Source organism: Xylella taiwanensis (genome assembly GCF_013177435.1).
Classification (GTDB): domain Bacteria; phylum Pseudomonadota; class Gammaproteobacteria; order Xanthomonadales; family Xanthomonadaceae; genus Xylella; species Xylella taiwanensis.
Genome location: NZ_CP053627.1, coordinates 80001 through 137671, shown reverse-complemented (window position 1 = coordinate 137671; position 57671 = coordinate 80001). Strand labels below are relative to the sequence as shown.

The window sequence follows — 57671 nt, the reverse complement described above, 5'->3', positions numbered from 1 at the left end:
GCCACAAGATCGATTCATAAACATATAGCGATGCTTGAAACCCATGATGGAGAACGTCGGCAACATGAGCCAAGAAAACCGTTGTCGCGTCGACGCTAAGCGCCGCAGGGGTCACATGGACCACAAACGGTCACCCGTCCCCAATACCCAAACACCTTTCTGGACGAACCACTGACCACGGTGCCTATATGGCAATAAACGTATTCGACTGGTCCCTTGATTCAGTCGCTCACGTGTGAACATCACCGGGCACAAGTACTGAACCCATCCGTGATGACTGCTCACAGCCCGGCAGCTAGATGCCGAATCACGTCAGCGGCTGAACCATCCATGGCCTGACGGTATCCGGTTCCAGCCCACAAATGCACCACATCCGTATCTCCGGCACTCGCCGCGGCCTGTCGTAGCGGGCGGGTCAGGTGATGAATCACGGGATAACCCAATGGAGCCGAACTATGATGGCGATTGATGAAACCATTCCGCAGCGCTCGGGCCGGACGACCCGTAAATGCATGAGTGATGGTTGTTTCCGTATACGCCGGACTCGCCAAGGCGTCCTTGTAAACCTGGGTCGCTCCTGACTCTTTGGTACGCAGCAGCAGCGTGCCAATCGCAACCGCCACAGCGCCGGCTTGCAACAGCGCGCGGACCGCCGTGGGACCATCCACGCCACCCGTGGCAATCACCGGCAATGTGCTCACAGCACGCACATGATGTACCAAGCTGACAGTCTTCAATGGGGTGAATGGACGCGCAGGATCATAGGTCGCGCTGTGCCCTCCAGCATCGGGCCCCTGCACGACCAAGCCATCAACGCCCGCTTCCATCGCCACCTGCGCCTCCTCAGGTAGCGTGACGCTCGCCAACACCCGGCTTCCAGCACGCTGGAGCGCGGCAATATCTCGCAGAGCAGGCAATCCAAACGTGAACGAAACAACCGGCACCGGATCGTTCAACAACAACGCCAGCTTATCCGACCAGCCATCGTCGTCATCAACCACGGGCACCGGATCGAGGCGAAGCCCATACGGCGCTGCCTCAGACTGTAGTTCGGCGGCGTAGACGCTGAATGCCACCACATCCACCATACACGGCGAGGGGACGAACAGATTGACCCCAAAATCACCACCACTTGCTCGTAACGCACCGATCTCGGCCCCAAGCGCCGCGGCGGATTTGTACCCACCGGCAAGAAATGAGAAGCCCCCTGCATCACGCACAGCCTCCGCTAGAGCGACCGTGGTTGGCCCACCTGCCATCGGTGCAGCAACAATCGGCAACACACTGTCAAACAGGTTTGAATTGATCATCACGGCCCCGTTTCAATCTATTAACAAGATCCCTCGATACCCGAAGACTTCTCTACGTATAGAAAATGCATGAAGCAACCCGCTCAACTTATCCGTCCCCCTCCAAATCATTGGTCGGTTGGTGTTGATGGCTTCTGCGGATCAATAAAGTAGTTCAGCGCATCAACGCACAGCATTGCAAGCATCGGTTTCGTGGCGAGTGCCCGGTTCATGTTCACCGTATTTTCTCGCAGGTCATCGTCTGGAAACGAATGGCACATACGTCTTGCACGCTCTTTACAACAACCTCACGTTAGACATTGGTGCACTCAGCACCGCAGGCATCAGACCACGTTTACATGTTCACGTATGGTCCAAACACACCGGAACTTGAGGCAAAGACCAGACCGCTACTGGCAAGCATATTTTCACGTGTAGAGAGGCGACACACATGCTTGATACGGTCGCACCAGCAGTGACGTGCTGTACACCTCACGACTGTCTCAGCGTTTCGACTTGCAATGCGAACACGGTGTGATGGCACCCTTGGCAGAGGTGGATCGAACCATCTGTAGGCAAGCATCAACATCCCACGCGCCATCCTGGCAATGAGCGTTTTCTGTACCAAATTGGATGCACTGCAACTTACCTTTTCCAGCCATAAAGGCTTTGACAGGCCAATGGTCGACGATCTTTTTTTACACACCAAAGTACAGTGTGCTCACACTGCGGTAACGATCCACCACACCGGTTTGTTCGAAGCATCCACCACTAGAGACAACCTGGTCATCAAGCCACATTGAAAAGGCTCGGGTGCTTACGGTCGCCTGTTTTTAATGCTCCAACTGCATGCTACTGCCATCCACAAGCGTCGAATCAATCAGGATGTGCCAAATTCACATCTGACATGTCCTCCTAGTGCGAGGGGCTCCTAAACATCATTTCGCCACCATCGAGAAACGCGGATGTCGCCCAATTCCCTCAGCAAACGGGACCACGAAGAGTCTGTAACGAACGGTTTGGAGGAAGACAGCCACTGGACTCGGGCCGCTCGCCTTGCCTGTCAATATCCATTGGCGCTGCGTCCATACATCACTGCATCACTCAACAGCGTAACAACTATCCTGACGTATTCGCGCAACAAGCCAGATGTCAATAAAACCTAGCCATTTTTTGAAATCAAAAATAATCAACAGGATGTCCAAGAGGCTTGATACGGCTATTCATTCCCAGTGGTCAGCCTTTATAGAGATGGTATTCACAGTAAATCACCTGGAAGGTGTTGTAATGTTGGACTATCAGTGTCTGCGATTTGCATCTTAGTCCAGCGGGTGCTCATGACCTTTAGCTATGAGACAACTTCACAGCGATCTTATATCTAATGAATCTCAGTCAACCTGTCTCTCTCATGGTGGGGTTTATCGTTTGATTGCTGAGCGACACTTAAGGTTTCTAAAGCCAGCTGCACTTGTGCGCGCCGTTTCTCAACTTAATTTCCTTAGGAATCCGCATGCCCCAGCGCATCCTTGCTACTTCCGTTCTCGCACTGCTGCTAGTACTCACTGTCACTCATGTCAAAGCAAACATGCAGTCGCCCTGCAGTGCATGGGTTTCACCTGGCCAAGATCTACAGCATGCCATTGATACGTTACCTAGCGATGCGCATCCCGCGGTACTGTGCCTGAATAAGGGCGAGTACCAAGTGGACAAGCTGCTGCATATTGACCGCGACAGCGTGTATATCCGTGGTAGCGGTACAAATACGGTGATTCGTCTCAAGAAAGATGTGCAACAGCCATTGATCGTCATTGGTGACTATCAGAATCAACAACCCGCGAAACAGATTCACGACGTGGTGATCGAACGCCTGCAACTCATCGGCACGACTGATGTCGAGCACGAATTCATGCCAGAGCGGCCATATTTGAGTAACAGCGTGGTCGTGCTACGCGCCGCGCACAACGTAAGCCTGTTAGATCTCAAGGTCAGCCAGTGTCGCAGTGCCTGCCTGCTCAGTGAGTACGACAGCCGCACCATTAACATCGAGCGTAACGACGTCTCCGGTGCAACCTGGGATGGAGTGTCATTCAATCGCAGTTCTCATGTACGCCTGATCGACAACGTGATCCACGACAACGTTGCCGCCGGCATCACCACGGAACATCTGGAAGACAGTGAGATCCGCGGCAATCGATTGGAACGCAACGGCAGTCAGGGGTTATATCTCGCTGACGCATACGGCAATGTATTCACACGCAACCAGTTCATCAAGAACAAATTGGCGGGTGTGTTTTTCACCTGCTCAATCCGCCAGCGTATCCCAGAAGTGCGGTGCTGGGATAACAGCATGAGCCAGGGGAACATGTTCGAGCACAACATATTTGAGAAGAGTCCGTATATCTATACGATTGGCGCCGACCACGCCGCTAACTGCAAAGCATCGGACTTCAAGCCAAACGTGTGGCGCAATAACAAGGCCGATGCATCGAGCTCCAACCCACCCTCCGATGTTTACGGCACCTGCGTACAGACTTAGTAGAAGCAGTGTCACCCCAAGCCTGCATGACGCCGCATGTGGTGAGGCGTCAAGTTCACTAGGACAGCGCCTGTTTATGAACTCCACTAACTGCGCGGCCGGATGGGTCGGCCATTCTGGCAAAGCTGGCATCCCAAGCAAGCGCCGCTGGTGAGGAACAGGCGATCGATTTGCCGCCCGGTACCGTCTCAGCAGCTGCTAGGCTTGGGAAGAAGCATTCGAAGATGTTGCGGTAGTAGTAGGCTTCTTTGGTCTGCGGCGGGTTCACCCGGAAACGGGTATCGGCACTCGCAAACTCGCTATCGGAAACCTGTCCTTCAGCATGTGCTTTCAGCCCGTCGATCCAGCCATAGCCAACACCATCACTGAACTGCTCCTTCTGCCGCCACAGGATCGACGGAGGTAAAGCGCCGTCGAACGCTGCACGTAGGATGCCTTTCTCCATCCGCTGTGGGCCGTTGCTGGTCTTATCAACCATCTTGTCCTGCGCATCCATCCGCATCGCCACATCAAGGAATTCACGATCCAAGAACGGCACGCGCGGCTCCACGCCCCAAGCCATCATCGCCTTGTTCGCGCGCAAGCAGTCGTAGTAATAAAGCGCGTCGAGCTTGCGGACTAGTTCTTCATGAAACTCGTGTGCGTTCGGCGCTTTGTGGAAATATAGATAACCGCCAAAGATTTCGTCGCTGCCTTCACCTGACAGCACCATCTTCACTCCCATGGCCTTGATGCGACGTGCCAACAGGAACATCGGCGTGGATGCGCGAATCGTAGTGACGTCGTAAGTTTCGATATGGCGAATCACCTCGGGTAGAGCATCCAGGCCCTCCTCAAAGGTGTATTCGAAACTGTGGTGGACGGTATTCAACGCTTCGGCAGCGACTTTGGCCGCACTCAAGTCAGGTGAGTCTTTCAGACCGATCGCGAATGAGTGCAGACGTGGCCACCATGCTTCGCTCTGATCATTGGTTTCGATGCGATGGCGCGCGTAGCGCGCAGCCACAGCAGCCACCAGAGAAGAATCCAGCCCACCAGACAGAAGCACCCCGTATGGCACATCCGTCATGAGTTGACGATGGACTGCCCGCTCGAAGGCTTCACGCAGCTCCTGTAGCGACACGTGCACACCTGCCACTGCGGAATAGTGTTTCCAGGGGCGTTCGTAGTACTTCACCAGCGTACCCGTTGCGGTGTCGTACCAGTGGCCGGGTGGGAACTGCGCAACGTCGAGGCAGCTATCGACCAATGCTTTCATCTCTGACGCTACACGTAACCGGCCTTCCTTATCGTGACCCCAGTACAGTGGAACCACACCCATTGGATCGCGTGCGATGAGGCCGCGTCCGACCATCTTGTCCCATAATGCGAAAGCAAAAATCCCATTAAGGCGATTTAGAAATGAGATTGGCATATCTTCGCGGTAAAGCGCGTTGATCACTTCGCAGTCAGAATTGGTTTGGAAGGCGTAGGTCTGCTGCAGTTCTCCTTTGAGTACGGCATGGTTATAGATTTCGCCGTTGACCGCTAACGCCAGCTTGCCATCCTCGGAGAGGAGTGGTTGGGCACCGCCGCTCGGATCGACGATCGCTAGACGTTCGTGCACCAGAATCACGCCCGCATCAACGTAAACGCCGCTCCAATCGGGTCCGCGATGCCGTTGCCGTTGCGAGCACTCCAATGCCTGATGGCGCAGTGTCTGCAGGTTGTCACCAGGTTGCAGGTTGAAGATGCCGAAAATGGAACACATCGAAAACACTCCTGAGCATGGATTTGTTTGGTGATCTCCGGTGATGGATCGCCAAATGTGCTGTGGTGGAACTGAGCAACCCTGAATAACAAAAACCACATCAGGCGATGCGGATGTGTTGATCAATGCGCGTTAATCGGTTGCTTCGACTAGCCGCAGCGCCACATTGAACACGCATGATGATTGGTGTACGGAAAATCACAATAAAGCATATTGCTCACGATGTTGACACAGTGGCAATGCACGGTGCGACGTTCATCTGACAACAGGTGGCTTGCAATCGTTTCGACGCAATGAACACGATATAACATCTGTGAAGACACTCTGCTTCAGTATCTTTTGCTTGGGCACACCTTCTTTCTGCAAGAACACTGGCCAATGGAATACATGAAAAATCCGTCTCAATGATCAGTCAGCAACCGCTCGATCAACGCCTGGTATAGGTCTGGCAGCATCTCCAGGTCGGCGAGGCGCACGTGCTCATCAATCTGGTGAATGCTGGCGTTAACCGGTCCGATCTCAATACATTGTGCACCCAGTGGTGCAATAAAACGCGCATCAGAAGTGCCGCCACCCGTGCTTTCTTCCGGGGGCGCGCCGGAAAAGCGCTCTAATATTTCACGCGCGATGTGACGTAACGTCCCTTCCGGGGTATAGAACGGTTCACCGCTGCGATGCCAACGCAACGTATAGTTCAGTCCGTGTCGATCGAGTAATGCGGTGATCTCATTCTCCAACCGCGGGGCATCCCAATGCGGGTTGTAACGCAGGTTGAAGGCAACCTCCAGTTCGCCAGGAATAACGTTGTTGACACCGGTACCAGCATGGATATTGCTCATCTGCAAGCTGGTGGGTGGGAAGGATGCATAACCATCATCCCAGTGCCGCGCCGTCAGTTCGGCCAGCGCCGGTACGGCGATGTGAATAGGGTTGCATGCTTTATCGGGATAGGCCACGTGGCCCTGTATCCCCTTGACTTTAAGGATTGCCGATAGACTGCCACGGCGCCCGACCCGCAGCAGGTCACCCAGGCGCACATTCGAAGACGGCTCGCCGGTCAGGCACCAGTCGATACGCTGGCCACGCTGGCGTAACGTCTCAGCCACCTTACGGACGCCATCCAGCGCAGCGCCTTCCTCATCAGAGGTCAGTAATATCGCCAACGTACCTGGATGCTCGGGATGCGCGGCTAAGAAACGCTCGGCGGCAATCACGAATGCAGCCACACTTCCTTTCATGTCAGCCGCACCGCGCCCGTATAGGATGCCGTCGCGCACCTGTGGCATGAACGGGTCCGAGGTCCATGCTTCCATTGCGCCGGAAGGGACCACATCCGTGTGACCAAGCAACACAAGTACCGGTGTGTCCTGTCCATGCGTGGCCCACAGGTTGTCGACCACACCGTAGCGCAGGTGTTGACAGGTGAAGCCTGCGCACTCCAGACGCTTTGCAAGCATTGCTTGGCAGCCAGCATCCTCTGGTGTCACTGAAGGTCTGGAGATCAGATCACAGGCAAGATCAAGAACATCGCTCATGAGAATGAGAAGTTGGGGCGGGAACAGATGGTTTAGGTTTGAACTTAGCGTTTCGGTTTGGGCATTAGCCGAGCTTCACTGCATTCAAAAAGGATTCTTCCATAGTATTTACAAGAAAAAACAACACACCGCATCAGATGGAGACATGCTTCAATCTATCCCGAAGCGCTTCTTGAATCCGTTGTCGCTAAACCCTTGACTGAAAGTACCGTCGCTGGTGAGAACCACAGGCCGCCGGATCAATTGTGGATATTCGCGCAGCAGTAGCTTCCATTCTGCTGCGCTGCCGGGCGTTTTGCGATTGTTCGGTAACTGACGCCACGTGGTTGAAGATTTGTTAATCAGTGTTTCAAAGCTGCCCGCCTCTTTTGCCCATGCGACCAGCGTCTCCGGTGCCGGTATATTTTCACGGTAATCAACAAAAACGTAAGCGATGCCAAAGCGATCCAACCATTGATTCGCCTTCTTGCAGGTATCGCAGTTTTTCAATCCATACAGTGTGGTCATACGTACTGTTCCGTTCAATCCGTTAAGCCGCGCAGCAGCTCGTTGATACTTGTCTTAGCGCGTGTTTTTTCGTCAACTTGCTTGACAATCACCGCACAGTACAGGGAGTGCGTCCCATCCTTGGCTGGGAGCTGGCCAGACACCACAACGCTATACGGCGGCACGTAACCGTAGCTAATTTCCCCGGTGGCACGGTTGTAGATGCGGGTACTTTGGCTAATAAACACACCCATGCCGATGACGCTGTGATGGCCCACCACCACACCCTCCACCACTTCCGAACGGGCACCGATGAAGCAATGGTCTTCAATGATGGCAGGGCTGGCCTGCAATGGTTCGAGCACGCCACCGATCCCCGCACCGCCAGAGAGATGGCAGTGCGCACCGACCTGTGCACACGAACCCACTGTTGCCCAGGTATCCACCATCGTGCCTTCACCAACATAGGCACCGATGTTGGTGAAGCTTGGCATCAACACGACATCTTTGCCGAAGTAGGCGCCACGTCGTGCAATCACGCCTGGGACGACGCGCACACCAGCAGCCCGGAACTTCGCTGCGTCATAGCCAGAGAAGCGCGCCTCAACTTTGTCCCAAAAGGGAGCGGGTTGGGCGTCGACCATCACCGTGTCATTCACCCGAAAGTAAAGCAACACGGCTTTCTTCAACCATTCATTGATCTTCCAGCCACCGTGGTGATCCGGCTCAGCAACACGAAACGCGCCACTCTCCAGGCCATCAATCACCCTGTTGACGGTTGGGCGAATCGAATCTTCGATCTCCTCCGAAGTCAGCGTAGCGTGGCGCGCAAATGCATTCTCGATAGCGCACACCAGTGCCGCATCGACATGAGAGTATGTCTTCTTGTCCACCTGTTGCGCTGCGGTTTCCTTGAAGTGGGGCTGGGTTGTCATAGAGGCTCCTTACTTAAACATGTGGGATCGAGGCAGCCCAGCAGTGCATCATGCAGGTTCTGCAGGGCAGCTTCGAACAATGGACGGTCGTGTTCGTCGGTCATCAAGAACTGATCTTCGGCACGTGCACCGGATATGACGCTGTGTGCATCATGCACGCGTCACCGATATTCATGCAGGACGGATGCAATGTCGGCAAGCGCACGCCGGGACGCTCTGAAATGGTCAGATTCAGGCAAGTACGGGAAACGTCGGCACTGTTGCTAAAAAATATCTGCGGGGCAAAGCGAAAATGGCGCCGTTGGTAAGACATCACGCGACGGGAAGGGCGTCGTTGGGTCAGGTTGCCAGCCAGCACTTCATGCCGGGCCAGAACAAGGCATTCGAGATCACGTTCAGCACAACTGTCAACCGGTAGCACCTCAAAGGTGTCAAAAATCGCTTGACATGGGGCGTCGCGCGCACGTGCGCGGTAGATTCCATCCTCTTGACGATCCAGAGTAGTGACGCTAGCGGGGAATAGTCCATCGCGGTCCGATGAGTAGACGAAAACCTCTCGTGCTGCGTTGTTCGTCAAGGCACGGCTGGCCTTGACGAGGACTTGGCCAATCGTGGCTTCAATCAGCGCGGCTAGATGCCAGGTCAATGGCTCAGGTCGGAAGCCTAGGAAGCACTCCTGCGGTATATGGACGAAAGGATGGTCGATCGTGGCGGCGTCGTAGCCTTGGACATGGATTAACTCACGGCTTGCTGCGCGTACTTCGTGCAAACGCTCGTTCTGCGACGGCTGATGTTGCAGGCCCTCGCGCAGCATGCGTTGCGTGGCAAAGTAAAGGTCGGCCAACCATCGGTCCTTCCAGGGGTTCCACACGTTAGGGCTGGTGCCAGCGCTGTCGGCACAGTTCAGCAGGTATAGATCATCCAGACGCTCGCGTATGGCTACCTGCATGGCAAAACGGTCAAGCACCTCTGGATCAGAGATGTCTTGTTTCTGTGCAGTGATCGACATGCATAGGTGTTGCTCGACCAGCCAGGCAACCAGATTGGTATCGTTTTCGTTAAGCAGATGTGCCGTGCAGAACACACATGCGTCGATGGCGCCTCGTTTGGAATGCTTGCCGCCGCGTCCTTTGGCAATGTCATAAAACAGGCCGACCAGCAGTAGCAACTTTAGTTTGCAGCACCGTGGCCAGGGTTCGGGTGCGATCGAAAAACGTTCCTTGCTGCATCCTTCGGCAAATAGGGCGATGTTTTTCAGCGCCATCAAAGTGTGTTGGTGCACGGTATCGACGTGGAATAGGTCAAACTGCATGCGTCCTAACACCTGCACGAATGCGGGCATCCACTGCCCCAAGATACCAAGCGCAGCCATGTGGTTGCGTGTCTCTACCGCGTGTGGGCTGCATAGCAGCGCGATGCAACGTTTGCGGGCAATCGCGGAGGCTTGCTCATAAGATGGCAGTGCCCATAACACTTCTGCCAGTGCGCGTGCGCTCCGTGAGTGCAGGCCACACACGTCACGACGTGTCACCCAGCAGGCAAACAGAACAAACACTTCAAGTATGTCTGCGTGCAGCCAGCCAGTAGCATCGACGGCAAGGTCGCTGTGATGCCGTGAGAAGCTGTCACCTAGCGACTGAGGTAATGTTTCCTCGTTGTAATGCTCCCCGAAGCGTCGCAACAACCGATCACTGATCCGGCGTATCGTCGATGCACTGCAATAGCAACGCTGGGTCATCTTTGCCACGCTCAGGCATTCCGTGGCATCGGTAAAGTGAAGACGCTGCGCCAATGCCTTCTGATACTCGAAACGCAGTCGTTCTTCTGTATGGTTGGCAACCAGATGTAAGCCATAACACAGCCGCGCTAACTCACGTCTCTGACGGCATAGTGTGGTGGCCTTATCCCGGCTTAGATGGCCCAAGTCAACCAGTGCATCCAAGTTGTACACACCAAACGGGCGTAGTGCCATCCACATCTAGAGTTTGCAGGTCGCGGAGACCACCGGAACCCTCTTTGATATCCGGTTCGAAATTGTCCGCGATATGACCAAAACGCTGGTGCCTTCACTGGAGCTCATCGTACTTGGCTTGGGAAAAATCATGTGCCGGCCATATCCCTGCAGATGCGATGGCCATCGCGAACACACCACGTGTTGCTGGTTTGGCGACCAGTGGGCGCGCTTCCATCAGTGCGTTCAACACCGTCTGGTTTTGTGCCTGGCTGGCACACTGTGCCAGCGAGCGCACTGCATGGCTGAGTGCAAAGCCACTGTCCCACAGCAACGCCAACAGACGCACCAGGGCTTGCGCGTGAGTGTGTTGGTCTTCAACCTCACCGAGTACCAGCAGATCAATGTCTGAGCGCGGCAACAACTTGCCACGGCCATATCCACCCATCGCGTACAGCGACAGGTCAGTGCTGTCTGATACGCAGCAGCAGCAAGCTCTTTGGATCAACGGGTCCATGCAACGCACACGCCGTGCTAGTAGATGGTCGATGCTGTCACCCTCGTCGAAACGGCACAATAACTGCACATCGATCCAACTCGACGCGCGCCAGGTTGGCGTCACCCGATGCCCTAGAGGTGGGCACGTGGGACGGCAGGAAGTTCACGTGCGGCAGATGTCGTGAGGTGATAGGGTCAACACATCCACGCCGTCTTCAGTGACCGCAATCATATGTTCCCACTGCGCTGACAGCTTGCGGTCCTTGGTGACCACGGTCCAACCATCGGGTAATACCTTGTGGTGGCGGGTTCCTTCATTAATCATCGGTTCGATCGTGAAGGTCATCCCTGATTCCAGGATCAGGCCCTCGCCCGGGCGGCCATAATGCAGCACCTGTGGCTCGTCGTGGTAGACCTTGCCGATACCGTGACCACAGTATTCGCGTACTACGCTAAAGCGCTCGCTTTCGGCATAGGTTTGAATTGCGTAACCAATGTCGCCAAGCGTGGCGCCAGGTTTGACGGCACGGATACCACGCCACATTGCCTCGTATGTGGTTTCTACGAGCCGACGTGCCATCACCGATGGCGTACCGACGTAATACATGCGACTAGTATCGCCATGCCAACCGTCCTTGATCACAGTGACGTCGATATTGATGATGTCGCCATCTTTCAGGACCTTGGCATCGCTTGGAATGCCATGGCAAATGACGTTATTGACCGAAGTGCATACCGTCTTAGGAAAGCCGCGATAGCCGACGTTGGCCGGAATAGCACCCTGCACAGTAACGATATAGTCGTGGCAGATGCGATCCAGTTCTGCGGTGGTCACACCTGGCCTCACATATGGAGCGACCACATCAAGCACCGTAGCAGCCAAATGGCCGGCGATGCGCATCTGTTCAATCTCTTCTTTGGTTTTCAGGTTGACAGCCATGACGCGATTATCGTCGATCCTAAATCTAAAGGTTCTCTCTAGCTTATTTCGTTACAACGATTGGATGCTCTCCAAACAATCAGGATGCAAGCACCATCCAGCTCGACGCAGTCAATTCCTTTATCTTGGACATCTATCATTGAATGACCACAACAGACATCGCATCATAGAACGGCGCTGGCGCTGTAAGGCAATGCGATTGCAATCGATATGGAAACTGGCCATACCTGGAGCCGCAACACCCATGCACTGTTGCCCAATGAGGTGACAGCATTTTCAATGCGAAGGAAACACCCTATCTTCATACAATGCTTGCTGCGGGTGGGTGGCCGCAGTTCAAGTGTCACTTGATAAATGATGGGGGACCACAGCTCATCCGAATCGAGGGGAATCGGCGTTCGCCGAAGCGAGACTGGCTAAGATATCGAACTCTGGACAAACCAATATTCTCTCCAGCGACAATCTCGTAAGGACATCACTCTAAATCGCTTAATGAACAATTTCCGCAGAAGAAACGGCTGCAGGTTATGCAAACAAAGGGACCTGCACTTCCGTCTCCCCAGTGGGGGTTACTCGGCTTTGACAGTTGTCGTTTGGCGGGCCAACTTCGCCTGTGCGGTAGCGGCTAAATCTTCCTTGATGCGGGCAGCCTTGCCTTCCAAACCACGCAAGTAGTACAGCTTAGCAGCGCGCACTTTACCGTGACGCTTGATTTCTATCGATTCGATGATTGGGCTATGGGTCTGGAACACACGCTCGACACCACAACCATGCGCGATCTTACGTACCGTAAAAGAGGAGTTGAGGCCTGCGTTCTTGATAGCAATGACCACGCCTTCGTAGGCTTGCAGACGCTCTCTATTGCCTTCTTTGACCTTGACGTTGACAACGACAGTATCGCCTTGGCTGAACCGCGGCCATTGGCGGGTGATCTGGGCAGACTCGAATTCTGCAACAATGGACTTATTCAGTTTGCTCATGGATGCACAGAGATACGTTTATTAAGTGTACGTGTCATTACGTACGACGGGTTCGGGTGTGGGTTGATGCAACCACCGGGTTGTACTGCACGATTACATCAACTCGCATATCGCCAATGAAAACCGGTGATCTGCGTAAAGGAGCCGGATCCTAGCATACTCGCCAGGTTCCACACTAGGAGACCGGTCGTTTGCCATCCGTATCCACATCATGCGCGCACTTAACCTCATCAAGCAGTAAGCGATCGGCTTCCGACAGTCTCGTTTCATCCATCAGGTCTGGTCGCCTCAGCCAAGTGCGCAGCAGCGACTGCTGGCGACGCCAACGCGCGATCGCAGCATGGTTGCCTGAACGTAGCACGTCCGGCACATTCCCCCAGGCGTGATTGGATGGCTGAGTGTAGTGCGGGTAATCAAGCAGACTGTCGGCTTCTGCAAAGCTGTCCTGCTGCGCTGATGCGGTGTCGTTCAATGCCCCCTCCTGTAACCGGGTGACTGCGTCGACGACCACTGCCGCTCCCAATTCACCACCAGACAACACATAGTCACCAATTGACAGCTCCATGTTCACTTCGTAAGCGACAAAGCGCTCGTCAATGCCTTCGTATCGCCCGCATAGCAGTACCATCCGTGGCAGCATGGCCAGCTTCCTCACACGGGACTGGTTTAAAAGAACCCCTTGCGGGCTGAGATAAATCAACGGTGCTGGTTGAGGATCCGCTGCACGCACCGCTTCAAGGCAGGCGCGTAGTGGCTCGATCAGCATCACCATACCTGGACCACCACCAAATGGGCGGTCGTCGACACGGCGGTAATTCCCTTGGGCGTAGTCGCGTGGATTCCAGTTGTGTAGATCGAGTAAACCACGTTCCTGAGCTCTGCCGATCACACCGAAGCCAACGCACTGCGCAATGAATTCGGGGAACAAGCTAATAACGTCGATACGCATGCGAGCAGGATTTCTGAGGCCAGATTGGATGAAGGCTGCTGTGCGGTGGAGCCGTATGGGGCAAGACTGGAAGGAGTTGGCCTGATCGCAGACGCCATCAGGTATCCTCGATCAGAATGCAGGATCCCAATCGACAACGATACGCTCAGCCCCGAAATCGACCGACTTCACGTAATCCGGCTGAATAAACGGAACCAAGTGCTCGCGCTCGCCGTGTACGACCAGCACATCATTGGTACAGGTGGAAAACAGATGTGAAACGCTACCAAGGGCTACCCCCTCAATGGTTTGCACTTGCAGCCCTTCCAGGTCGACCCAGTAATATTCGTCGGGCTGCGGGGGGGGCAAGGCGCTGCGTGGCACATAGATTTCGGTACCGCGGATGGCTGCGACTGCATCGCAATCATTGATGCCGGGAAAGGTTGCAATCAAACGCTTGCCAGTCTCGTACCCATGCACACCGCTCAACATAGATTCGGTACCTGTAGGAGAGCGTAGTAACCACGGCTGGTAACGGAAGATTGCATTTCGTGGTTCAGTCCAGGACTCCAGTTTGATTTCGCCACGCAAGCCGAAACTGCCTACGATCCTTCCGAGCAAGATAAGGCGGTTGTTATCTTTCATCGATTTGGTATCCGGGTTGGATCACGGGACCCAATCCCAGCTCATTAGGCCGTAGTGGCCTGAGCTTTGATAACTTCCTTCAACAGGTTACGGACCTTATCCGTCAGTTGAGCGCCGTTTTTGACCCAATGTTCGACGCGAGCCGTATTCAATACCACGCGCGATTCTGCACCTTGTGCCACTGGATTGTAGTGGCCGAGACGCTCGATGTTACGACCGTCGCGCTTGTTACGCGAATCGGTAACGATGATCTGGTAGAAAGGGCGCTTATTAGCACCGCCGCGAGTCAGACGAATCTTGACCATAGTATTAGTTTCCTATTCTTGCCCAGTCGCCAGGATGGCGAGGTAAGATTGGAATTGTAACGGCCTCTCCTCTCCAGATTCCACCTACTTTTCCACAGCGTATGACATCGCTGCAATCCGTTTGGGTGCATTGGAGCACCCTGTTATCTCACTGATGCCGAAGCATAGCGAACGACGTGGACCTTGGCGAAGTCACGTGGAACGCGCCATTGCCCTCATGAGTAAAGTGTATTGGGATGGCCTGGATCGGCAAGGATGTGTTAACCACAGCAGGGCAGCGAGGAATATGGTCTGCATTCTCTGCGCCAGTAGTGCGCTAAAGACTTTTCAATAGCCGCTGCACATCAATCGCTGCCCGGATAACGTAGACACTCTCTATATAACCAAATAACCAACACGATATGACCCAGGGGACCATTCAAGGTCTGGTAAACGTGCTTGATGAGTCCCTTATCTTTCAGGAGCAGTGATGAGCCAAACGATGTTTGGCAGCAGATCCCGCTTGCGGTAACAAGCCAGCAGGAAGTCGAACACATCACTCATCAGCCCAACAGCCAGGACTTCAAACAACGGATCGGACGCTCCCTGGCCTGAGTTGAGTCCTAGGTGACGTCTGACTCTGGACGCTTTGGGCACGCTGGTACGGTTACAGGAGCAGCCTGGAACATCTGCTATGTGTAGGCACACTTGATTGGTGCTTGTTCAACCGTGTCAAGCATTTTCCTAGGGATCCACGTTTAACGACAAAAATACCAGCAACGATCTCGTGTTCGCCTCGCTGGTCTGTACGTTTGGACCATTGCTGGAAACACTTGCAAGATAACGCTCCAGATCAAGGAGTGATCGAAATCATGACCAAAATGATCATATGAATACTGTTTGCTTCCCACCCATCGCAGCTGAAGCAGCGCACACAGCGTGTGCAGTCGTATTGTGTACTTCACCACAAACCAGTCATACGCCTTAGACGTGTCTGAATGGACACTTCAGCTCCCAAAACTAAAGACTGCACCTTAGCCAGTGATCCGAGCCTAATGCGCTCAAAGTAACGCAGCAGGTCATCGAGTCGCTGGACTTTGGCGGAATGAGCCAGTGTCTGTCCGACTGGATCGCAACGCCCTAATATCGAATCGCTTGGTGGACCTGTGGCGTCAGGCATCGATCTAGGCTTGAGTTTCCTTCATGCCCAACGGCGGTGTGTTGGCTTTAAGCACGTCGTTCATGTTGCTGCTGGTGCCATGTACTGCATGGAATCACCCGAAGTCGCTGTTTAAGCCGACATGCACTTGCATACCTAAGCTGCATTGCTGACTTTGCTGGATCGGGGGGCGATGTCCGGAGCGTATTGGCTACTGGCTTCCCTGATCTGACGAGATGCACTGATCAACCGTCGGCACCCACTGCCGTACCACTCTTGAGTGGCCACGCCCTGCTCGGCAGGAATACATTCACGGTTTCCAGAAGGTGCCGAGCCTGCCTGTCGCGCGCCAGCATGTGATACAGCAATATGCTGCGTCTTTAAAGCACGCATGCCCACCTCCCAGAACATCGTCATGGGGAAATAGCCCCACAATGTTATGTACTACTTTTAATCCTGACCCGGTGGTTGACCACTGTTGCATGAAATGGATAAGCAGCATCGCCTAAAGGATAACCTCAAGGAAACTTGGCCCCGGATAAAACCGGCGATAGCAATGCTGTCAGATCTGATCGCGGCAGCATGCTTACCATCCCATTCCACTAGCGAGTATGTGCTAGTGCGTCACTGTCTTGAGGCTCAAGCTGGATTGCTTCATGGCGTTGGTCGTCTATGCACTGCAGCATTTATGTGGACACATCCCAGCAGAATAGACCCTAGTCATCCCCTGGTGAGCAGATCAATACACGGTGGTTACAGCACCACGATGACGACATAGGCACACAAGACAGCATCACTCCACACAATGATCCTCAGACCCAATGCCTCTGGGCAATGTTGTGTACACACTGTCTGCATTTCAACCTAGTGCAACATACGGTCATGGTTAGTCTGTACTTGGTCACGTTGGATTGAAGGAATGACGATCCTGCCTGCCTTATCCTGTCGCAGTGATTTGACCATTTATTTGTCCATCTCGTCGGTGTGCTCATCACTCTTTTTGTTACCAATTTGAGTAGTCAACCCGACTTTCGAGCTCGGCATTTTCCGCGTTATGAGCCAGACTCAACTGCTTGTAATCATTTTGATCGCTTAAATTCCACTGTTTTAACGCAACGGTGTATTAGAGTGTTTGCGTGATGATCGAATGAATGACTTGTAATACACACTAATTCAATCCTGACCCATGGATTAGCTTAAAAGGTGTAGCGAGTGCACATGGATGATTCAATCATGCACTCGTTGAGTAATACACACTGTTGTTTCACAAAGTAAATAAGCAAAGCTGATAAGCATGATCTAGAACGTCACAATATGACCTTAGGCATCCCGATGGTCCATACATGGCGGAGCAGTGAACATCACGTCACGCTTATCGAAGCAACCAAAGAACCGAAAAATGCTTTTTGATGGTGTAACAGGTTCTATACCTCACTAACGGCCGATGTATCGTCCACTGACATCACTCAAGGTCGGACTCGCTTTTAATGGTTGGAGAGTCGCTATATTGAAGTCAACACCGCTATCCAACACTTAGCATCGCGTCTGATCGCCTGCATAAGAAGAGCTCATGCTGCAGTGACTGATTTGCGTTAAATAAGGCAAGGAACACCACAAGGAAACTTCTGCTCGAACATGACTCACCTGCTGCGAGAAACACTCGGAAGCGATAGCCGAGTATTCGCCTCACAACAACCCCATACGCAATCGTGTTGAACCCCAAGATCTAATTTGCCGCCACACTATTACCCGTATTGAACAACTGAAACTCACGGATATGCACCGCATCCGCACTGGCAAGGATATTTAGACGGACGCGGGAAGCGGTCACCGAAGCAAAATGATCAATCTTCATCCTACCGATTGCTTGCGCTTGGGCAACGCGCACCCATTTGCCTTGCTGCCAGACTTCGATCACATACTTCTGTACCAGCTGGCCATCATTGATCCATTCCATGCTCAGTGCAGTGTCAAAGGTGATTGGTCGCTTGAAATGGAGTTCAAACACTGCACTGTGTGAGCCTTGCGGCGCGCTCCAAAAAGTATCCAAATCACCGTCCACCGCTGGAAAGATGGCTTGTTGATTTTTCAGATTCGCAGGGACCAGGTTCTTGCCGGGACCGTAACGCGCCTGGATTGCTGCCCCCATTTCCTGTAGCCGTTTGACGTCTGCTTCCGGCAGCAGGCCCCGCGTGTCTGGAGCAATACCCAATATCAATTGGCCACCCAGACCAACACTCTTCTCCCAGATAGCGATCAACTCATCCACGCTTTTGAGAGTCTGCTCGTTGTTTGGATGCCAAAACCACTGCAACTGGTGCAACGGGGTATCGACTTCTATTGGACGCCACCGCAAATCACCGTGGCGATCGATGACATTCCAGTTCTCACCTTCGATAACACCAGCTTCGTTGCCAACCCAGCGGATGTCGCCATATTTGAATAATGCCGTGTCGGCAAAGACCATTGCATTAGGCTGGTAGGTGCGCAACTCTTCCAGATATTTATCGAAATCGTATACGTGGCCTGCACTGCCGGCCCCGTCCAGCCACCATTCGGTGATTGGGCCGTAGTGCAATGCGAGTTCCACGAGTTGCGCAGCATAAAACTGATTGTAGGCATGAGCGTCAGAATATTTGGGTTCATGACGGTCCCACGGCGAAAGGTAGATCCCGAAACCCATCCCTTCCTGACGTACCGCTTCAGCGGTCAACTTCACCAAGTCGCCTTTGCCGTCCATCCACGGGCTATGCTTAATCGAATACTCACTCTGCGCCGTTGGCCATAGGGCGAAGCCATCATGGTGCTTAGCCACCAAGATCAGGTACTTGGCTCCTGCTGCTTTGGCTGCTCGCGCCCACTGGCCGGGATCGACCTGGGTGGGATTGAACACCTTCGGAGTGGCACTACCATCACCCCACTCCTGATTCAGCCAAGTATTAGGGTTGAAATGGACGATGACGCCAAATCCCAGGTCCTGCCACGCTATCTGTTGGGGCGACGGTTTAATTGCGGCGAAGTTTTGGGCGATCGCAGCTGGGAGTACCACAGTGGCCAGACTGAATCCGACCAGCCAACGTAACAAGGCAAACAGGGCGCAATGTGTCATGGAAGCTTGAGATATCTAGGCAATTAGTCACCACCGCAAGGGGGTAGAGTATGGTATTTGAAAGTATTTTTAGATTACTCGCTGCTAAGCAGAACAAGGCACACTTGAACTTGAGCTTGTTGCTAATCAGGTTGCCCGCAGATATGGCTTGATGGTGTTGGTTCAGCGTTTGATACCTCCTGGACAGGATGCCTTGGTCAGTGTGCTTGATCTACATACGCCTCGCCAAACCGGGGTAGGGATGTCTGAAATCTTCTGAAACTGCATGGATGGAATCTCATCTCATGTGAATCAATGAGTTGTAACAATGTTGCGGGGGTTTCTCAGAGCATCCCTAGCACATTTGGGTCAAGGTCGCGCACTGGCCCTGATGGACATAAGTTAACGACTGATTTGCATGCATGTCTGTCCTCCCACTCCAAGTCATGGGGAACTGCTCCGCTTAACCCAGCACATTGGCCGCAGTTATCCATGTCGGGACAATGACGGCCTGCCCGTCATTGGCGATGACATGGAACAGGCCATAGACCACGCACACTTAAAAAGCACGTCTAAGGGACTACTGAACCAGGAACTGGACTACAGGAGGATGTTTTCATTTATAACTTCTTGGCGGTGTTCACAGATCAATCGCCTCTTGTCTTGAGCAGGCACGGAATGTCGTCATGCATCCTTGACTGAGCACGCATAGATTCGTGCCCTTAGGCAGACGGACCACCAAGTTCTCTTGACATTGACAGGTATTGAAATACTACTTGCTGCACGGGCACGTCAGGATGATTGTTACGCTTGGGAGCAGTGCCAATGAATCTTATCCGGCAAAGCAAACAGCTTGAGTCCAACGGACGTATTCATCCAAACCGTGCGATAGATGACTCACATCAGTCCTCCATGATGGCGTTTGTCCAGGGAATAAAGCCTCTGGCACCCGTGTACATGGGTGTGTTCCGATGGCGGTAATCATGATGTTTGGAAATATTTTGTGCTTGCCGATAGCAGGCCAGATGCAAGTCCAACGCATCCTGATCAACCCAATGATCGTGAGTAGCATCAGTAGTGCACTAAAGGCTTCAGAAACAACGAGCCACAAGCACTCCGTTGGGCGACACCATTTGAATCTCAGGCGACCTCGGAAGGCTCCGAACAAGCCCGTGCAGTTGATTATTACCGCAGAACATCTGATATCTGAAGGGAAACGTGATAGAGCGCTTGTACACGCGTATCAAGTACCAGTCATTCCAACATCACAACCCTGGAGTCAAGGTTTGACGTAAAAATACAAAATCTTTAAGCGCATGATAAGTGCTGACAGGTTTTGGACTGCGATATACCAACACCTGATATCTCCGTGTTGGCCTTTGAACATTGCACCTCAACCGCACTCACTTCTCAACAGACATCGTTGGTGGCAAATGTGGATGGATCTGCTCCAGTGTGCGTGCAACTGCACCACGTCCGTTGGCAACTAACGCCAATCCAGCCTGGGCCATCTGCGTACGCTTGGTCGGATCTGCCAGTAGCTGTTCCAGCATCACGCCGACTGCGTCGGCGTCGGCACAGATTTCCAACGCATGAGCAGACTTCATGCGCCGCGAGATCTCTGAAAAATTGTGCAGATGCGATCCGGTCACTGTAGCGGTACCAACGGCTGCCGGCTCAAGCAGATTGTGACCTCCGACTGGCTGCAAGCTGCCGCCAACAAAAGCAACCTGGGCGCATGCGTAAAATGCCGTGAGCTCACCAAGTGTATCGATAACAAACACGTCGGTAGCAACATCCGGCCACATGTGTTGTTGGCGCGTATTAACGCGCCAGCCGTACCCACGTGCCAGTCCCTCGACCTTATGAAAACGCTCCGGGTGACGTGGTGCCCACAGCAGCAATACACCCGGGATAAGACGCAGTAAGCGCGCATGGATGTCGATGACGGCAGCCTCCTCGCCTTCATGGGTGCTGGCCGCAATCCACACTGGCCGCGCCGCCGGCACACCCCTGCGGAATACAGCCACGAAAGCATCCAGGTGCTCTGGTATGGGGATGTCAAACTTCAAATTACCCAATGCAACCACTTGATCAGGACGCGCGCCCAGACGCAAAAAGCGTGCTGCATCGTCTTGGGACTGCGCTGCCACACACACCACCGAACGTAACACACGTGCAATAAGCGGTGCGAGCAAACGATAGCCACGTAGTGAACGTGCCGACAGCCGTGCATTGAGGATATAAACAGGAATGCCATGACTGCGGCATCCAAACAGCAGATTCGGCCAGAGCTCGGTTTCCAGAATCAGCGCTAACTGCGGACGAAAATACCGCAAGAAGCGTTCGACACTGCCAGGCACATCATATGGCAAGTAGACGTGCTCCAATGATTCTCCCCAGAGCGCACGCACGCGCCCGGAACCGGTTGGGGTAATGGTGGTGATGACCCAACGGATATCCGGTCGTTGGCGGCGCAAAGCGTCAACCAAAGACGCAGCGGCATTGACTTCCCCCACCGAAACGGCGTGTAACCACACTCGAGGACGTCCACACGACGGTGGATACGAGGCATAGCGCTCATTCCAGCGATTGAAATATTCACGAAGACGAAAGCCACGCCAGACCAAATGGTAGATGGTGACGGGGAGTAACAGATACAGCAGGGCCGAATATATTGTGCGTAGCAGCCATTCAATTGGATCTTTTCTCATCTGCCAAGGATACGGAAGCCGATTACCGCGCGCCTATGGAGATAGGGAACATACTGAAGCTAATCCCATAGAATTGCTCTATGTCAGAATTTAGCGACGTTACCCCGCGTCCGTCCTTACTGAAACCGGCACACTGGCCGATGTACTTGGCACTGTGCGGGATGGTGATAGCCGCACGCCTGCCTTGGGGACTACAGCACCTGCTGGGCCGGATGATTGGGCCAGTCGCACTGCGTCTGCTGAGGACTCGCCGGCATGCGGCTGAGGTCAATTTGCGGCTGTGCTTTCCACAACACGATGAGGCTTGGCGGCAAAACTTGTTGCGCAAGAATTTTGATGCGTTGGGTGTGGGCTTGTTCGAGTTTGCACGCGCTTGGTGGGGAACGATCGACGTAATCCGTGCGGGCATACGTCTGGAAGGTCTGGAACACCTGCGCCAGCTGCAGCGTGAAGGCCGCGGCGTGTTGCTTGTCTCCGGACACTTCATGACTTTGGAGATATGCGGGCGACTGCTGTGCGACTACGTGCCATTGGCCGGCATGTACCGGCGCCATCGCCATCCGGTATTGGAGTGGGCAGTCAAACGTGGGCGGCTACGCTACGCCACACATATGTTTGCCAACGAAGAGTTGCGTGCAACGATCAAGCACCTTAAGCGTGGTGGCTTCCTGTGGTACGCACCAGACCAAGACATGCGAGGCAAAGATACGGTGTTTGCACCCTTCTTTGGTATGCCGGCAGCGACCATCACCGCAACCCATCAACTCGCCCGTCTCACCGGCTGTGCAGTGGTGCCTTACTTTCATCGCCGCCAAGGAAGCGACTACGTGTTGAAGATCGCACCACCATTGACCGATTTCCCATCCGACGATATGGCTGCCGACACCGCACGCGTGAATCAAGTGATCGAAGCGATGATACAAGAGGCACCGGATCAATATTTATGGGTCCATCGCCGTTTCAAACGGCAACCAGATGGACACAGCAGCTTCTACGACTGAATTTCTGATCTTGGCCCCCCTCTGGGTCCATGGATCGGCATGTCTTCCTTACTGATCCCTTGAACACGATAGTGCAGCGCCAATACCCACCATGACAGCGGTTGCGCAACGGTGTGAACGTGATCAACCTGCATGATATCGGCTGACTGCGAGTCCCTATGCCATCAGATCAGATCGACACAACGGCTACTTACCGTTATCCGTCTGCCGGACCTGCTTTCTTACCGTCGCGATCCTGAAGCAACGCTCCAGCATAGAGACCGGCCAGCATCAGCATCAAGGCACCCCAGAAGCTGGAATAGAACGCCAAGTGAGTATTGAAGGGGAACACTGTCGCCAATAATGAGATCATCGCTGGGCGAGCACGGTCGCGCGCGGTAGTAGCAGCATAACGCCAAGCACGCCAAGCCATTGCTGCACCAGCCACCCAGAGCAGCAAGCCAATCACGCCGGTTTCAGAGAGGATTTCCAACACGATTTGGTGCGCGTGCAGTGCAGGCCCTGTGCCCCAGGCTGGCATCCGGTCTGGCGTGGGGTCACAAGCAGGATAAGCATCCCGAAAACCCCGCACGCCAACGCCACTAAAGGGATGCGCACGGATCATACACACCGCCGCGTGCCAGATTTGGCTGCGTCCGGACAATGCCTTGTCCACTCCACCGCCATGATCGGCAAAAATCGCTGCGGTACGGTAGATGCGTTCGCGTGTTTGAGGTGAAAAGGCAACCACTGCGACCGTCAATGGCAAGAAGAGTACACTCAGTCCCAGTAAACGCCGCATCCCAAGCAATCTCCAGCCTGACAGCATCAGAATCAGACCATAGGTGATCCAGGAAGCACGCGACCCTGCCAACAACAGCACGATGCCGATCACCACCACGGCCAGCAGCCACAGCGTAAAACTGCGACGTTGCACTGCAAACAGCACAAATGGCGACAAAGTTGCCAAAATCTGGCCAAGTTTGAGATTACATGGGCCGAAAATCCCGCTCAGACGGTCAGCTAATATCATCTCCTGGGATGTGCAGAATCCATAGCCTCCCATCCCCTGTTTGAGCTGATTCAACAACCAGAACAACGGACTGGTGCCGAACACCGCCTGGGCCAGCGCATCCAACGTCCAGACCAACCCGATCGCGGCAAGCCCTCTGAAGGTGCGATCCCGACGCTCGGGGGTCGCTACGGCAATCGCGCATAACCACATGAAAGGTAAATAGCGCAGGTCTGTAGCGACCTTGCGTAACGTCTCGGAGAGGTCCAAAGCTCCGAATAAAGACACCACCTGTGGCAGCCAGTAGGCCATGAAAAAAACGCTGGTCAGCGCCCAGACCGGACCATCAAGCAACTGGGTGCCACCACGAAAGCGATAGCGGATCAGATGGTAACTGGCGAGTAGCGCACTCAGGGTAAGGACCGTGGCGGCCAATCCCGGCAGCGGCCAAAGCGCCACGAACACAACCACCCCCACCGGTGCCCAACGGCCGACGTCAAGCAGCGATACTGGCGTGCAGATGGTGGCAAGATCAGGCGCAGAGTTCGTCATAGACTTTCAGCGTGGCCGATTGCATTGCCTGCAACGTGTAAGGAATGACTTGAGGTAGCTCCGGGGAGTGTGTCAACAGCATTTCAGCGCGCGTCTGAAGTACGTCCGCATCGAACGGGGCAACTGCACCATCGGGCTGCAGTTGGGTGAGTAATTCGCCAACACCACCATGATTCCAGCCCAGCACGGGGCGACCAACCGCGAGTGCCTCAAGCACCGTGCGACCGAATGCTTCAGGTTTGCACGAAAGTTGTAGCACCAGGTCGCTGGCCGCATAGGCTTCAACGAGATGCTCGGTAGGTGGAGTGAATACAACCATGTCGGCGATGCCCAGCCTGCGGGCTTGGGCTTCCAGCTCACCTAGGTAGGATTCACGGCCTGATTCGCGCGCACCAGGCAGCCACAAGCAGGTGTTGTGGCCGGCACTGCGCAGTGCCGCCAGTAAAGCGAGTGCATCACCATGTCCCTTCAATCTCGTGCCGCGGCCGGGCAATAGCAGCAAAGACATGTCGTCATCCAAGTACGGGACATATTTCCTGGCCCAGAGACGCGCGCATCGATCCGGATACGGTCGGCGTGGAAACTGACCGACGTCGATGCCGCGTGGGATTGTACACAGCCGCTGCGGATCGGTACGGGGGTAATGTCGCAGTACATAGTCGTGCACCACCTGTGAAACACAAATTACCCGTTCACCATAGGTCATGATGGCACTGTAGGGGTTCGGAGAATTGAGACCATGCACAGTCGTGATGAACCGCGGCCTTGGGCAGGAGACAAGGCCACGCAGTGCATACCAACTCAGCCACGCAGGTAACCGCGAACGTGCATGCACAATGTCAGGACGTAGCTCGGCAAACAATCGACGCAGTGAAGCGACGTGGCGTAGTGTCAGCAGCGATTTGCGGCCAATGTCCAGCGTCAAGTGCTCGGCGCCACTGCTGACCAACGGCGTGATCAAAGGCCCACCCGCGGAGATCACAACCGCACGGTGTCCAGCCTGCACCAGCGCTGCGGCAATTTCCAGAGTTGAGCGTTCGACACCGCCAGCACACAGTGTTGGCAGCAACTGCACTACGGTGATGCGACGCATCGGCAAGAAAGACGCTCAGTCAATCAGCGTGTAGATCGCACCACAGTATGGGCATGTCACCTCGCCATTCGGTTCATCCTCTATCGGCAGATAGACCCGCGGATGCGAGTTCCACAGTGCCATCTCCGGCATCGGGCAACTCAATGGCAGATCACGGCGATGCACGGTGTAACGCTTTTGAGCGTTGGCGGGTGCGGTGACGGTCTGGCTCATGGTTGAGATCATCGAAAGGGAGAATCGAAGGATTTTAGCAGTGAGCATCGCCGCAATGCGGTTGGTAAAGCCACCACATGGCGTTCAGGATGCAACGCACTCCCATGCCCCATGAATAACAGCATGGGTTGCCGCATCATCACTCACCTAATGGTTCATCCGTATACATGACCGCACGTCATGTTGGGGAAGGGTATTGAAGTGCAGATGAGAGCCTGAGCGACACATCGACTCCATCCGAGTCTTGGATGATAACAACGCACACATGGGGAGCACGAACTTCTCAACGGGATAGTACACATGATGCTGCGACCAGATCTGGCAGCATTGGCATCGCTCTCCCTGTCCGCAGGAAAGCCACCGGCCATGCGCACTATTGAAAATGCTGCACATCCATTTCATGCAGTAGCCATGCAAGTGCAGGATCAGCAGATGAAAGAAACGCTGTAACACATGCTGATGTTTCCTCAGTTCGTTGGTCTGATAGATTAAAAGACGCCACACATCGACAACAATCGCAGCATGTTGCGATTGCATCACGACGTGTTGGAGCGCTAAAGCCTGGCTCAGAGCCACTCCTGGACACCAACAACGTAGCCAACGTGTTGGCACTCAAGCATGGCATGGCAATAGATACCACGCTGATCACTGCACCCCACCGGACCAGGAACACCAGCAACCAATCCGTTCCGGAAATGCTCCAGAGCACGCCAGGCCAGCAGTGAAGCCTTGGGCATGAATATGCACATCGACTCAGATGCCGACTCGGGGTAATTGCATCAGGCACGTGGCACCAACGACAACGTGAATCACTTGATCGCAACCAACAGCCCGTTACATTGAAAGAGCACTTAGGAGGCGACAAGCGGCGCGATGCCAAGACATCGCATTACAACCGTGCAAACGCAAGCAATTTGAAGAAAGTTAAGCGGATCAATGGGCTCCCGGACCATCTCGAAAGCATCACCCTCATGTCTGGACCGAGATAGAGTCTGCGTTTTGGCGCTGAAGTACCTGTTTGAACATATCAAAATGCATGACTGTAGCGTGCTGAAGTACATAACACTGCTGCACACGCTACGTGTATTGCTTCATCTATAGCTGGTACGGAACAAACTGCTGCAAAGCACGGCAGGCAAGTGTCCGGAAACCGTCAAGAGGCTAGTCATGGCAGGGGAAATTGTTCGTCAGCATACCTCACGCACAGCCACATGCATTACTGAACAATCAAAATAAACAGAAGGTGCACACGGATACACCATCCTATACAGCGCTCCTACATGCTAACGTGAGAATGCGTTTTTATCGCAGCACAATCCTTGTATTCAGTCATTTGCCGCTGTAGCAGCGCGCGCGCTGCTACTTACTCTTTACTATCACCTTCGCACCACCATGCCCGATTACAGATCCAAGACCTCCACCTACGGCCGCAATATGGCTGGCGCACGTGCTTTATGGCGTGCTACCGGCATGCAGGATGACGATTTTCACAAGCCGATCATCGCTATCGCTAATTCTTTCACCCAATTCGTACCAGGCCACGTACATCTAAAGGATCTTGGCCAGCTGGTTGCGCGTGAAATCGAGCGTCTCGGCGGTGTCGCCAAAGAATTCAACACAATTGCGGTGGATGACGGTATCGCGATGGGGCACGACGGCATGCTGTATTCGCTCCCCAGTCGTGAAATCATCGCCGACTCGGTTGAATACATGGCAAACGCGCATTGCGCCGACGCACTGGTATGTATCTCGAACTGCGACAAAATCACCCCTGGGATGCTGATGGCTGCGCTACGCCTGAACATTCCTACCGTGTTCGTCTCAGGTGGACCGATGGAAGCCGGTAAACCTAAACTGGCTGATCATAAACTCGACCTGATCGACGCAATGGTGCTGGCTGCCGATCCTCATGCCAGCGACGAGGAGGTTGCTGCCGTGGAGCGCAGTGCCTGCCCTACCTGCGGTTCGTGTGCTGGTATGTTCACCGCCAACTCAATGAACTGCCTGACCGAAGCGCTCGGTTTAGCGTTGCCAGGGAACGGAACGGTCGTTGCCACTCATTCTGACCGCAAACAACTCTTTCTGAACGCTGGACGCACTGTGGTTGAGTTATGTCACCGCTGGTATGGCGCCGAAGATCCCACTGCATTGCCTCGAGGCATCGCCACATTCGCTGCGTTCGAGAACGCGATGACCCTTGATATCGCAATGGGCGGCTCGACTAACACGATTTTGCACCTGCTTGCGGCTGCACAGGAGGCCGAAGTGCCATTTACGATGCAGGACATTGATCGCTTGTCGCAGCGTGTGCCGCAATTATGCAAAGTGGCTCCAAACACACCGAAGTACCACATTGAGGACGTGCACCGCGCCGGAGGTGTTATTGCAATTTTAGCTGAGTTGGCACGCGGCAATCTGTTACATACCGACGTCGCAACCGTACATAGCAAGACCCTGGGTGAAGCCATCGCCACATGGGACATTATCGGAACACAGGATAAAGCGGTGCATACGTTTTATAAAGCCGGTCCAGCGGGCATCCCGACCCAGGTTGCATTCAGCCAGAGCACACGTTGGCCGTCACTGGATATCGATCGCGCCGGGGGCTGCATCCGCGACGTAGAGCATGCGTTCTCGAAGGAAGGAGGCTTAGCCGTGCTCTATGGCAACATTGCCCACGATGGTTGCGTGGTGAAGACGGCCGGCGTAGACGAGTCGATCCATGTGTTTGAGGGTTTAACCCGGGTATACGAAAGCCAGGACGCGGCGGTCAAGGGGATCCTTGGCGACGAGGTCCAACCCGGCAATATCGTGGTGATTCGCTACGAAGGCCCCAAGGGCGGCCCGGGCATGCAAGAAATGCTCTACCCGACGTCCTATTTGAAATCCAAGGGCCTCGGGAAACAATGCGCGCTGTTCACCGACGGTCGCTTCTCTGGCGGGACTTCCGGTTTGTCGATCGGCCACGCCTCACCCGAGGCAGCAGCAGGGGGTGCGATTGGCCTGATCCGCAATGGCGACCATATCCGCATTGACATCCCCCAGCGTGCGATCAACCTGCTGATCAGCGAAGAGGAACTGACCGCACGTCGCCTCGAACAGAATGCTATCGGTTGGAAGCCGGAGCAGCCGCGGACGCGCAAGATCAGCGCCGCACTGAAGGCATATGCATTACTTGCAACCAGTGCCGATAAAGGCGCCGTACGCAACCAAGCGCTACTTGATGGTTAACAAGATATAACACTTATTAGTTGACAATTCGGCACACCCAACGATGAACCGAACAGACTCGCCACATTGATTATTGATTAAAGCAATTCCTTGACAACCGAACAGCGGCATTGAACGAATTCCACATGATTCCAAGTACAGCCGCCAAAATCATTCGCCATATGTAGGTGAATGCCGCCGAGATACCACCGTGATAAGGCATCAATCGATGCATCATCAAACGGGTAGCTCGCTTCAGGCAACGCCGTTTTATCTTGGATGATCTCTAACATTAACTTCTGCTACATCTTGCAACGCTTGATTTTCTCGTCGATCTCCTAGGAGATCACGCTCTCCTGTTGGAAGAAGAACATAGACAGGAATTCAATGGACATCCGAGAAATAAAACAAATCATTGATTCAGTATCTTGGCTGGGGATGATAGGCACATCCCTAACGCAAAAAGATCAGTCATATGCTGTCCAAACGCATCCAACCTTGCTCCCAAGAGAGAAATAATCTTCTGGGCACAACATATTTAGCTATACAGGCAATGACATGCGTTGTTTTGCACGCATGGTCACTGATCTGAGTATGGTTTCGCTTGCATCGGGTGCGGCAGATCACACCGCATCTTGTCAATCTAATGAGTTTCAACCAAGCCACCCCAGATAGCAGTACAGCCGGCCGCTGCGGGATAAAGACACACACTGAACTGAATCAGTCTGATAAGGCTTACCAACAAGAAACACCTCATTACCCATTGCAAAGGCCTTTCCCTGCTCTTCTGCGTCGTCGGAGTCGATCGGGACAGCCTGATGATCGCTGTCGCCCCGATTACATTGGTCGCCCCTCGCCGGATAAGATCATCGCCAATGCCACCCGCCGGCCCTCACTGGCCAACACATTGTAAGTACGTGCCGAGGCTTCGTTGGTCATAATTTCGATGCCAATCCCACGAGTCAAGCAGGTTGCCAGTATCACTGCTGGAGGAAACATTTGGTGATGACCAGTGGACAAGATGACCAGCGTCGGTGCCAACGCCAGCACCGGTTCCAAATCGGTTGCTTGCAACTGCTCCGGACTGGCCACTGACCAGTCTTCAACCAACTTGTCCGGCATCAGAATGAAACTGGAATGCAATACTCGATCATTGATTCTCGCATGGTGGGCATCAGCAAAGCGTAGGACATATATGTAATCAGGCTGTTCCTGAGTAAAGAGCACAGGCTGACCTCCGTGTGCTTAAGGGCTTGGCAACACGATTTGGCGCTTTTCCTTGCTGCACCGATACAAGATAGCGACATGACCAATACGCTGGACCAGTACGCTATCACTTTGAGCAGCGAGCTTAGCAATCAGCATATCGCGTATTTCGCGATCCTCATTGATGACCTTCACCTTGACCAGTTCATGCCGTTCGAGCGCATCATTCAATTCTGAAAGAAAGCCAGAAGTCACTCCCTTCTCGCCGGTCTGCAATAGGACTTTCAGATCATGAGCTTGGCCACGCAGGAAACGGTTCTGGGCAGAAGTCAACGCGGCGGTCATGCATGTGCAGAACAGAAGCTGAAGTGGGATTTAGAGTAGCATAGTGCATCTTATTGTCTGGTTTTCCCATGTCGCACAGCAAGAGCAGTCAGCGTTGGCTTAAGGAGCATTTCTCCGATCCCTTCGTGAAAAAAGCTCATGCCGAAGGGATGCGTTCGCGGGCCGCATACAAGTTAGAGGAAATACTTAAACGTGACCGCCTGCTCAGACCGAACATGGTTGTGGTCGACCTTGGTGCTGCGCCTGGAGGATGGTCGCAGCAAATACGCAAACAGATGGGTAATCATGGCAGGGTCATCGCTTTGGATATCTTGAAGATGCCGCCGTTGGCTGGAATTGAGTTCCTTCAAGGTGACTTCAGAGATAAAGCTGTTCTATCACAGCTCGAAATAATGCTCCGCGGCCAATCAGTTGACCTTGTGCTTTCCGATATGGCCCCCAATAAGAGTGGAATGGACGCAGTGGACCAACCGCGGATGATGTACTTAGCTGAGCTAGCGATGGATTTTGCCGACATCCATCTGAAACTAGGCGGCTCGTTCCTAATCAAATTGTTCCATGGAATCGGATCAGATGACTATATCCGCCAATTACGGCACAGGTATAAAAAAGTTGCGATCCGCAAACCGGTAGCCTCCCGTAGACGCTCCCCAGAGGTTTATGTCCTCGGTGAGGGCAAGCGCACTCAGAATGAAGTAAGCTGCTCGTGAGCGATCGCGTTCGAATATTGAGAGTAGATGAGAGGCACTGGAACCAATGAGGATGAACGACTTAACCAAAAATCTGTTGTTGTGGGTGGTCGTCGCCGTCGTACTGATGGTGGTGTTTCAAAGTTTCTCGCCACGTATTGGTGGAGTAATAGGCAACGAACCGATCACCTACACACAATTCTTGAATGAAGTGGATAGCGGGCGGATCAAGTCGGTGAACTATACTGACGAGAGCGGTCTGACTGTCAACGCGATTCGCTTCAAACGCACCGATGGTAGCGAAGGTTTGGTCTACGGCCCACGCGACGACAAGCTGGTCGACGTGTTATACAGCAAAAACATCGAGATGACTCGGCAGAAGCCTTCCACCGGTCCGGGCTTTTGGTCTCTGGTATTGAATTTCCTACCAGTCGTCCTGATCATTGGATTCTGGCTTTTCATCATGCGCCAGATGCAGGGTGGTGGTGCTAAAGGTGCCATGTCGTTTGGAAAATCCCGCGCGAAGTTGCAAGGTGATGACCAAATCAAAATCACTTTCGCTGACGTCGCCGGTTGCGACGAAGCCAAAGAGGAAGTCGGTGAACTAGTCGACTTTTTGCGTGACCCTACCAAATTCACCAAGCTCGGCGGCAAAATCCCACGCGGAGTATTGATGGTTGGCCCTCCAGGCACCGGCAAGACGTTGTTAGCCAAAGCGATCGCTGGGGAAGCCAAAGTGCCGTTTTTTTCTATTTCTGGCTCTGATTTCGTCGAAATGTTTGTTGGCGTCGGCGCTAGCCGCGTCCGTGACATGTTTGAGCAGGCCAAGAAGCACGCACCATGCATTGTTTTCATCGACGAAATCGATGCGGTCGGCCGTCACCGAGGTGCAGGCTTAGGCGGAGGTCATGACGAACGCGAGCAAACTTTGAACCAACTTTTGGTCGAGATGGACGGTTTCGAAGGCGGTGAGGGAGTGATCGTGATCGCCGCGACGAATCGCCCAGACGTACTCGACCCAGCGCTGCTACGTCCAGGTCGCTTCGATCGCCAAGTTGTGGTTGGTCTGCCGGATGTTAAAGGTCGTGAGCAGATCCTACGTGTTCATATGCGCAAATTGCTGTTGGCCAATGACGTCGAACCCCTCGTGATTGCGCGTGGCACCCCTGGTTTCTCTGGCGCTGACCTGGCCAATTTGTGCAATGAAGCAGCATTGTTCGCCGCACGTGGCAACGAAAAGGAAGTCAGAATGAACCATTTCGACTCTGCCCGCGACAAAATACTGATGGGCACTGAACGCCGCTCAATGGCAATGAGTGAGGAAGAAAAGACCCTTACTGCTTACCACGAAGCTGGTCATGCCATCGTAGGCCGCTTGGTACCTGAGCATGACCCTGTATACAAAGTCACGATTATCCCGCGCGGCCGCGCCTTAGGCGTCACCATGTATCTGCCGGAAGGGGACAAATACTCAATCAATAAGGTGGCGATCCAGTCGCAACTATGCTCCTTATATGGTGGCCGTGTTGCAGAAGAATTAATCTTCGGTGACGACAAAGTCACCACTGGGGCTTCTAACGATATCGAACGTGTGACCAAGATGGCGCGCAATATGGTCACCAAGTGGGGGCTCTCGGATGAGCTGGGTCCGGTCGCCTATGGTGAAGAAGAGGATGAAGTGTTTCTAGGCCGTTCTGTCACCCAGCATAAAAATGTCTCCGACGAGACCGCTCGCAAGATCGACGAGGTAGTGCGCACAATCTTGGATAAGGCATACGCTCGCACCAAACAGATCTTGGCCGACAACCTGGATAAACTGCACGCCATGTCGCAGCTGCTGCTGCAGTACGAAACCATCGACGCACCTCAGATTGATGCCATTATGGAAGGCCGTGAGCCACCACCTCCGGTTGGTTGGGGCAAGTCTTCTGACAAGGGTAGCGACGACGACATGAGCAACCCCCGCCCGTTAACGACTATTGTTATTCCAGCTGAGCAGACCTGATCCAAACAATTAATCACCGTACCTCCACAACCCCGGTCCTGGAGCAATCCAGGGCCGATTGTGTCTTTGAAATGCAATAAACCGTCAGGCTACGATACGAATAGCAATAGCAATGACAGTAGTATTACTTTCTAGGCATGCTGTGTGCTGTGCCATGATCAACTCACCAGCGATATAACTGCTCTATACGTTGAAAACCATGATTGGCACTGCTGTTAGTGCATTTATCAGCTTGACGATCACCCATACCATGCTCGTTACCTTAAGGAAGTTAGGAAGTTTCTGATGTTTGATACTATCCCAACCCTGCACTGCGCCGGGCGCACCTTGCGTTTGGACCGCCCACTGGTAATGGGCATCCTCAACGTTACTCCTGATTCTTTTGCCGACGGAGGCCTTTATGTCTCCGTCGAGGCCGCAGTCGCACATGGATTGCGTCTGATTGCCGAGGGCGCAGACATCATCGATATCGGTGGCAAGTCCAACAGTCCCGGTGCAGAGCCGGTGTCGCTGGAGGACGAACTACTCCGCGTGATGCCGGTCATCAATGCATTGGCTGCGCACGGCAACGCTGTCATTAGCATAGACACCTGCAAACCTGAGGTGATGCGCGCGGCAGTCGCGGCCGGTGCCGGCTTGATTAACGACATCTATGCACTACGCATGCCTGGTGCGCTTGAGGCGGCAGCAGAATTAGCTGTACCAGTGGTGTTGATGCATATGAAAGGTGAACCGCAGTCGATGCAGCAAGCACCACAGTATGACAATGTGGTCGATGAAGTACACCGTTTCCTGGTCGAGCGGCTTTTTGCAGCCGAGATGGCCGGTATCGAACGACACCGATTGCTGGTCGATCCTGGTTTCGGTTTTGGCAAGACCACCGCGCATAACATTGCACTGCTAACTGCACTGGAACATTTCACCAAACTCGGCGTACCATTGTTGGTCGGGTGGTCACGCAAGAGCAGCTTGGGTGAACTGACCGGACGTCAGTTACCGACCGAACGCGTGTACGCTTCCGTCGCTGCACATTTAATTGCGGTACAACACGGCGCGTTAATCGTACGGGTGCATGACGTGGCGGCTATGGTGGATGCCCTCAAAGTTTGGCAGGCAGTCTCAGCAGCATCTGTGCCTACACCACGTACCCAGACGACAGCAACCTGTTATTGATGCCAGTCGACACTAGACCACTGGCAATTGCGCTAATGGGGCCAACCGCCAGCGGCAAAAGCGTGCTGGCCATAGATATTGCCAAGCGTTGGGGAGGGGAGGTCGTTAGTGTTGACTCAGTTCTGGTCTACCGCGGCTTAGATATCGGTACAGCCAAGCCGAATGCGGCGATGCGCGCAGCAGTACCACATCATTTGATCGACATCTGTGAACCTTGGCAAATCTATTCTGCAGCCGATTTCGCGCATGATGCTCGCGCAGCAATCGAAATGATCGTTGCACGTGGTGCATTACCAATCCTAGCTGGCGGCACTGGCCTGTACTTCCGTGCGTTACTGGAAGGTCTCTCGGATATGCCTGCAGCCAATCCTGGAATACGTGCGATGATCGCTGCCGAGGCCGCACGCGAGAATTGGGCAGCACTGCACAAACGCTTGGCCGAGGTCGATTCGATCGCAGCTGCCCGTATCCAAGCCACGGACCCACAGCGGATTCAGCGTGCGCTGGAAGTCTATCGCATGAGCGGACGATCGATCAGCGATTGGCAAAAGCAGCCGTCCAAGCAACGGTTACCGTTGCGGGTTCTTAAGCTGGTGCTGGCACCGGTCCATCGGGAAATACTGCACGTCAGGATCGCACAACGCTTCAAGGCGATGCTGGACAATGGTCTGCTTGCCGAGGTGCATGCTTTACGTGCAGTACCATACATCCACACAATGGCTCGACCACTGGATCTGCCAGCGATGCGTGCGGTAGGCTACCGACAATCTTGGCAATACTTGGACGGAATTTACACTGCCGATGTGATGTATCAGCGTAGCATTGCCGCCACGCGTCAACTCGCCAAACGCCAGTTGACATGGCTGCGCAGCCAACTAGATGCCCTTTGGTTCGATCCAGAACATGATCAATCCAAAATCGAGAAAGTAGTAGAAGCATTTTTAAACAGACAAAAACATGTCGACTGCGTCTCACCGGTGTAACATTATGCCTCCGGAGCCGACTAGGAAAACAAACAGGCTGACCGGAGTAATAAGAAAAATAAAGGAGTTTGCGATGGCTAAGGGGCAATCTTTGCAGGATCCTTTCCTAAACGCGCTGCGTCGCGAACGGGTACCTGTGTCGGTATATCTGGTTAATGGCATCAAGCTGCAGGGCACAATCGAATCATTCGATCAATTTGTCGTTCTGCTGCGTAATACTGTTAGCCAGATGGTGTACAAGCACGCCATTTCCACAGTGGTACCAGCGCGCAACGTGCGAGTTGGGCCTGGTGGAGGTTATGTGCAATCAGGTGCTGATACGTTACAAATTAACGATGACGAAGTGGAATGATCCAGGAGTGAGGTGTGTTTGACCGCTCACGCAAAGGCGAGTACGCGTTGCTGATCCAGCCCCTCACCAATCACTCTACCGAAGACGGCGCTTTGGAAGAATTTGCTGATCTGACTAGATCGGCAGGAGCAACTGTAGCTGGAACGCTAACGGTTCGGATTAATCGTCCGAACCCGTCAACACTGATTGGCTGTGGCAAGTTAAAGGAAATAAAGGGAACCGCCGATGCCACCGGTGCAGACCTGATCCTAATTAACCATGCACTATCCCCCGTGCAAGAACGTAATCTGGAAAGGTCTCTTGAACGTCGCGTGATTGATCGTACCGGACTTATTCTGGACATCTTCGCACAACGCGCATGCAGCCACGAAGGCAAGTTGCAAGTCGAATTGGCACAGCTACGACACTTGGCAACACGACTGGTACGTGGCTGGACCCACCTGGAGCGCCAGCGCGGTGGTTCAATCGGTCTGCGTGGTCCCGGTGAAACGCAGTTGGAAACTGATCGCCGCTTATTACAAAAGCGGGTGGAGCAACTACAAAAACGCCTAGGTAAAGTCGAGGTGCAGCGCACCCAGATGAGTCGTGCACGAGTCCGTAGTGAACTGCCTCGTATCGCCCTAGTTGGCTATACCAACGCCGGCAAATCGACTCTATTTAATGCACTAACAGGTGCCTCTGCTTACACTGCCGACCAACTGTTCGCCACGCTAGACCCCAAAGTACGCCGTATTGTTCTGCCTGGCGGCAGCAGTGCGATGCTGGCAGATACTGTCGGCTTTGTACGTAATCTGCCGCACGAACTGGTGGCCGCATTCCGCTCTACGCTATCCGAAGCGCGCGAAGCTGATCTACTACTACACGTCATTGACGCAGCAGATCCGCTGCGCGAGGAACGTATCAACCAGGTAGACGAAGTACTACAAGCGGTCGGTGCCGGTGAACTGCCGCAGCTACTGGTGTTCAACAAAATCGACCGCATTGAGGGTGCAGAGGTGCGTCAAGACGCACAGTACGGTATACCTGACCTCGCACGGCGCGAGCGCGTATGGTTGTCCGCACATCATGGACACGGACTTGAGTTGCTGCAACAAGTATTGAGTAATCGTTTGAAGATGCAACATGTACAGGGCGAGTTACGCTTACTGCCTTCGGCAGGACGTCTGCGCGCGCGCCTGCACCAACTGAATGGAGTGCGTGAAGAGCAGACCGATGAATATGGTGGTTGGTTACTACACATTGATCTGCCTTTAGCTGAAGTAGAGCGCTTAGCCGCAAGCGACGACGGGGCACCGCTGCGTGCCTTGCTGCAGAATCGCTGTGAGACCTGGGATCCGAGTCTGTGCTCACGATATGCTACGGCGGACACTCGGTGTTACCACACTTAAGTTTTAAGATAGTTCACACTGACAGTTTTTGACGTTACCACGGGACCTCGATCCGATGTCCGACACACACACTCCCCCACTCTCGTATTACACCGCTCAAGAGAAGCGCCGTCGCATTTTCGCGATCATGGCCGTTTCCTCCGGCAACTTGGTCGAATGGTTTGATTTTTACGTCTACGCATTCACCGTACTGTATTTTTCCTCCCAGTTTTTCCCTGCATCCAATCAAACCGCACAATTACTCAACACTGCAGCCATCTTTGGCGCGGGCTTCTTCATGCGACCCATCGGCGGTTGGCTGTTCGGACGGATTGCCGATCGCTACGGACGCAAACGCTCACTATTGATCTCGGTGATGATGATGTGTGCCGGTTCGCTGATGATCGCCATGCTTCCGACCCATAATATGATTGGCGCTTGGGCGCCGTTTTTATTGCTGGTCGCACGTCTGATACAAGGCCTGTCGGTAGGTGGTGAGTACGGCTCTACCGCGACTTACATGAGTGAAATCGCACTGCGTGGACGACGCGGCTTCTATTCCTCGTTCCAGTACGTCACGCTGATCGGTGGCCAGTTACTGGCAGTGTTGACCCTGGTAGTGCTGGAGGCGTTATTCACTGAGGTTCAAATGCGTGTCTGGGGGTGGCGCATTCCATTCATGATCGGCGCGATTGCCGCAGCGGTTGCGTTACTGCTACGCCGCGCACTGAGCGAGACTCAATCAGAAAATAGCCGACATGACCCACGCGCCGGTTCGCTATCAGCGCTGTTCAGCGAACACCGTGCCGCATTCCTGACCGTATTTGGCTATACCGCTGGCGGCTCGCTGATTTTCTACACTTTCACCACTTATATGCAGAAATTCCTAGTCAACAGTTCCGGCTTGTCCAAACAGACCTCCAGTCTGGTGATGAGTTGCGCGCTGTTTGTCTATATGTGCATGCAACCGTTGTTCGGCCTACTGTCAGACTATATCGGTCGGCGCAACAGCATGCTGCTGTTTGGTGCATCAGGTGCAGTCTGTACTGTGCCGATTCTGGCAGCATTACAACATGTTCATGCGCCGCTACCAGCATTCATACTGATTGTGGGAGCGTTGGCGATCGTTAGCTTGTACACCTCGATCTCCGGCATCGTGAAAGCCGAGATGTTCCCAGCAGAAATACGTGCGCTAGGCGTGGGCTTTGCCTACGCGATGGGCAACGCCATGTTTGGTGGTTCGGCCGAATATGTTGCCCTCGGACTCAAGAGCTTTGGCCTGGAAACGGTGTTCTTCTGGTACGTCGCAACGATGATGGTGGTAGTGTTCTTGGTCAGTTTACGCTTACCACACCAAGCCACTTATCTGCATCATGACCATTGAAACATGCATGCACTTCATAGAAGACAGGCAAGTTTAGTTCAGCTACAACAACAATGGGGATTCCCTCATTATGCGTACCAACAATGGCGACCGACCAGCAGATCCATAACCTATCTGAAACCTTGGGTAAACAGTTCTGCATGACGCACGAACGGTTGGTAACCGCAGAGAGCTGCACTGGCGGCTGGATCGCCAAAGCGATCACCGATGTCCCAGGCTCATCCGCTTGGTTCGAATGCGGCATAGTCGCCTATAGTTACGAAGCCAAACAGGCGTTGCTCGGAGTGCGCCCGGAGACGCTGGAGATACATGGTGCAGTCAGCCGTGAAACTGTGGTGGAGATGGTCTCCGGCGCGTTGATACACTCCGGTGCCAGCATCGCAATAGCAGTGACCGGGATTGCCGGACCTGACGGCGGCAGTACAGACAAGCCAATCGGTAGTGTCTGGATTAGCTGGAAACGACGTGGCGGTTACGCCAAACCACAGTTTTTTAAATTCGATGGTGATCGCGAAGCAGTGCGGCGGGAAACCGTGCTGACTGCATTGCTGGGCCTCAGTACGTTGCTGTAAAAGCAAGCTGGTAATGGGTGGTTATGGCAATGATCTAGAGATGTATTGGACAAACTCCAATACCAGATTATCTATACCCATCCTTTCCTTAATCGTAATCAGCTACGACTTTAGCGATTCTTCATGTCATGCCTCGATCTGGACAAAATGCTTGAGGACACACCACGCTGTTACTGCACTACCTCTCCAGGTGTAGAGGAACGTTATTTCGAACGATACACGTGCCAAAAACACTTCAATCCTTCTGAACAACCTTCGTCAAGGTTATCCAGTTCCGAAGCTGTATCGCCCTGCATCCTCTATGGTCTGAGGATGAGCAATCATTTGAAGCTGTTTTTCTCCAACCACTACTAAAAAGATCACATCTCTTACACCCGAAAGAAATGATCCAGGCCGAATAACGGCGAACATCCATGATTACGTCAACGCAATACCATGGCGCTCGCTGGTAATTCGTCACCTCCCCATGTAATCAGATCCCACACCAAGAAAGCACCCAAGATGGCTACTGAGATATGTGCGTAATAGGTTTATGGCAGCCATCACGCACATGCCAAAGTGCGACTGTGACCTTACCGAACAAAGTCCATGCATAGATGTGCGATGCCCCGATCGTTGATACCGGATATGGTATGGCAAATAGACATGACCACACTTGCCGCTGCGCTGAAGACTGACGTGCCAATCGGTGCAGCGTTACTCTTTCCTATCGGCTAGGGCAGAAGCACGGCCAAACGAAACTGAATCATCTGATTAACGAACATACCCACGACCAGCCGGCTGTTCAATACCTCATGCCTACATTGGATAGTCACTGTAACAACCGCACCTCCTCGAATTACAGAATGGCTTTTTTGATGATTCAGACGACAGTTGCAAGCCGCCAATAGTGGTAATGTACCGAACATCAAATGTTCACTGTAGATGCACAGCAAAGATGTCATGTTCCATCAAGCAAGATAGTTTGAGCATCCAATGCAACCCAAACCTACAGTTGGATACGCGCCTCTCCAATGAGCGCATGCAGTGCAATAAATGATCTTGCTGCCTTGCACTTACTCACTTATGCAGCAGTAGCAAGTAACGTATTGCCTTGATACATACGTCACTCCTGGATGAAGTTCTCTGGAAGCGTACATCATTTACTGTTGTGTCAACCGATGATGCCTTTGCCGTCAAACAAAATGACCACCCCGCGCCTCAAACTACAACTACAAGAGTGTTACCCAACATTATGTGTAATCACTAACACAGACAGAGGGATGACAATCAATCCAAAACCAATGTAGAGGAATGTGCAAGATGTCTATATCTATAAGGGAAAAACCAACATTAAGAGCATCAGTCGTCGCATGCAAAAATTGATAATCATCAAATTTCATATTTGACAAAAGTCACAATTTATATCGGTGATATCGACGTTTGCATCACGTAATTCCAATGCATTCTTTTAGAACTTAACTCGCAATACTGAGATCGGACTGGACTACCGCACTAGAAAAGGCTGTCTACGGCAAGGACCAACAACGTATGCATTGAACAATGAATTGGAAGATTGTGCACACTGCGCGCTTGCAACAAAGGCGCCGCACCGTCTGATGTAACTCTCATTTTTATGAGTGCGGACCAAGTGGCCAGTGGAGCATACACTCAAATATTATTGCTGTAGTTTTCCTTCTACTGACTACTGAAGTAGATCATGAAGTCAAACGTTACGAGGTTATATATCAACTTTATTTTCATGTTCACCTCAACCCAACACCCTGAAAATTCTTAAAGAATCTCGATAATTTTCAGCATGTAAAATGGCGTTAACAATCGCACGAAGTTTCAAAACAACAGCAATAGCAGATCAAATTCCTTCCATTACGTGAGTTGTACCTGTTTACTCCACGCGATACTGATCACTGGAGATCTTAGACTAAAGATATTTTAGTTGTTGCTCCAATCTGTAACTTCTGTTGGATGCACCGCAGGAAACATTGCGCATAGTCCGAGATTCCTCTACATGCATTTATTTACTCATTAAGTGGTCGACTCCAACCATGAATGACGGCCAGTAGGATAAACAACTAAAACCACCCTGCTTTACTGAATTGTTTTGATGAGATGAATACTCCAATAGTATCTAGACGTGTCAGTCATCGATCAACGGATCATAAAGCGTCACATCTCAGATGTACTTACATGAAAGACTCACAATCCATGCAATTCAAGCAACAATGAAGATCATGTTGAAGAATGAATCTGATCACTATCACAATCTACAGATGTTATTACATGGGTGATCAGCTAAGTACCATGATTCCTCATTGCCTGCAGAAAATAGCTTTTAGAACTAATCTTGATCTTAAGTACTCTGAGTAACTTATTAATTATGAAATCCTCACAATTTCAGAACTCAGAATGCCATCTGGATTTACTTACTGCTATCAACATCAAGTTGTCAATTTATTATTATTGCTTCTTCGATTAAAGATTCCACAATTCAATTGAATTTATGAATTGAATTTATCATTAATTCTCATGAAATATATTGCATCATCATATCCTCAATAAATAAAATATTGCCAATTTAATTGTGCTGTGGATCACTTAAGCTCTATCATCCATGCCGCTTTATCTCAGATGAAGGGGGAATGCAATGAAAACGTATTAAGTGATGCAGCCTTGATTGCAAGCATTTTGAGTTGCAATTCCCTTTCTAATCCACATCAACTTAAGATTTCCAAACTTATTATGAAAACCATGAAAAATTTCGCTCTCTCAAGCCTCACATCCGCCGCTCTGGTATTCTGCGGTTCGGCTTTGGCAGCCGATGGCACCATCACTATCACCGGCAAAGTGACCGACCGGACCTGCACCATCACTGGTAATGGTGGAACAAGCCAAAGCTTCGCGCTGCCACTACCAACAGTGTCGTTCAGCAGCCTGAACTCCGAAGGCAAAACGACTGCCCGTACACCGTTCTACATTGAGCTGACTAATTGCACGGCAGGCAGTACCGTGGCCACCTATTTTGAGCCAGGTCCAAGTGTGGACTTCAAGAGTGGCCGCCTACTCAACCAATCTACGGGAAACAGTGCAGCTACCAATGTGCAGGTTCAGTTGCTGGGCAGCAACGGCCAATTCCTGCCAATTCTGGCCGTTGGTAGTAACGGTGCTCAGACCAACTCACAATGGGTAGCAGTCGATTCAACTGGCGCAGCCAGTCTGCATTACTACTCCGAGTATTACGCCACCGGCGTCAGCACAGCCGGTAACGTGACTACCAACGTTCAGTACACCATCATCTACCAGTAAGCGATAACTGCGCACGGATGACGCACGTCATTCCGTGCGTCGTCTTGCTGCGTTTTATTTCAGTAGCCATGGCTCATCCGATCATGAGAATTCAACACAGCAAAAGCATATGGGCATTTGCCCTCAGCGCCTGCTTATCGACCCAATCCGCTTTCGCAGGCATCATCATCAGCGGCACGCGGGTCGTCTATCCCGCACAATCGCGTGATGTCACGGTGCAGGTTAGCAATACAGGGGAGAGCCCCGCGCTGTTACAAGTCTGGATGGATGACGGCAATGCCAAGCAAACACCTGACGAAAGTAAAGTCCCTTTTCTGGTGACGCCCCCTATCAGTCGTGTTGAGCCTGGTTCAGGGCAAGCGTTGCGTTTGTTTTTTACGGGCGCCACCACATTACCACAGGATCGGGAAAGCTTATTCTGGTTGAACGTTCTGGAAGTTCCACCTGCTCCTTTAGAACATTCAGGTAAAAGTGTTCCAACCTCCGCTGAGAAATCAGAACCCCAGAACTATCTGCAACTCGCGTTCCGCTCACGTATCAAGGTTTTCTATCGTCCATCCGGGCTCAAGGGAACAGCAAACGAGGCACCTGCTTCACTGAGTTGGAAACTGCATTCTGACGGGCGAGTACTCGTAAGCAATCCCACGCCTTACCACGTCACACTCACTCGAACCGAAGCTCTGGATGAGAAAGGAAGCAAAGAGGTCATCGATAAAGCTGGCGTGCTGTTGGCCCCCGGCCAGCAACACACATTCCAAGCCAACACATCAGGTGGACACTCATCAAGGTGGAAAAGTGTGTCATTTACTTTCATCAACGATTACGGCGGGATAGTCACGCAGAACATCGATTTGGGCTCAATGCCTTAATAGCCCTAATTCATAACAAAAAATACTATGAACAAACAGGACATATCACAGCCGAGGAAGGTTGGCACCCTTCAACTCAGCAGCGCGAGCTTCGTTCCAGAATCGGAGATCGCTTCAAGTTGTAGGCTAATAGCGCCCGAACTGACTTTCACACAAGTCAGGGGGCACTACTTTAAACAGCGCATGTTGGTCGCTGCAATCGCTTCGGCATGCACATTAATGATGTCAAGATTGGCTTGCGCGGAGACGGAGCCTGATAATCTTGGACAGCGCATGTTGGTGGCCAAAGCAGAGAACACTGCACCACAACGTGTAGCACAAGCGGTAAATTTCAACAGTAATTTTCTCGTTGGCCAAGCACGTTCGGTTGACTTAGACATGTTTGCCCGCGGTAATCCTGTTATGCCAGGTCTCTATCGCGCCGATCTTTATGTTAACGGCCAATGGAAAGGCCGACGTGATATGGAATTTCGTAATACTGGCGGCCAGGAAGCTGTCACTTGCATGACGCTCACCATGCTGGAAGAGCTGGGGGTCGATACCTCGGCGCTAACAGACGCAGGGGCTGACATACATGCCTGCAAGTCCATCGACCAATGGCTACCCGATGCATACGCACGTTTCGATGTAGCCACTCAGCGCTTGGATGTAAGCATCCCACAGGTGGCTATGCGACGCTCAGCGCGCGGTTACGTCAGTCCATCACTCTGGGATCGTGGTGTCAATGCAGGATTCATCGGCTATAGCTTCAACTGGTACGGTGGCCGTAATGTAAATGCAACAAGCGGTAGGCAACGCGGTGATTCAGCGTATCTAGGAATCGCCAGCGGCTTGAATTTGGGCAATTGGCAGTTCCGCCATAACTCCAGTTACAGCTGGAATTCCAATGATGGATCGCTGTGGCAGAACATCGCCACCTACGCACAACGCGCCTTTCCGGATATAAGCAGCATGCTGACCGTAGGCGATGCCTACACCAGTGGCGAGCTGTTCGATTCTATCGGTTTCCGCGGTGTGAACTTGGCAACCGATGACCGCATGCTACCGGATTCTTTGCGTGGCTATGCACCTATCGTCCGTGGTATCGCACAAAGCAACGCACGCGTAGAGATACGCCAGAACGGCCAGCTGATCTACAGCACCACAGTTGCGCCCGGAGCGTTCGTCATCGACGATCTGTATCCTACGGGCTATGGAGGTGACCTGCAGGTCACTGTCCATGAGACCGATGGCCGCCAACAGCAGTTCAGCGTCCCCTATGGATCTGTAGCACAAATGCTCAGGGCAGGATCGCAGCGGCACAGCCTGACCGTGGGCAAAGTCCGCAACGATATGCTCCGCCATACTCCGTACTTGTTAGAGGGGACTTATCAACGCGGTATCAGCAACGCACTCACAGCTTATGCAGGCAGCACGATTAGTCAGCGTTATATCGCAGCCATAGCGGGAGCAGGTATCTCTACCCCAGTGGGTGCATTTGCCTTGGACGGCACCGTCGCGCGTACAAAGCTGCGTAACGATGCCTTTAGCGGCACGAGTGTGCGCTTAAGCTACAGCAAGCTACTGAGCGAGACCAATACCAATATCACACTAGCTGCGTATCGGTATTCGACGTCAGGCTTTTATGGCTTGCAAGACGCGATCATGGCAATGGACTATGAAAAGCGTGGCTTCAGCAACGCGGCTATCTATCGCCAACGTAGCCAACTTCAACTCACCGTCAACCAGTCATTAGGACCATCACTTGGTTCACTTTATCTGACAGGGTCAGCACGGCAATACTGGAACCAACGCGGCAGCACTATCCAGTATCAAGCGGGCTACAATGTAGCCTATAAGGGCGTAAATTTCGGACTCTCAGCATTACGCTCACAGGTCCCAACCATGCACAGCGATACACAGATGTTATTCACAGTATCGGTTCCACTGGGGAAAACCAACCCGGTAACGGTAACGAGCAACATCGGTCTACGCAATGGGCGCTATGACAGCAGCCGCGCAAGCATGGTGGGATCTGCCGGCAAAGACAATGTGTTAACGTACGGAATCGCTGCATCCGATATGCGAAACAACGACACCATGATCGACGGTAATGTTCAGTACCGTAGTCGTTACACCGCACTTTCAGGCAGCTATAGCCATAGCCGCAGCTACCGTCAAATGAGTCTTGGAGCAAACGGCACCATGGTTGTCCACAGTGGTGGCGTGACGCTGGCTCCTCAACGTGGTGACACGATGGTCATTGTCGAAGCACCAGCAGCAAAGGATGCCAGTGTATCCAACGTCTCCGGCGTGCGCATCGATCAACGCGGCTATGCTGTCGTACCCTACGCATCACCCTATCGCATGAACATCATCACCCTCGATCCTCAAGGGATGAATGCAGATGTGGAATTGGAGACCTCCAGCCAGCTTGTCGCTCCCTATGCGGGTGCAATTTCTAAAGTGACTTTCGGAACCCGCAAGGGTCGCGCACTGATCATTAATGCACGTGCTCCCAATGGCCAACCTTTGCCATTCGGTGCACAGGTCCTTGATGCGCAAGGACAGTCCATTGGCTTGGTCGCACAGGGCAGCCTCATTTACGTACGCGCACAGGATCCCCAAGGTCGTCTCACCATCAAATGGGGCGATCAAGCGGCACAACAATGCCATGTGGAATACCAACTTCCTCCGAACGAAGCCTCGCCTCGCTCTGGAAGTTTTACGACTTTGGAGGCCGTATGTCGATGAACAAAGGAATCCGTACTGCTTGCAACCGGGGATGCCATGCATGGGTTTTGCACATGATGGCAGTGTGCCTGGTGATGCTACTGGCACCCAACGTTCAAGCAGCCTGCAGAGTTAATGCCGGCGTTGTCCCACAAAACATCGAAATTAATGTAGGCCGGGTGCTGATCCAACCTTCCTTACCTATCGGCAGTCGTATTACTTTGTTGACCTATAATCTTAATCCGGTCATAAATGCCGGCTCATGCGATTTTTTCGGTGGAATGTCGTACGCCCATTTCACCCGTTCAATGACAGCAGTCAGTGGCATGGACCATGTCTATCAAACCGATGTCCCGGGTGTGGGAATCAGACTCTACGGAGAGGCGAGCACGCCCAGTGGCGGCGACACAGTGCGCTCTTACTACCCTAGTGATGTGTCGCGGCCCTATTCAATAATCAGCCTTGGCAGTGGATTTTTACAAGTCGAACTGATCAAAACCGCCGCTACAACCGGGTCCGGCCCCGTTGCAAGCAATGGACAATTCACTAATGCCTATTTCGATGGCAGTGGCCCAGGGCGCCCACTACTGACCTCTTCATTCAGTGGCCTAGGCATTACCATCGTCACCTCAACATGCGAGGTCGATACCGGATCTAAGAACATTGCCGTCAATTTCGGCGCGGTGCCCAGTAACACCTTCAGTGGGCTGGGCTCCAAGGGGCCTAACCGTGATTTCGCTATCAATTTGATATGCGCTGGAGGCAATGTGGCCGGCGCGGATCAGGCACTGATATCCGTGCGTATCGATGCCACGCAGGATAGTTCCAACCTGCCTGGGGTGCTTGCGATCACTTCAGCCAACGACGCGGCCAGCAAAGTGGGAATCGAGCTAGTAGATTTGGTCACAGGCAATGAGCGTCAAATCGTGTTTGGGCAAGGTATCACGCTAGGCCGGACTTCTATCAACGCTAGCAGTACGTTGAGCCTGCCTCTACGGGCTCGCTATATCCAGACGCAAGCAGGAAAAGTCGGCGCTGGTGAAGCCAACGGAACAGCAACCTTTACGATTGAATACCAATGACAATGTTTACTCGTAAGTATTCTCAGCAATTATTAAATGGCTTGAAATTTGCATAATTGTAAATTGTGCACTCAGGTATCTTCACTAAAAATAAAGCGTAACGCCCTGCACCTAGAACTCCGCAAATTCACCGGATTATATGCCGATAGTTGTATGCATCGACACGGTTCGCACGAAGCGATACCATCAGCGGATTTGGCAAGTTGCGGCAACGTGTCTAGCCAATGCTGCTCGTAACGATTGTTCAAACAGCCTGTTTTCGCAGCTCAAACTTCAACCCGCAAAACATCTAGCTTAGGGCGTGTATTGATCAAGCCTTCGCTAGCCATAGGTGATCGTATTACCCTATTAACTTTATAACATTAACGAGGTCAAAAACGCTGGTAAATGCGACCAAGCGGGCGGAGCCACCGCACTAGGGCGTTTCACACGTCCGAATAACAGCAGTCAGCGGCATGGCCAATGTTTATCAGACCGATGTCCCGGGCGTTGGAATACGGCTCTACCGGGAAGCAAGCAAAGTGTCCAATTACTATCCTTAACAAGCTTCAGTTAAAAAAACAACACCAACATCACCCTCAACGCAGGATATTTCCAAGTCGAACTGATCAAGACTGCTGCCATAACCGGGTCCGGCCCCGTTGCAAGCAATGGACAATTCACTACTGTCTATTTCGATGGCAGTGGCCCAGGGCGCCCACTACTAACCTCTTCCATTCAGTGGCCTGGGCATTACCATCATCACCCAACATGCCAGGTCGATACAGGATCTAAGAACATTGCCGTCAATTTCGGTGGGGTGACCAGTAACACCTGCAGCGGGCTGGACTCCAAAGGGCCTCATCGTGATTTCGCATATCAATTTGATATGCGCTGGAGGCAATGTGGCTGGCGCGGGTCAGGCACTGATATCAGCGCCCATCAATGCCACGCAGGATAGCTCCAACCTGCCTGGGGGTGCTTGCGCTATCACTTCAGCCAACGACGCTGCCAGCAAAGTGGGGATCGAGCCAGTAGGATCTGGTCACCTGCAATGAACGTCAAGTCGTGTTTGGGCAAGGTATCACGCTAAGCCAGACTTCTATCAACGCTATCAGTAGGTTGCTTCTGTCGCTGCAGGCTCGTTATATCCAGTCGCAAGTAAGAAAAGTCCGCGTTGATGTAGCTAACGGAACAGCAATCTATTACGACTGAATAGCAGTGACAAGGTTCACTCGCAGTATTCTCAACCATTGTCAAACAATTTAAAGCTTCTCACCTCTCGCCTAAAGATTTAATTAAATCAAAGCATTATAGAGTTTTGGCTTGGTATGGTGTGATCAACGTAATCTAACACCTTCCTAACGCTCTGGGTAAGGACACCCATAACTTCAGCATTCCGGGCTTATCCATCGATCGACGCGATTATAAAGTGGTGTCTTGTATTGCATGGATATAGCCGCACGCGATTTTGAGATTCATAGATAAAGGATCTCGAATTTAGTCAATTTCAACACACTCTGTATCAAAGGCAATCTCCCCAGATGACTCTCGCAATCTTGCAGGAGCACACGCTGATCATTGATACACAAAATTTTAACTAAAAAAATGAGAAATTCATCTCATTATTTGACAAGCAATTGATCGATGGATAAAGGCAGACGATGGGATGAATCTGCGTGCACACCAATGATGCTCAAGAGCATCTCACCCTCAGCCAGATGAGCTGACCAAGGGGCACAAATAATCCCACGCAGACTACCAGTTCCTCCACAAGAGGGTGAACCCACTTTGCCCCGGAACTTCACAATTTTGGAAACGATATGTCGATAATCAAGCGAATCGGTGCTGCTCACATCACGGGATCTCAGGAACGAGTTTTACAAATGATGGCAGCGTGCCTGGCGGTGCTACTGGCACCCAATGTCAAGGCAACCTGCCAAGCCAATGCCAACTTAGTCCCGCAGAACATCCAACTTAATGTAGGCCGCGTGCTGATCCAACCTTCGCTGCCTATCGGCAGCCGTATTACTCTGTTAACCTTTAATATTAATCGGGTCTCAAATTCCGGGAGCTGTAGTAGTAACGGGGGAATACTGTATGGCAGTTTCACCCGTCCAATGACACTGGTCAGCGGTATGAACAAGGTCTATCAGACCGATGTCCCTGGCGTGGGAATCCGGCTCTACCGGGAAGCAGGCGACGTATCCAATTACTACCCTTACGAATTGCCGAGGGGCCCTAATACCTCCCTCTACCTCAGCGAGGGAAAGTTCCAAGTCGAACTCATCAAAACCGCCGTTACAACCGGGTCCGGCCCCATCGCAAGCAATGGACCATTCACTACTTACTATGCCGATGGCAGTGGTTCCGGGCGTCCAATGCTGACCTCCACACTCAGTGGCCTGGGCATTACCATCGTCACTTCAACTTGCGAGGTCGATGCCGGATCCAAGAACATTGCCGTCAATTTCGGCGCTGTGTCCAGTAACATCTTCAAGGGCCTGGGCTCCAAAGGGCCTGACCGTGATTTTGCTATCAATTTGATATGCCATGGAGGCAATGTGGCCGAAGCCAATCAGGGATTGATATCCGTGCGTATCGATGCCACACAGGATAGCTCCAAACGACCCGGAGTACTTGCCATCACTTCAGCCAACGACGCGGCCAGCGGAGTGGGTATCGAGCTAGTAGATGTGTTAAACGACAGTGAGCACCAAATCGCGTTTGGTCAAGGTATCCCTCTGGGCAGGACACCGGTCAACGCTAGCAGTACGCTGCGCCTGCCGCTGCGGGCCCGCTATATCCAGACGCAAGCAGGAAAAGTCAGGCCAGGTTCGGCCAATGGAACGGCAACCTTCACTATTGAATACCAGTGACAAGGCGCATTTAAAGCATTTTCAACATGTGTTAGATGATCAAAAACGGTTCACACAGTAGGTATCAAGCTGGAAATCGCTAAGTAAGTCAATCCACAAAGGTGGACTCAATCGCAAAATGACCAACAGCAAGATCGCATCGGCCCCAAAGCTGCTGAACCAATGAGTGGTGTCCCAATCAAGGATGTTGTGATTAATGCCCTCCAAAGATAGCAATCAATGATGAATCTCTCATTGCCGCCCTTAGTCTTAGATCTCATCGTGGTAAATTGATTTACGGCATACCGCTGAGTACCTACCGCAGAGCATCCTTAACGTGTACTGTGTAATTCGTTGTCTAGAACGCCTCCATGTACAGCAGATTATGAATGATGAGTTAAGAATCACATCACATGCTTAGAGCGGTTGCCACGGCTGCGTAGCCAACGCACATTCAAGCAGAGCCATCGGCGCCTCAGAAACCGAATATAGATGGTCATTAATTGCAGACAATGGCTGGTGGCCACGAGCATTGCACAAAAATGCAGCCACAAAGGACCCCAGGTCAGCATGCCGCAGCGGACGCATGGTCTGCGGCACACCCAGTTGCTCCAGGCCGGCACGTAGCAATGCCTGCTGGGTACCCACCAACGCCGGACCTTCCGGCCAAGTCACGCACTGCCCGTCCCAAAAACCAAGATTCCAGACGGTACCCTCCAGCAGGCGCCCATCACCATGCACCAACAGTGCATCGTCAAACCCAGCCGCCTGCACATCACGCCGCAATGCGAACAGTGGAAAGGTACCAACATGTTTGAGATCGGGTAGCGGGCGTACGAATGGAACGCTGCGCACGCGTACACCCATCGTTGGCAACACAGACGGCGACGAAATCGCCAGCAATGTATCAACAGAAACCGGACGCAATGGATCTCGGAAATCAAACCCTGTCGCATATACCGTGATCCTCAGCGAGGCATCCGCTTGACAAAATGCCGTCAAGCCAGCACGTAACTGGACACGCAATGCGGCTATATCCAGCGTGCTATCGAACAGGCGCTGAGTAGCCCGTTCAAGTCGACACAAATGCAAATCCAGGCCGCGCGCAGCACCACCACGCACTTGCAGCGTCGTAAAGTGGCCATAATTAACCAAGGCCAGCATAGCAAGCTGCGTCGCACTGGCGGGCGCTCCGTTACATAAAATTAATGTCATTGCAATAAGCCCCTGAAATCACCCGATGTGCTCTGCCTCAGTTTACCCACCGACCCAACAGGGGTCGAACGGCAGTTTGCTATGACTAGATTCGATCGTGATCAAGGACTCCTCGCAGTGCATCTGCTGTCCTATCGTAGTAATGCAACCACTATGTCATCGCTTAGATCAAAGAGCACTCTTCGACCCAGACAGCCAGCCATATCACTTCCGGAATACACAGGGATACAATTCCCGCCTCAGCACGGCGGTGATCATAGACACATACAGGCAATTGACTACATCTGAGTGAACTTGCTGTGAGAACAGTCGGTCACCTCGCAACCCAGCATCGCCAGCGTATTGGTGCCGGCCATTTCAGCCACAAATACCTCGTGCAACATTGTGGAATAAGAAAACAAAGCACTTCTGAACATCAGCAGCTACGTGAACTGATCGAATTGGAATAGATTCGCGTTCATCAACATCATCACTAGACGTATCAGCATCAGTATGTTGACCAGCCCTACCGGCCTTAAGAAGCATCGCCGCTCCTCACTGTCATTCGACCAAGAACACAAGGATTGCAGCCTCTACATTCAGATCACAACGAACCAAAGATTTATCGGTTGAGCTGTCCTACTCCACCATCGACTGCCTGGGATACCTGCATCCAGGTACTCATCGTATGCAAGAGAACGAGATCAGCACGGCGTCATCTTATGCCGCCAACCAACTACAATCACCGACCACGAAATTAGCATGGGCAAACACCAAGCATCGGCCCAGTCGCAAATAGTATCAGAGGTCGAATGACGTGGAGAACACATGACTGGAATATGGTCAGCAACGCGGAATGTACCGTTCAGTATCGTATCGTGACGCTCACAAGGCCAAAAACATTGCCAAACAACCTCAATGTAAGCCGCTCATACTATTTTGAGGCAACGCCTTCCCCACAGGAGATCAATCAGCACATGTCAGAACAAGAAAGTCCAAAAAGCAAAACAGAGATAAAAATGGTAACTACTCAAGTACCACCACAATGCATCCCCCCTGCATAACCAGCCGTACTCCTGCTTAACGAAACGGCAGCCCTCCACGACCACTCATCGCACCCATCATCCCTCGCATCAACCCTTTCATGCCGCCACCAGAAAGCTTAGACATCATCTTTTCCATCTGTTGGTACTGCTTCATCAGCTTATTCACATCCGAAGGCTGTAGACCAGCTCCCTTGGCAATGCGGACACGGCGCGAGCCGTTGAGCAAGGCTGGATTACGACGTTCCTTCTGAGTCATCGAGTTGATGATCGCAATCATGCGTGGCACTTCCTTCCCAGTGACCTGCTGCTTGAGATGATCCGGGATCTGACCCATGCCCGGAAGCTTATCCATCAAGCTAGCAATGCCTCCCATATTCTGCATCTGTTCCAGCTGTTCCTTCATATCATTCAGATTAAATTTCTTCCCCTTCGCCACCTTAGCAGCAAGCCTAGCAGCTTTCTCCTGGTCAACTGCCTGCTCAACCTGTTCGACCAATGACAACACATCCCCCATATCTAGGATGCGCTTAGCAGCACGGTCTGGATGGAACACATCCAAGTCATCGACCTTCTCACCAGTACCAACAAATTTGATCGGCCGCCCGGTGATGTAACGCACACTCAGGGCGCCGCCACCACGTGCATCGCCATCGGTTTTAGTGAGTATTACACCTGTCAGTGGCAACGCTTCACTAAATGCCTTAGCAGTGTTGGCAGCGTCTTGGCCAGTCATGCTATCAACTACGAACAAGGTCTCCACAGGAGCAACCGTGGCATGCAGCGCCTTGATCTCATCCATCATCTCCTGATCAATGGCTAAGCGACCGGCGGTATCAATCAGCAACACATCGACGAAAGACTTTTTGGCATCGGCAATTGCAGAACGCACAATATCGACTGGATGTTGATCCAAACTGGACGGGAAGCACAGCACACTAACCTGTTCGGCCAGGATCCTAAGTTGCTCGATTGCAGCCGGACGATAGACATCAGCACTGACCACCATCACTTTCTTCTTACGCTTCTCCTTCAAATGCTTAGCCAGCTTACCAACCATGCTGGTTTTACCGGCGCCCTGCAAACCCGCTACCAGTATGACCGCTGGTGCTGGAACATTGAGATTCAACTCGCTGGCAGAGGCACCCATTACCACAGCCAGCTCATCCCTCACGACCTTAATCAGGGCTTGGCCCGGAGTGAGCGATTTAAGCACCTCATGGCCAAGTGCCCGTATCTTGATACGCTCAATCAAGGCTTGTACAACCGACAAGGCGACGTCAGCCTCAAGCAGCGCAATGCGAACCTCACGAGTAGCTTCACGGATATTCTCTTCGGTCAAGCGTCCGCGTCCACGTAGACGCTCGATGGTTCCAGAAAGACGTTGAGTAAGGGACTCAAACATACGACATCACCGTAAGGGAAAACGGATTGGGATTATAACGACTCCCGCATCTGTCCCGACCCATGGTTTAAAGCACGTATTTACAGTATGAGGTTAAATCTTGTTGTTTCTAGTTTTTTGTACTTTTTTTACATATTTTTTAGCGGCATGGATACTGATTGGTACTTTGTTGCTTAATGATGTTACGCAGAGGTGTGATTGGCGTTTTCCAGCGCTGGTGGGGCTATTGGCCCACGGGGGGTATCATTTTTCAGTGTCATTTCACAGTGCTTGGGCTGTGGACATGCATTTTTTTGCTGCGCTATCACTCACAGGGCTGGTGATGTCCGGATTAACCATCTTGTTTGGTACTGACGGGCCGATGGGGACAGTAGGTGTGGTGGTGTTCCCTCTGGCGGGACTGCTGCTGGGTGTTTATCACAGCTATGGTCACTCACCCAGCACGGCACTGGGTTGGCGTGTGGAACTGCATGCTTGGCTGGCATTACTAGGTTATGCGACGTTGAGCATTGCAGCACTGTTGGCGATGATGTTGTGGTTTCAGGAACGTGCGTTGCGGCGCCGCAACGTTCACCGCTGGCGGCGTGCGCTACCACCACTCACTGAGCTGGAGAAGTTACTTTTCCGCATGATCACCGTTGGTTTTGTGCTGTTGACCTTCACCGTGTTCACTGGGCTTTTGTTCGTGAAGGACTTTCTGGAACAGAAGCTGTTGCATAAGAGTGTGCTGAGTGTTCTGTCCTGGGTGGTATTTGGGGCGCTTTTGATTGGACGCTGGCGCTATGGCTGGCGGGGCATTAAGGCGGTGCACTGGACGTTGACTGCGATGACACTTTTAGTATTTGCGTTCTTTGGCAGCAAACTTGTGATCGAGTTGATACTGAGTCACCAGGGCGGTTCAGTACCACCAACCTAGCAAGCCTCATATCTCATAGGGGTGATCAGGGGCAACATCAAACAATGATCATCGCCATCCGGTGAAAACAAGCATGTCTATGTCTATGGGATATAAGATACTTCAAGATTGGCAATTGCCACACCAGACGGTAGTACGCTGTCTGATAGTTGTTTGGCGCAAAAGGCTTCCACAATGCTTACAGGGCTGTTGCTGACGACCGTAGACAAACAATTCCTGCTTGAAGTAGCCAGGGTGCCCATCGGGATCGAGGAAATCTCGCAGGGTAGTTCCTCCACGGTTGATTGCATAGAGAAGAATATCCTTAACCACTTCAGCCAAGCGCTGATAACGTTGGGCAGATATTTTGCCGGCTTCGCATAGGGGGCTGATACCGGCGCGGAACAAGCTTTCAGTGGCATATATATTGCCGACACCGACCACGATACGTTGGTCCATGAGGAAAGCTTTGACGGACACATGGCGACCACGGCTACACTGGTAAAGATAATAGCCATTGAAAACATCTGAGAGTGGTTCGCAGCCAAGGCGCTGGATGAGAGGATGCACTTGTCCATCTTCTTGCCATAGTAAACATCCGAAGCGGCGGGGATCGTTGAAACGTAGCACACGACCGTTAGTTAAAACGATGTCCACATGATCGTGTGGGCGTAGCGGCGTTTCTGCCGCTAGCAGACGCAGACTGCCGGACATACCGAGATGGATGATGAGGCTACCCCCTGCATTAGTATCGATCAGCAGGTATTTGGCCCGACGACGCAAAGCAGTGATGCGATGACCCGGCAGACGACCTTCAATCTGGGAAGGGATATCCCAACGCAAGGTGCGCCTACGCAGGATAAGACAATTGATGAGCTGATCAGTCAGATATGGCAACAGCCCACGCAATGTGGTTTCGACTTCGGGAAGCTCAGGCATGAAAAAGAGAGCTAAAGGCCACCCAAGTGCCTCGCAGAAAGTGAATGACGACAGAAATCACAGCAATTAAACGCATAGAAAGTGTCTGTATAGAAAGCATAAAAAAACAAACCCTCAGCTAATTCAAGCTGAGGGTTCGATGGGAAAAGACCCTGGCAATGACCTACTCTCGCATGGGAAACCCACACTACCATCGGCGCAGCTGCGTTTCACTTCCGAGTTCGGGATGGGATCGGGTGGTTCCACAGCGCTAATATCACCAGGGAGACGGTTGGAGGATGTAATCACCTCATTAAAGAGGAGATACACCTTCTCGCATAGGGAGTGATGATGTAGCAAAGCATTCATGCCTATCAAAATAAGCCACCGATATACCGAAGCAACTTAAGGTTATATGGTCAAGCCACACGGATCATTAGTATCAGTTAGCTCAATGCATTGCTGCACTTACACATCTGACCTATCCACCACGTAGTCTACATGGTTCCTTTAGGGGACTTACATCCCGGGAGATCTCATCTTGAGGCGCGCTTCCCGCTTAGATGCTTTCAGCGGTTATCGCTTCCGAACATAGCTACCCGGCAATGCCACTGGCGTGACAACCGGAACACCAGAGGTTCGTCCACTCCGGTCCTCTCGTACTAGGAGCAGCCCCTCTCAAATCTCCAACGCCCATGGCAGATAGGGACCGAACTGTCTCACGACGTTCTGAACCCAGCTCGCGTACCACTTTAAATGGCGAACAGCCATACCCTTGGGACCGACTACAGCCCCAGGATGTGATGAGCCGACATCGAGGTGCCAAACACCGCCGTCGATATGAACTCTTGGGCGGTATCAGCCTGTTATCCCCGGAGTACCTTTTATCCGTTGAGCGATGGCCCTTCCATACAGAACCACCGGATCACTAAGACCTACTTTCGTACCTGCTTGATCCGTCGATCTTGCAGTCAAGCACGCTTATGCCTTTGCACACAGTGCGCGATGTCCGACCGCGCTGAGCGTACCTTCGTGCTCCTCCGTTACTCTTTGGGAGGAGACCGCCCCAGTCAAACTACCCACCATACACTGTCCCTGATCCGGATAACGGACCTAGGTTAGAACGTCAAGCACGACAGGGTGGTATTTCAAGGATGGCTCCACCACAACTAGCGCCATGGTTTCATAGCCTCCCACCTATCCTACACAGACGAACTCAACGTTCAGTGTAAAGCTATAGTAAAGGTTCACGGGGTCTTTCCGTCTTGCCACGGGAACGCTGCATCTTCACAGCGATTTCAATTTCACTGAGTCTCGGGTGGAGACAGCGCCGCTGTCGTTACGCCATTCGTGCAGGTCGGAACTTACCCGACAAGGAATTTCGCTACCTTAGGACCGTTATAGTTACGGCCGCCGTTTACTGGGGCTTCGATCAAGAGCTTCGCATTACTGCTAACCCCATCAATTAACCTTCCAGCACCGGGCAGGCGTCACACCCTATACGTCCACTTTCGTGTTTGCAGAGTGCTGTGTTTTTGATAAACAGTCGCAGCGGCCTGGTTTCTGCGACCCTCTTCAGCTATGACGCGCATGCGTCACCAAAAAGGGTGCACCTTCTCCCGAAGTTACGGTGCCATGTTGCCTAGTTCCTTCACCCGAGTTCTCTCAAGCGCCTGAGAATTCTCATCCTACCTACCTGTGTCGGTTTACGGTACGGGCTTCGTGAGCTGAAGCTTAGGAGCTTTTCCTGGAAGCGTGGCATCAGTGACTTCGTCTAAAAGACTCGTCTCGGTGCTCGGCTTTAAAAAGGATCCCGGATTTGCCAAAGACCCCAGCCTACCTCCTTTCTCCGGGACAACCAACGCCCGGTACACCTAGCCTTCTCCGTCCCTCCATCGCACTCACGCGAGGTGCAGGAATATTAACCTGCTTCCCATCGACTACGGCTTTCGCCCTCGCCTTAGGGGCCGACTAACCCTGCGCCGATTAACGTTGCGCAAGGAAACCTTAGGCTTTCGGCGTATGGGTTTTTCACCCATATTATCGTTACTCATGTCAGCATTCGCACTTCCGATACCTCCAGCAAGCTTCTCAACTCACCTTCACAGGCGTACGGAACGCTCCTCTACCGCGCATATCAAAATATGCACCCCAAGCTTCGGTTCATAGCTTAGCCCCGTTAAATCTTCCGCGCAGACCGACTCGACCAGTGAGCTATTACGCTTTCTTTAAAGGATGGCTGCTTCTAAGCCAACCTCCTGGCTGTCTGTGCCTTTCCACATCGTTTTCCACTTAGCTATGAATTTGGGACCTTAGCTGTGGGTCTGGGTTGTTTCCCTTTTCACGACGGACGTTAGCACCCGCCGTGTGTCTCCCATACAATCCTTCTCGGTATTCGGAGTTTGCAATGGTTTGGCAAGTCGCGATGACCCCCTAGCCATAACAGTGCTCTACCCCCGAGAGGATACATATGAGGCGCTACCTAAATAGCTTTCGAGGAGAACCAGCTATCTCCGGGTTCGATTAGCTTTTCACTCCTAATCACGCCTCATCCCCTAC

At 52.5% G+C, this 57671-nt stretch carries 44 protein-coding genes, 2 rRNA genes and 1 pseudogene (1 of these 47 only partly in view); 20 read left to right on the top strand and 27 right to left on the bottom strand.

What is annotated here, in order from left to right; genetic code table 11:
• Positions 1 to 281 precede the first annotated feature (281 nt).
• Positions 282 to 1310: a nitronate monooxygenase gene (locus tag PLS229_RS00510; RefSeq protein WP_201745795.1), complete on the bottom strand. Its 1029-nt coding sequence runs from the start codon at positions 1308 to 1310 to the stop codon at positions 282 to 284.
• A 1489-nt stretch (positions 1311 to 2799) separates the two neighbouring features.
• On the opposite strand from PLS229_RS00510, the gene PLS229_RS00505 reads away from it, so the two are divergent.
• Positions 2800 to 3825 carry a right-handed parallel beta-helix repeat-containing protein gene (locus PLS229_RS00505; protein ID WP_038271810.1) on the top strand — a complete coding sequence of 342 codons (1026 nt, stop codon included), beginning with the start codon at positions 2800 to 2802 and terminating at the stop codon, positions 3823 to 3825.
• 58 nt (positions 3826 to 3883) lie between these two features.
• Here the strand turns inward: PLS229_RS00505 and asnB are convergent, their stop codons facing one another.
• From asnB to waaA, 13 genes and pseudogenes are all read right to left on the bottom strand, one after another.
• The gene (gene asnB / locus PLS229_RS00500) at positions 3884 to 5575 is read right to left on the bottom strand and encodes an asparagine synthase B (RefSeq protein ID WP_038271812.1); all 1692 of its coding nucleotides are present in this window, start codon (positions 5573 to 5575) and stop codon (positions 3884 to 3886) included.
• Between the two features lie 401 nt (positions 5576 to 5976).
• Positions 5977 to 7110: a succinyl-diaminopimelate desuccinylase gene (dapE, locus tag PLS229_RS00495; protein WP_038271813.1), complete on the bottom strand. Its 1134-nt coding sequence runs from the start codon at positions 7108 to 7110 to the stop codon at positions 5977 to 5979.
• Between the two features lie 150 nt (positions 7111 to 7260).
• Complete coding sequence (locus PLS229_RS00490) at positions 7261 to 7617, bottom strand: Spx/MgsR family RNA polymerase-binding regulatory protein (protein ID WP_038271816.1); 357 nt, start codon at positions 7615 to 7617, stop codon at positions 7261 to 7263.
• Positions 7618 to 7631: 14 nt separating this feature from the next.
• Positions 7632 to 8531, bottom strand: coding sequence for a 2,3,4,5-tetrahydropyridine-2,6-dicarboxylate N-succinyltransferase (gene dapD / locus PLS229_RS00485; protein ID WP_038271818.1), 900 nt, complete (start codon positions 8529 to 8531; stop codon positions 7632 to 7634).
• Positions 8528 to 11147: pseudogene (gene glnD, locus PLS229_RS00480) on the bottom strand ([protein-PII] uridylyltransferase). Before glnD ends, dapD begins: the two are co-directional and overlap by 4 nt.
• Positions 11144 to 11920, bottom strand: coding sequence for a type I methionyl aminopeptidase (gene map / locus PLS229_RS00475; RefSeq protein ID WP_038271820.1), 777 nt, complete (start codon positions 11918 to 11920; stop codon positions 11144 to 11146). The pseudogene glnD and the gene map overlap by 4 nt, the downstream one beginning before the upstream one ends.
• A 569-nt stretch (positions 11921 to 12489) precedes the next feature.
• Positions 12490 to 12900 carry a 50S ribosomal protein L19 gene (rplS, locus tag PLS229_RS00470; RefSeq protein ID WP_038271821.1) on the bottom strand — a complete coding sequence of 137 codons (411 nt, stop codon included), beginning with the start codon at positions 12898 to 12900 and terminating at the stop codon, positions 12490 to 12492.
• A 175-nt stretch (positions 12901 to 13075) separates the two neighbouring features.
• Positions 13076 to 13849 carry a tRNA (guanosine(37)-N1)-methyltransferase TrmD gene (gene trmD, locus PLS229_RS00465; RefSeq protein ID WP_038271822.1) on the bottom strand — a complete coding sequence of 258 codons (774 nt, stop codon included), beginning with the start codon at positions 13847 to 13849 and terminating at the stop codon, positions 13076 to 13078.
• 111 nt (positions 13850 to 13960) lie between these two features.
• Positions 13961 to 14473: a ribosome maturation factor RimM gene (gene rimM, locus PLS229_RS00460; RefSeq protein ID WP_038271823.1), complete on the bottom strand. Its 513-nt coding sequence runs from the start codon at positions 14471 to 14473 to the stop codon at positions 13961 to 13963.
• Between the two features lie 44 nt (positions 14474 to 14517).
• On the bottom strand, positions 14518 to 14778 hold the full coding sequence (gene rpsP / locus PLS229_RS00455; protein WP_038271824.1) for a 30S ribosomal protein S16: 261 nt from the start codon (positions 14776 to 14778) through the stop codon (positions 14518 to 14520).
• Positions 14779 to 16072: 1294 nt separating this feature from the next.
• Positions 16073 to 16333, bottom strand: a complete 261-nt coding sequence (locus PLS229_RS00450) for a hypothetical protein (protein WP_152536642.1) — start codon at positions 16331 to 16333, stop codon at positions 16073 to 16075.
• 1309 nt (positions 16334 to 17642) lie between these two features.
• A complete protein-coding gene (locus tag PLS229_RS00445) occupies positions 17643 to 19001 on the bottom strand; it encodes an alpha-L-fucosidase (protein ID WP_230439346.1) in 1359 nt (452 codons plus the stop codon).
• 1406 nt (positions 19002 to 20407) lie between these two features.
• Entirely contained in the window at positions 20408 to 21718 is a 1311-nt protein-coding gene (gene waaA, locus PLS229_RS00440) for a lipid IV(A) 3-deoxy-D-manno-octulosonic acid transferase (protein WP_038271827.1), read from the bottom strand.
• A gap of 80 nt (positions 21719 to 21798) precedes the next feature.
• Here waaA and PLS229_RS00435 point away from each other — a divergent pair, with 80 nt between their 5' ends.
• The gene (locus PLS229_RS00435; protein WP_038271828.1) at positions 21799 to 22719 is read left to right on the top strand and encodes an LpxL/LpxP family Kdo(2)-lipid IV(A) lauroyl/palmitoleoyl acyltransferase; all 921 of its coding nucleotides are present in this window, start codon (positions 21799 to 21801) and stop codon (positions 22717 to 22719) included.
• A 196-nt stretch (positions 22720 to 22915) separates the two neighbouring features.
• On the opposite strand, the gene PLS229_RS00430 is transcribed toward PLS229_RS00435, so the two are convergent.
• The 3 genes from PLS229_RS00430 to PLS229_RS00420 are packed head-to-tail and all read right to left on the bottom strand — an operon-like array spanning position 22916 to position 25568.
• Complete coding sequence (locus PLS229_RS00430) at positions 22916 to 24262, bottom strand: O-antigen ligase family protein (RefSeq protein WP_038271829.1); 1347 nt, start codon at positions 24260 to 24262, stop codon at positions 22916 to 22918.
• Entirely contained in the window at positions 24243 to 25355 is a 1113-nt protein-coding gene (locus PLS229_RS00425; RefSeq protein ID WP_038271830.1) for a glycosyltransferase, read from the bottom strand. Before PLS229_RS00425 ends, PLS229_RS00430 begins: the two co-directional genes overlap by 20 nt.
• A gap of 15 nt (positions 25356 to 25370) precedes the next feature.
• Positions 25371 to 25568 (bottom strand): zinc-finger domain-containing protein, encoded by a 198-nt coding sequence (locus PLS229_RS00420; protein ID WP_038271831.1) that lies wholly within the window; start codon positions 25566 to 25568, stop codon positions 25371 to 25373.
• Positions 25569 to 25868: 300 nt separating this feature from the next.
• Here PLS229_RS00420 and PLS229_RS00415 point away from each other — a divergent pair, with 300 nt between their 5' ends.
• Positions 25869 to 26018 (top strand): hypothetical protein, encoded by a 150-nt coding sequence (locus tag PLS229_RS00415; protein WP_160165198.1) that lies wholly within the window; start codon positions 25869 to 25871, stop codon positions 26016 to 26018.
• A 116-nt stretch (positions 26019 to 26134) separates the two neighbouring features.
• On the opposite strand, the gene PLS229_RS00410 is transcribed toward PLS229_RS00415, so the two are convergent.
• Entirely contained in the window at positions 26135 to 26305 is a 171-nt protein-coding gene (locus tag PLS229_RS00410) for a hypothetical protein (RefSeq protein ID WP_160165199.1), read from the bottom strand.
• A gap of 655 nt (positions 26306 to 26960) precedes the next feature.
• On the opposite strand from PLS229_RS00410, the gene ilvD reads away from it, so the two are divergent.
• Positions 26961 to 28799, top strand: a complete 1839-nt coding sequence (gene ilvD, locus PLS229_RS00405) for a dihydroxy-acid dehydratase (RefSeq protein WP_038271833.1) — start codon at positions 26961 to 26963, stop codon at positions 28797 to 28799.
• Between the two features lie 77 nt (positions 28800 to 28876).
• On the opposite strand, the gene PLS229_RS00400 is transcribed toward ilvD, so the two are convergent.
• The 3 genes from PLS229_RS00400 to yhbY form a co-directional block, all read right to left on the bottom strand.
• Positions 28877 to 29071, bottom strand: coding sequence for a hypothetical protein (locus PLS229_RS00400; protein ID WP_038271834.1), 195 nt, complete (start codon positions 29069 to 29071; stop codon positions 28877 to 28879).
• Between the two features lie 544 nt (positions 29072 to 29615).
• Positions 29616 to 30005 carry an Mth938-like domain-containing protein gene (locus PLS229_RS00395; RefSeq protein WP_038271835.1) on the bottom strand — a complete coding sequence of 130 codons (390 nt, stop codon included), beginning with the start codon at positions 30003 to 30005 and terminating at the stop codon, positions 29616 to 29618.
• 18 nt (positions 30006 to 30023) lie between these two features.
• Positions 30024 to 30329: a ribosome assembly RNA-binding protein YhbY gene (yhbY, locus tag PLS229_RS00390; RefSeq protein WP_038271836.1), complete on the bottom strand. Its 306-nt coding sequence runs from the start codon at positions 30327 to 30329 to the stop codon at positions 30024 to 30026.
• Positions 30330 to 30397: 68 nt separating this feature from the next.
• Here yhbY and rlmE point away from each other — a divergent pair, with 68 nt between their 5' ends.
• From rlmE to PLS229_RS00325, 15 genes are all read left to right on the top strand, one after another.
• Positions 30398 to 31039: a 23S rRNA (uridine(2552)-2'-O)-methyltransferase RlmE gene (gene rlmE, locus PLS229_RS00385; RefSeq protein ID WP_038271837.1), complete on the top strand. Its 642-nt coding sequence runs from the start codon at positions 30398 to 30400 to the stop codon at positions 31037 to 31039.
• A 52-nt stretch (positions 31040 to 31091) separates the two neighbouring features.
• Positions 31092 to 33023, top strand: coding sequence for an ATP-dependent zinc metalloprotease FtsH (gene ftsH, locus PLS229_RS00380; protein WP_038271839.1), 1932 nt, complete (start codon positions 31092 to 31094; stop codon positions 33021 to 33023).
• Positions 33024 to 33308: 285 nt separating this feature from the next.
• Positions 33309 to 34196, top strand: a complete 888-nt coding sequence (gene folP, locus PLS229_RS00375) for a dihydropteroate synthase (protein ID WP_038271841.1) — start codon at positions 33309 to 33311, stop codon at positions 34194 to 34196.
• The gene (miaA, locus tag PLS229_RS00370; RefSeq protein WP_038271843.1) at positions 34196 to 35179 is read left to right on the top strand and encodes a tRNA (adenosine(37)-N6)-dimethylallyltransferase MiaA; all 984 of its coding nucleotides are present in this window, start codon (positions 34196 to 34198) and stop codon (positions 35177 to 35179) included. The genes folP and miaA overlap by 1 nt, the downstream gene beginning before the upstream one ends.
• 73 nt (positions 35180 to 35252) lie before the next feature.
• The gene (hfq, locus tag PLS229_RS00365) at positions 35253 to 35531 is read left to right on the top strand and encodes an RNA chaperone Hfq (protein ID WP_038271845.1); all 279 of its coding nucleotides are present in this window, start codon (positions 35253 to 35255) and stop codon (positions 35529 to 35531) included.
• Between the two features lie 14 nt (positions 35532 to 35545).
• Positions 35546 to 36919 (top strand): ribosome rescue GTPase HflX, encoded by a 1374-nt coding sequence (gene hflX / locus PLS229_RS00360; protein WP_038271847.1) that lies wholly within the window; start codon positions 35546 to 35548, stop codon positions 36917 to 36919.
• 55 nt (positions 36920 to 36974) lie between these two features.
• Positions 36975 to 38282 carry an MFS family transporter gene (locus PLS229_RS00355; RefSeq protein ID WP_038271849.1) on the top strand — a complete coding sequence of 436 codons (1308 nt, stop codon included), beginning with the start codon at positions 36975 to 36977 and terminating at the stop codon, positions 38280 to 38282.
• A gap of 83 nt (positions 38283 to 38365) precedes the next feature.
• Positions 38366 to 38854, top strand: a complete 489-nt coding sequence (locus PLS229_RS00350) for a CinA family protein (protein ID WP_038271852.1) — start codon at positions 38366 to 38368, stop codon at positions 38852 to 38854.
• A gap of 2748 nt (positions 38855 to 41602) precedes the next feature.
• Positions 41603 to 42157, top strand: a complete 555-nt coding sequence (locus PLS229_RS00345) for a fimbrial protein (RefSeq protein WP_038271866.1) — start codon at positions 41603 to 41605, stop codon at positions 42155 to 42157.
• A gap of 44 nt (positions 42158 to 42201) precedes the next feature.
• On the top strand, positions 42202 to 43026 hold the full coding sequence (locus PLS229_RS00340) for a fimbria/pilus periplasmic chaperone (protein WP_230428495.1): 825 nt from the start codon (positions 42202 to 42204) through the stop codon (positions 43024 to 43026).
• 27 nt (positions 43027 to 43053) lie between these two features.
• Positions 43054 to 45759 (top strand): fimbria/pilus outer membrane usher protein, encoded by a 2706-nt coding sequence (locus PLS229_RS00335; protein ID WP_038271854.1) that lies wholly within the window; start codon positions 43054 to 43056, stop codon positions 45757 to 45759.
• Positions 45760 to 45812: 53 nt separating this feature from the next.
• Positions 45813 to 46820 (top strand): fimbrial protein, encoded by a 1008-nt coding sequence (locus tag PLS229_RS00330; RefSeq protein WP_230428139.1) that lies wholly within the window; start codon positions 45813 to 45815, stop codon positions 46818 to 46820.
• A gap of 455 nt (positions 46821 to 47275) precedes the next feature.
• Positions 47276 to 47362, top strand: coding sequence for a hypothetical protein (locus tag PLS229_RS12615; protein ID WP_425511083.1), 87 nt, complete (start codon positions 47276 to 47278; stop codon positions 47360 to 47362).
• 29 nt (positions 47363 to 47391) lie between these two features.
• Positions 47392 to 47760, top strand: coding sequence for a hypothetical protein (locus tag PLS229_RS12610; RefSeq protein WP_425511082.1), 369 nt, complete (start codon positions 47392 to 47394; stop codon positions 47758 to 47760).
• Between the two features lie 925 nt (positions 47761 to 48685).
• The gene (locus PLS229_RS00325) at positions 48686 to 49678 is read left to right on the top strand and encodes a fimbrial protein (protein WP_230428138.1); all 993 of its coding nucleotides are present in this window, start codon (positions 48686 to 48688) and stop codon (positions 49676 to 49678) included.
• 396 nt (positions 49679 to 50074) lie between these two features.
• Here PLS229_RS00325 and PLS229_RS00320 read toward each other — a convergent pair whose 3' ends face one another.
• The 3 genes from PLS229_RS00320 to ffh all read right to left on the bottom strand — a co-directional run bounded on the left by PLS229_RS00320 (position 50075) and on the right by ffh (position 53299).
• Positions 50075 to 50872: an aminotransferase class IV family protein gene (locus tag PLS229_RS00320; protein WP_038271859.1), complete on the bottom strand. Its 798-nt coding sequence runs from the start codon at positions 50870 to 50872 to the stop codon at positions 50075 to 50077.
• Between the two features lie 278 nt (positions 50873 to 51150).
• Positions 51151 to 51288 carry a hypothetical protein gene (locus tag PLS229_RS11860; RefSeq protein ID WP_216651943.1) on the bottom strand — a complete coding sequence of 46 codons (138 nt, stop codon included), beginning with the start codon at positions 51286 to 51288 and terminating at the stop codon, positions 51151 to 51153.
• A 643-nt stretch (positions 51289 to 51931) separates the two neighbouring features.
• Positions 51932 to 53299: a signal recognition particle protein gene (gene ffh, locus PLS229_RS00315; RefSeq protein WP_038271862.1), complete on the bottom strand. Its 1368-nt coding sequence runs from the start codon at positions 53297 to 53299 to the stop codon at positions 51932 to 51934.
• Positions 53300 to 53402: 103 nt separating this feature from the next.
• Between ffh and PLS229_RS00310 the strand changes: the two genes are divergently transcribed.
• The gene (locus PLS229_RS00310) at positions 53403 to 54215 is read left to right on the top strand and encodes a cytochrome C assembly family protein (protein ID WP_425511081.1); all 813 of its coding nucleotides are present in this window, start codon (positions 53403 to 53405) and stop codon (positions 54213 to 54215) included.
• Between the two features lie 102 nt (positions 54216 to 54317).
• Here the strand turns inward: PLS229_RS00310 and mutM are convergent, their stop codons facing one another.
• From mutM to PLS229_RS00295, 3 genes are all read right to left on the bottom strand, one after another.
• Positions 54318 to 55133: a bifunctional DNA-formamidopyrimidine glycosylase/DNA-(apurinic or apyrimidinic site) lyase gene (gene mutM, locus PLS229_RS00305; RefSeq protein ID WP_038273054.1), complete on the bottom strand. Its 816-nt coding sequence runs from the start codon at positions 55131 to 55133 to the stop codon at positions 54318 to 54320.
• A 150-nt stretch (positions 55134 to 55283) separates the two neighbouring features.
• Positions 55284 to 55397: ribosomal RNA gene (gene rrf / locus PLS229_RS00300) — 5S ribosomal RNA — on the bottom strand.
• Between the two features lie 130 nt (positions 55398 to 55527).
• A 23S ribosomal RNA gene (locus tag PLS229_RS00295) occupies positions 55528 to 57671 on the bottom strand (it continues 735 nt past the right edge of the window).

What these genes read in the sequence shown, in the direction of transcription:
- PLS229_RS00430 (WP_038271829.1), bottom strand. Translation starts at nt 24,262, where the DNA reads ATGACGAACTCTGCGCCTGATCTTGCCACCATCTGCACGCCAGTATCG.
- dapE (WP_038271813.1), bottom strand. Translation starts at nt 7,110, where the DNA reads ATGAGCGATGTTCTTGATCTTGCCTGTGATCTGATCTCCAGACCTTCA.
- rimM (WP_038271823.1), bottom strand. Translation starts at nt 14,473, where the DNA reads ATGAAAGATAACAACCGCCTTATCTTGCTCGGAAGGATCGTAGGCAGT.
- PLS229_RS11860 (WP_216651943.1), bottom strand. Translation starts at nt 51,288, where the DNA reads ATGTTCAGAAGTGCTTTGTTTTCTTATTCCACAATGTTGCACGAGGTA.
- rlmE (WP_038271837.1), top strand. Translation starts at nt 30,398, where the DNA reads ATGTCGCACAGCAAGAGCAGTCAGCGTTGGCTTAAGGAGCATTTCTCC.
- PLS229_RS00355 (WP_038271849.1), top strand. Translation starts at nt 36,975, where the DNA reads ATGTCCGACACACACACTCCCCCACTCTCGTATTACACCGCTCAAGAG.
- PLS229_RS00490 (WP_038271816.1), bottom strand. Translation starts at nt 7,617, where the DNA reads ATGACCACACTGTATGGATTGAAAAACTGCGATACCTGCAAGAAGGCG.
- rplS (WP_038271821.1), bottom strand. Translation starts at nt 12,900, where the DNA reads ATGAGCAAACTGAATAAGTCCATTGTTGCAGAATTCGAGTCTGCCCAG.
- PLS229_RS00425 (WP_038271830.1), bottom strand. Translation starts at nt 25,355, where the DNA reads ATGCGTCGCATCACCGTAGTGCAGTTGCTGCCAACACTGTGTGCTGGC.
- PLS229_RS00505 (WP_038271810.1), top strand. Translation starts at nt 2,800, where the DNA reads ATGCCCCAGCGCATCCTTGCTACTTCCGTTCTCGCACTGCTGCTAGTA.
- dapD (WP_038271818.1), bottom strand. Translation starts at nt 8,531, where the DNA reads ATGACAACCCAGCCCCACTTCAAGGAAACCGCAGCGCAACAGGTGGAC.
- rpsP (WP_038271824.1), bottom strand. Translation starts at nt 14,778, where the DNA reads ATGGTCAAGATTCGTCTGACTCGCGGCGGTGCTAATAAGCGCCCTTTC.
- ilvD (WP_038271833.1), top strand. Translation starts at nt 26,961, where the DNA reads ATGCCCGATTACAGATCCAAGACCTCCACCTACGGCCGCAATATGGCT.
- folP (WP_038271841.1), top strand. Translation starts at nt 33,309, where the DNA reads ATGTTTGATACTATCCCAACCCTGCACTGCGCCGGGCGCACCTTGCGT.
- PLS229_RS00325 (WP_230428138.1), top strand. Translation starts at nt 48,686, where the DNA reads ATGATGGCAGCGTGCCTGGCGGTGCTACTGGCACCCAATGTCAAGGCA.
- PLS229_RS12615 (WP_425511083.1), top strand. Translation starts at nt 47,276, where the DNA reads ATGGCCAATGTTTATCAGACCGATGTCCCGGGCGTTGGAATACGGCTC.
- miaA (WP_038271843.1), top strand. Translation starts at nt 34,196, where the DNA reads ATGCCAGTCGACACTAGACCACTGGCAATTGCGCTAATGGGGCCAACC.
- PLS229_RS00320 (WP_038271859.1), bottom strand. Translation starts at nt 50,872, where the DNA reads ATGACATTAATTTTATGTAACGGAGCGCCCGCCAGTGCGACGCAGCTT.
- PLS229_RS00420 (WP_038271831.1), bottom strand. Translation starts at nt 25,568, where the DNA reads ATGAGCCAGACCGTCACCGCACCCGCCAACGCTCAAAAGCGTTACACC.
- hfq (WP_038271845.1), top strand. Translation starts at nt 35,253, where the DNA reads ATGGCTAAGGGGCAATCTTTGCAGGATCCTTTCCTAAACGCGCTGCGT.
- ffh (WP_038271862.1), bottom strand. Translation starts at nt 53,299, where the DNA reads ATGTTTGAGTCCCTTACTCAACGTCTTTCTGGAACCATCGAGCGTCTA.
- PLS229_RS00400 (WP_038271834.1), bottom strand. Translation starts at nt 29,071, where the DNA reads ATGTTAGAGATCATCCAAGATAAAACGGCGTTGCCTGAAGCGAGCTAC.
- PLS229_RS00350 (WP_038271852.1), top strand. Translation starts at nt 38,366, where the DNA reads ATGGCGACCGACCAGCAGATCCATAACCTATCTGAAACCTTGGGTAAA.
- PLS229_RS00330 (WP_230428139.1), top strand. Translation starts at nt 45,813, where the DNA reads ATGATGGCAGTGTGCCTGGTGATGCTACTGGCACCCAACGTTCAAGCA.
- PLS229_RS00435 (WP_038271828.1), top strand. Translation starts at nt 21,799, where the DNA reads ATGTCAGAATTTAGCGACGTTACCCCGCGTCCGTCCTTACTGAAACCG.
- PLS229_RS00510 (WP_201745795.1), bottom strand. Translation starts at nt 1,310, where the DNA reads ATGATCAATTCAAACCTGTTTGACAGTGTGTTGCCGATTGTTGCTGCA.
- trmD (WP_038271822.1), bottom strand. Translation starts at nt 13,849, where the DNA reads ATGCGTATCGACGTTATTAGCTTGTTCCCCGAATTCATTGCGCAGTGC.
- waaA (WP_038271827.1), bottom strand. Translation starts at nt 21,718, where the DNA reads ATGAGAAAAGATCCAATTGAATGGCTGCTACGCACAATATATTCGGCC.
- PLS229_RS00450 (WP_152536642.1), bottom strand. Translation starts at nt 16,333, where the DNA reads ATGACGATGTTCTGGGAGGTGGGCATGCGTGCTTTAAAGACGCAGCAT.
- asnB (WP_038271812.1), bottom strand. Translation starts at nt 5,575, where the DNA reads ATGTGTTCCATTTTCGGCATCTTCAACCTGCAACCTGGTGACAACCTG.
- map (WP_038271820.1), bottom strand. Translation starts at nt 11,920, where the DNA reads ATGGCTGTCAACCTGAAAACCAAAGAAGAGATTGAACAGATGCGCATC.
- PLS229_RS00415 (WP_160165198.1), top strand. Translation starts at nt 25,869, where the DNA reads ATGATGCTGCGACCAGATCTGGCAGCATTGGCATCGCTCTCCCTGTCC.
- yhbY (WP_038271836.1), bottom strand. Translation starts at nt 30,329, where the DNA reads ATGACCGCCGCGTTGACTTCTGCCCAGAACCGTTTCCTGCGTGGCCAA.
- mutM (WP_038273054.1), bottom strand. Translation starts at nt 55,133, where the DNA reads ATGCCTGAGCTTCCCGAAGTCGAAACCACATTGCGTGGGCTGTTGCCA.
- ftsH (WP_038271839.1), top strand. Translation starts at nt 31,092, where the DNA reads ATGAACGACTTAACCAAAAATCTGTTGTTGTGGGTGGTCGTCGCCGTC.
- PLS229_RS00410 (WP_160165199.1), bottom strand. Translation starts at nt 26,305, where the DNA reads ATGCCCAAGGCTTCACTGCTGGCCTGGCGTGCTCTGGAGCATTTCCGG.
- PLS229_RS00335 (WP_038271854.1), top strand. Translation starts at nt 43,054, where the DNA reads ATGAACAAACAGGACATATCACAGCCGAGGAAGGTTGGCACCCTTCAA.
- PLS229_RS00345 (WP_038271866.1), top strand. Translation starts at nt 41,603, where the DNA reads ATGAAAAATTTCGCTCTCTCAAGCCTCACATCCGCCGCTCTGGTATTC.